Here is a 57,671-nt window from a genome sequence, read left to right on the forward strand (position 1 = left end):
ACTATTGTGCATTGTTCCCCGTGCCCCGCCGATTTCTATGCGTCCAGCTTTATCCCAGTCTTGTTCATCACCCTTACCATCGATGACGGGATGAATAAATCCTTGGGGAATATGGCTTCCCTGCGCTTCGTGGACTTCCACTGGTTGCTTGAGATAGGGCGGTACAGGTTCATTTAATGCCTTGTAAATGCCAAATAAGTGTTCTCGAAACAACCGATCAAAGATGGCATCCTGATTTGAGGAGTGTCCTGCACCAAACCACCAAAACCAGTCAGAACCTTCTGCGGCATACAAAGCTTCCCACGCTTCGGGGTTGTTTTCTTCAGTCGCTTCGGGATGACTTGCGAGCATTTTCCTTGCTTCTGTCAAGTAATCCCAAGCACGATTTTTGGCAGGATCGCCGATCCAAGTGGTGAAACTGCCATCCACCCAAGAACCACTATGTAGTTGCCCTCCGGGAATGGTGGCTGTGGCTGTAAATTCTTCCAGAAATTCGGAGACAGTGACGAGTTTAAGGTGGGGTTCATCGCTCAAGCTTTGATACAAAGCTTCTAGGAAAGGTTTGCCGTCTTGGGGATAAAATTCCCAGCAATTTTCCCCATCCAAGGCGATGGTAACTAGCCAAGGTTGCTCACTTTGACTTTCTCTTTGCATTTTAGCGATCGCTTGCAAATGTCCCACTAAATCCGCTGCTGCCTGTTTTGCTGGCATCGCGCTATAAGTAAAGCCAATCAAATCTGATAATCTGTGGTCACGAAACACAATTGACAAGTCACCCTCGGCGGTTTGCAAGCGATAAGGTCGGTACAGCAGTTCTGGTTGCTCTACATTCCCTGCCCCATCCCGATGAAAAAAGTGTTTCAACGTCCATCCTAAAACGGCTTCATCTGAGCATATCCATTTAAATCCTTGGTTAATAATATGTGGAAGTACCGCCGGACTTACTGACTGTTCCGAAGGCCATAAACCACGAGGTATCTGTCCAAAGCGGTCTTTATAAAAGTCCCAAGCTTTCCGCAAGTGGCGGGGAATATCTTCTGCCCACTCAAAGCGTTGCTTTGGTAGTGTCATATTCGGCACAGCTACCCGACCAGAATTAGTATCAGCTAGTAAGGGTAAAATCGGGTGGGTGTAAGGCGTGGTGGTAACTTCTAGCTGTCCCGTCTCCTGCATTTTGCGATGTTGGGGGATAATTCGGCTGAGAATTTCTCGTTGTTTGGAATAAATGCGCTGGCGATCGCTTAAAGTAAAATTCCGACCCTTTTTTAACCAAGCAGCAATTTCCGGGTCATCCCAAAAGAGCGGATCGATCCAAGCCAGATTGTGCCAAGCTAGCAAATCGCCATAGTCTGGCAATTCCCAATTTGCTAAACACCAAGCTTGCCCCTTCTCCTGCCTTTGGTGATACAACTCGGCATAGCGGGGATGAGGATCGATCAAGGTATGGTGATTGGCATCGAAAAAGTGTTGGATAATAAATTCACGCTGTTGCTGGGTGAGTTGCTCATCCGGTGTCAAGCTGGCTGTGAGGTAAGGGTCAAAAGCAGTACCAGCAATATAATCTTCGAGTTGCAATATCAGCGATGGAACTAAATTCACCGTCTGGTGTAACTTAGGATACTGCTCTAAGAGTAATACCAAATCCAAATAATCTTTAGTCCCATGCAAACGTACCCAAGGTAGACGGTACTGCTGACTAGAAGATAGCGAAACGCCGCTGCCAGGAGATTTGTACAGCGGCTGATGTTGATGCCAGATAAAAGCGATGTAAAGAGGATGGGACATAGGAATAGTTAGGAGTTAAGAATGAGGAGTTAGGAGTTGATTCAAAACTCAATAACTCCTAACTCCTAACTCCTAACTTTTACACCACTTGCTCAATTTCTGCAATTTCGGGAATCATTTCCTTAAGGCGGCGCTCAATACCCATTCTCAGGGTCATTGCAGAACTGGGACAAGAACCACAAGCACCTTGCAGCCGCAGTTTTACAACAGGCCCATCAAGTTCTACGAGTTCCACATTGCCGCCATCAGACATGAGATAAGGGCGCATTTCATCTAAGACTGTTTCAACGTTTTCAACTGTAAGTTCCATAGTTTAGACCTGCTAAGTTAGGGATGGGCATGGGGAATGAGGGAGGCAGTGCGGTGAGGCAGCCCCCGTCTTCTCCCAAGGGGAGACGCGATGCGCGATGGCGGTTTCCGTCGATAGCGCAGCGTTAGCGAGTCTTCGAGCGTCTGGGGGACTGCCGAACCCGAAGGGTCTTGGGGTTTCCCCAAGTGGAGCAACTGTCGTCATGGGGCATTGAATAATAACGATCCCTGTAATCAATGCACCCTTACTCATTAACCATTATCCAAAGTTTTATTTTCCAGCTTTGTTAAATCGATCCTAAATCTAATTGCCGCTAGATTGTCAGGTGTCAGTTTTTAATGACTTTTGACTAAACCACTGCTGGTCTTAGCAACTTGATATTAGATTAGCTGAACAATTTGTTGTGCAAGCCCTCCTACTCTACTTTAGCCTTTAAAGTACTGAAGAGAACGCCAAGAGATGACGACAAGGAAGGTTTTTTCCCAATACCCTATACTTCTTTCTGTACGAGAAACTGTGCTTTAAGCGTAGCTATGCCGCAGGCTTTACGGCAACGCTTAGTATAAGCGCCCAATATGCCTATTAAATAATAATTGCTAAAAAAATTTAAAACTCAAAACCCACTACTGGTAATCTTCCAGATGGCCAATGAACCAATAACCAACTCAGCACGGGTTAGACATCCCGCTATCGCTAACCGTACTATTTGTTGAGTCGCCATCACCAGATGAAACCATGACTGGTTGTTGATATAGTGGCACGGTGAATGTGACTGTTGAGCCAAGTCCTTCACCCAGACTATAAAAATGTACCTCGCCACCCATTGCCTCTACTAGCTTCTGGGATATTGCCAACCCTAAACCTGTGCCACCGTATTGACGAGTGCGGGAGCCATCCACCTGAGAGAATAATTGAAACAGTTTATCTTGTTTGTCCAAAGAAACACCAATACCAGTGTCTGCTACACGTACTCTCACCATGCCAGGAAACTGCTGATCTTGAAAGTTCGCCTTTTTGAGTACTAAATCGGCGCTGACGGTAACACCACCCTCATGGGTAAATTTGATGGCATTACCTACCAAATTGAGCATCACTTGTAGCAACCGTTGGTAGTTGCTTTGGACAATAATTTCATCAGAGGTAGCAGGCATTTGCATCCGAAAGCTGAGGTTTCTCATTTCTGCTTGGGGACGCATGAAACCTTCTACATGACTGAATAGCTCATCTAGCTTGACTGGCGCATAAGCTAGCTCCATTTTACCAGCTTCGATTTTGGCAATGTCCAAAATATCGTTGATGATATTCAGCAGATGTATCGATAATTGGTGAGCTTCTGCCAGAAACTGATTTTGTTCTTCTGGATCATCTGCCATCCCTTCCAAAATCAGCTTCAAGAAGCCAATCATGCCATTGAGAGGGGTACGAATTTCATGGGATACATTAGCCAGAAACTCACTTTTGAGGCGGGAAGCTTCTTCGGCTTTTTGACGCGCTACTTCTAATTCTTCATATAAAGTAGCATGAGCGATCGCTGTTCCCAATTGATCTGCTGCTTCTTTTGCCAGTTCTAATTCTGATTCTGTTAATGTGTAGCATTCATCCTGCCAACTCAAGGCAACCAATCCGTTAGCCTGGTCTTGATAGCAAGTTGCAATCACCAAAGTTTTCTGCCGCCCAGACCCTGCGTATTCAGGCACTTCCATTACAACTGGTTCTAGAGTTGTCAAAGCTTGAGCAAAGGCAGGTTCTGAAGCTATATCTATTTCTAAACCAAGCATTGATTTGAGTTCTGCCTGGTGATACTCAGCCTTCACCTCCACTTTTGAGCTAGAGGGCTGATAAGGACAAATAATACAACGCTCTAGTCGTAGTGCTTTCCCCAAACTATCAACTGTTTGCTGCCAAATAATATCTAAATCCAACGTCCGGCGGATATTTCTGGTAATGCGATTTACCACTTTTTGGTGTTGCTGCGCTCTTATTGCCACCTCTATTTGTGTAGGTGTTTTTGCTGCTACAGGCACTTGTTTTTTGTTGAGTGTCGCTTGCACTAACCGTCCCATCACTAAAACTGTAGTAGCAGTAGTTCCCAAACTCGGCATAATCGGACTAATCACCAATTCCAACTCAAATAATTCCTGATGGTAGCTAAACCAACACTGAAACCTTTCTGGCACTAAACTTGTCAAAATTCGGTGCAATCGTTCCAAATAAGCAACCTTATCTACTGGGGCAAAGGTTTGGGTCTGGTTTAGATCGTCAACTATTTTTTCAGCATTTAACCCCAAGAGTTCGCTGTACTGCCAACAAAAGGTCAGATAGCGTCCTGCCCCATCTTGCGTATACACCAACTCTGCTCCTAGAGTTGGCAATGAGCCATCAGTTTTACTGGTTATAGATTCCAGATTTTGGGATAATACATTCGGCAATTGGGAATTGGCAGTAATAGTCATTAATTGAGTTGGATAGACAAAGGGTGTCCGACCGTAATTTTACTAAAGCCGCTCAAATTTATACATAAATTTTTACAGCTTTTTGTATTTGATTGGGTATTTCTTGGTGCTCTGGAAACAGGATTGGCAAACTTTATTTTTTTTAACTTACATTGACAGCTGAACTAATGGGGTCAATCGTTCCATTCACCGCGAGGAGGAACGGGGGTACGCACAGGGGTACGTGTCAATTCATCATCTCTGAGGATTTCACCACGCAACCACTGGCGAATCGCCACCTCAATGACTTTACTTGGGTCATTGGTGAGATGCTGAATTTGCTCCAGTAACTTGGAGTCTAAGCGGACAGAAATTTCTACCTTATCGGCTTGTGTGTTTTCCGCTTCGGTAGTTTTCTCTTGCATATTCATAGGTTTATGTACTCTGAATTCTCTAAATTGGTTTTGTCTAAAGCTTTGTAAAGTAGTTATATTCATAATTTGGGCTAATTCGCTGGAAAAATCTTCAAGGACACAGTTAAATAGTTCCCTGAAATAGCACCAAAGTAACAGCTTTAAGTTTTAAATCGCGTTTTTCATATAACTGACTAGACAATTGCCCTAGAAGTTTTGCCGATAGATCAGTGATTCTGGGTAATTACAGGTGGTAATTGCCCATGATCCCTACATGTACTTATTTACATTTATTGTACGCTCCTAACTGTTGAATACTAGCAGCGACAAATAGACTTTCATAATATTCTTAAAAGTCCACCTATTTAGATCGAAAGTTAAAGATGGGGTGAAGAGGGGATTGAGGATTGGGTACTGGCTATTAGGGATTGGGTTAGGAAAACTCTTCTTCAGTTCCTAATCCCTATTAAAAGCAAGCAGCGTCTTGGCTAAGAAAGCATTAAAATACATTAAGTAAATTGCTCTTTTAACTTTGGTTGCTGCTAAGGCAAAGATAGTATATGACTGACGTTCCCGCAGTTCGCATTCGCAATTTTTGTATTATTGCTCACATCGACCACGGGAAATCAACCCTCGCCGATCGCTTGCTACAAGCTACTGGCACTGTTGAAGACCGAAAGATGAAGGAACAGTTTCTTGACAATATGGATTTGGAACGGGAGCGCGGCATTACAATTAAGCTGCAAGCTGCCCGGATGAATTACACGGCTAAGGATGGTCAGCAATATGTCCTAAATTTGATTGATACTCCAGGGCATGTGGATTTCTCTTATGAAGTTTCCCGCTCTCTTGTTGCTTGCGAAGGAGCGCTATTGGTAGTAGATGCATCCCAAGGTGTGGAGGCGCAAACTTTGGCTAATGTATATTTAGCCTTGGAAAATAACCTGGAAATTATCCCGGTTTTGAATAAAATTGACTTGCCTGGGGCAGAACCAGAACGGGTAATTGGCGAAATTGAAGAAATTATCGGTCTTGATTGCAGTGGGGCGATTCTTGCCTCTGCTAAAGAAGGAATTGGTATTGATGAGATTTTAGAAGCAGTTGTTGAGCGGATACCGCCACCGCCCAATACGATAAATGAACGCTTACGGGCGTTAATATTTGATAGCTATTACGATAGTTACCGGGGAGTAATTGTGTATTTCCGGGTAATGGATGGCACAGTAAAAAAAGGCGATCGCATCCATTTAATGGCATCGGGTAAAGAATTTGAAATTGATGAGCTAGGTGTTCTTTCTCCCACTCAAAAGCAAGTTGAAGAACTCCACGCTGGGGAAGTAGGCTATTTGGGAGCGGCAATTAGAGCTGTAGCTGATGCACGGGTGGGTGACACAATTACCCTCAGTAAGGCAAAAGCTGAGTCACCCTTACCAGGTTATGCAGAAGCGAACCCGATGGTTTATTGTGGGATGTTCCCCATTGATGCTGACCAATTTGAAGATTTGCGGGAAGCTTTGGAGAAGCTCGAACTCAACGATGCAGCGCTGCATTACGAACCAGAAACTTCTAGCGCGATGGGGTTTGGCTTCCGTTGTGGGTTTTTAGGTTTGCTGCACATGGAAATTGTTCAGGAACGCCTAGAGCGAGAGTATAACCTAGATTTAATCATTACAGCCCCCTCGGTGGTTTATAAGGTGATTACCATCAAAGGTGAGGAACTATACATCGATAATCCTAGCCGCTTACCTTCTCCCAACGAGCGCGAAAAAATTGAAGAACCCTACGTGCAAGTAGAGATGATTACCCCGGAAACTTATGTTGGCAGCTTGATGGAGTTGTCACAAAATCGCCGTGGCATTTTCAAAGATATGAAATATCTCGCCCAAGGACGAACCACACTTACTTATGAGCTACCCTTGGCGGAAGTTGTAACTGACTTTTTTGATCAGATGAAATCGCGATCGCGTGGTTATGCCAGTATGGAATATCACCTCATCGGCTATCGTGAAAATCCTCTGGTGAAGCTAGATATCATGATCAACGGCGATCCTGTGGATTCCTTGGCGATGATTGTGCATCGGGATAAAGCTTACAACGTCGGTCGAGCAATGGCTGAAAAACTCAAGGAACTAATTCCCCGTCATCAATTCAAAGTGCCAATTCAGGCATCTATCGGTAGTAAAGTTATCGCCAGCGAACATATCCCTGCTTTGCGGAAAGATGTGCTAGCCAAGTGCTACGGTGGTGACATCAGTCGGAAGAAGAAACTTTTGCAGAAGCAAGCAAAAGGTAAAAAGCGGATGAAATCTGTAGGTACAGTAGATGTACCCCAAGAAGCTTTTATGGCAGTACTGCGCTTGGATCAAAGCTAATTCCAGAAAAAAGAATTCAGGAGTCAGAATTCAGAATGAATTAAGGTGATATAGCAATTTTCTTTGATTTGTGAAAATCACAATACTCATATCAATTCTGGATGAAGATGCACTAAACTATTCGACCATTAATGTTTTTCCGGCATCATAATCATCAATCCCTCCTTTTTTAGTTGTCTTAACCGTTTGAAACTCTATAATCCCAGCGGATGGTTCTACGTCTCGTCTTTGAATTTTACGCAGTTGCGATGACGTAATCATCCGCCGCTGGAAGCGATCGCACATACCCCTTTACGCTTCCAGCGTCGGAAATACAGCCGTTGTCTTTTGCATGAAGTACAAGAGGTTTTGAGGCAGGAAGCAGGAGTTAGAAACTGTTTATATCTGATTTTAATTCCTGCATTTTGTACCTCAGTTACTGGGAAAATACTGTATGAATATACCGTCAGACCAGTAGGTAAATCTTGAGGCATCGTTCGCCACGAGCAACCTGGATGCAATATATAAAAAATTGCATCATTTACTACTTCATGCTTTTTTCACTATTAAAGTTTACTTTCTGCTTGAATAATTGATTTGAGCAAATGTCATACAATATCGAAAATGTCTGCGGGATAAGCTTCTCTACTCATTGTATCCGATTCAACTATGAGGACTGTCCCTTTTAAAATACGTGTCCTAGAGAATGAATACGGCGCTTTTTATTCTTAATTTATAAATACCTTCTTAGAAGTTTATAGTAAGTTTTGGGAATCATAAAAATAACAAAATGCTATACATATTTGGAGTTTTGATGAATCCTCATAAGCTGTTACCTACTTTGTCTTCAATCACAACATCTGATGAGTGGTACACCTACTATAAAGCTAATGCTGAGTTTCAATTAGAGATCCCTTGGAAGCATGGTGCAGAAATTACAGAGGATGAACAGAATGCCATAGCAGATTCCTTAGCAGCTTGGCAGTTGGGTGAAACATCAGACGGGTTGCATTTGCTGGCTGCTGCTAAAAATTATGCACAGCGCATCAAAGATCCAAAATATGTTGATGTAATCGAACTATTTATCAAGGAAGAACAGCGTCACGGAGGCGACTTAGGACGGTTTCTTGACCTTGCCCAAATTCCTCGGTTGCAACGTAACTGGGGCGACACATTGTTTCGGAAAATACGCTATGCAATCCCAGCGATGGAGATTTGGACAACTCCTGTGATCATGGTTGAAACTCTAGCATTGGTCTATTACAAAGCAATTCAAAACGCAACAAATTCCCCAGTTTTAAAGCAGTTGTGTCAACAAATCTTGAGAGACGAAGTAAAGCATATTCGTTTTCAATACGAGCGTTTGGCAGTTATACACAAAAACCGCCCTGCATGTTTACGGAAGCTCACTTATCTTATACAGTATTTTTTTTACTATGTACCAGTGATTCTTGTCTGGATTGGTCATCATCGTGCGCTCAGAGCCGGAGGACATAGTTTTAAAACTTATTGGCGGGATGCTTGGGTAAAAATGAATTTTGCCTGGCAGCGAATGAAACCAGAAAGATATCAGTGGTAGCATAGTCGATGTGTGAATTTCTCCAGAGACAACACTAAGAAAGCATCACGCTGACATCAATTGCTGGATACGCTGTGGTTCCTCTCCTAGCCAATCTGGATTTTGGGCAGTGCTGTCGAAAATTGATGAGGTTTTGAAAGGCTCAAACTCGCCGCGTGATGCCGCTTCTGCCGTTTTTGCTAAGAGCGATCGCACTTGCTCGTCATTCATTGGCTGGAACGTCCGCACTGCTTCAAAGGCTTGCTCTAAAATCTCCATGCTATCCATGCCAGTAATCAAAACTGATGTAGGCAGATTCAAAGCATAATGTAGACACTCAATTGGCGTTACAGTATTTGACCGTAAAAGAATACCGTTTGCCAAGCTTTTCATTCCCAGAACGCCAATGTTCTCTTTGACCAGTTCTGGTAGAACCAACTTTGCAAAGCTCCGGTAGTGAGCATCCATTACATTGAGCGGCATCTGCACTGCATCAAATTTAAACCCGTTAGTGGCCGCAACTTCCAGCATGTGTAGATGAACAGATGGGTCTTTGTGCCCAGTGAAACCAATGTATCGAAGTTTGCCAGCTTCTTGCGCCTCAATTAAGGCAGCATTCGCCCCTTCTTCGTGAAAAACTCGATGTGGGTCTTCGTGCCGAAGGATTTCGTGGTGCTGAACGAGATCGATGCAATCAACTTGCAGGCGTTGGAGTGATTCGTCTAGCTGTTTTGCTGCTGCTTTTTTAGAGCGACCATCGATTTTCGTCATCAGGAATACTTTATCTCGGTAGCGATCGCGCAGCGCTTTCCCCATGCGAATCTCGCTGACTCCACCGTTGTAATCCCAACTATTATCCATAAAGGTGATGCCGCGATCAATGGCTGTTCTCACAATTCGGATCGCTAATTCCTCATCGACATGCTTCAAGGCAATGTGCCAACCACCCAATCCAATCGCAGAAACTTTCTCTCCTGTACTGCCGAGAACTCGGTATAGCATTTCTGAATTTGACGTAGTTTCTGACATCTGTTCTCCAAGTCTTTCAGCTATTACTTAAGTACATATAGCTGTGTGACAATTCAAAAACAAGGGAAATTTGAGAATATCTTGCTGAAGATACACTTTTCAACCCGGTCAGGAAATACTGAAGAAGCCAAAATACCGATGGCAATTTAAGATGTGTCAGCTAAAGAATTGAGGGCACAGCACAATACTGTTCGCTTAAGGTTTTTTGATCAAAATTCGAGATCGCAAAGACTAAATTATTGTAGAGACAGCGATTCACCGCGTCTCTTGCTTTAACCGAACAGTATTGAGGGCATAGCAATGCTGTGCCTCTACAACATATTTGGTTCAAATAAATGAAAACTGTTGTAAAACATTAACAATTATTTACCACTATAAAAAAAGGCAATTTCTTTTTCTTTTAGGGGTGCAAAACCAGCATCTACCAGTAATTGGTCGAGTTCTGCTTGAGGAATGTGCTTTGCACCAATTCGCACAATGCGCGATCGCATAGTATTAGATACGCCACTGCGCTGTCTATTGCCTTCTAGCGCCATGACTTTACTATAAAGTTCTAGCTTGGCAGGTGGAATGGGAGATCCATCAAAATCAATTCCCTGTGCGATCGCTTCATCAATAGCATCAGCACCTGTGGTGGTTTGGTTTCCTGGGTTAGTTTCGGTAGGCATGGTGATTTACTCTTCTTCGCTATGGGTAGATTTTACCAGTCTTGTTGACACCAAACCTGCCTACTGGCTTTTTTGCGATCGAGAATTAATTGCAATTCTTTGCGCGAGAAATCTATCGTCTGTCTGATGATCTGAATCAAAAAACCTCTCCCCGGTTTTACTACGCAAAACCGGGAAGAGGTTCGTTAAACTTAGGCTAGATTAATCACGAGCTTGTCGCGTTACCAAACCACCAACAAACGCCCCTAAAATAGTGCCTGTCCACAGTCCTCTTGTGCTACCTTGCCATATTGCTCCTGGTGTCATCCAAGTATTGCACATCTCCTTGAAACCCCAAGGTTGATTTTGACACTTTTGGCTATGCAGCATTATGGTAATTTGCCCACTGGTGTAAGCACCAAAAAAACCTGCTGATAGCGCCAAAAAAGTGCAAATTAAAATTCTATTTTTTGTCATTAGTCATTAGTCATTTCTCCTCATTTTCCATGCCCCATTAACCTGTATTTCTCATCCCAGCAGCAATACCATTAATAGTTAACAATGCCCCCCGCAGTAATTCGCCTTTGCTGTAACGAGAGTGAATGACTCCAGAAGTAGCAGTAGTATTTAAGGACTGACGTAGCCGCTTAAGTAGTGAAACTTGGATAAACCCCAAGGGGACAATTGTGCCATTGCGTAACTGTACAGATCGTTGCAACACAGGATCGCCATCTAACAGTTGATTATGATCGGTGATTTTTAAGACCAAATCCCTTGTGAGATAGAACTCGCTAGCAATTTGGTCAAAAACCTTGGCAAAACGCAGTTTATCTTCTGGTTTTGACAATTCTTGGACGTAGTGATGTGCCATTTGCATATCTACTTTTGCCAAGGTCATCTCGGCTTTAGAAATCACCATCTTGAAAAATGGCCACTTAACGTAAAAATAGCGCAGCAATTTCAAGTGTTCTTCTGGTTCTTCGTTCAAGAATTCTTGTAAAGCTGTGCCAACGCCATACCAAGAGGGAAGTAAAAAGCGGGTTTGTGTCCAGCTAAATACCCAAGGAATAGCTCGCAGACTGCTTAAATCTTTCTTGCCAGATGGACGGCGTGCTGGACGGGAACTAATTTGCAACTGGCTAATTTCTTCAATTGGAGTTACTTCGTGGAAGAAGTCAACAAAATCAGGTTGTTCATAGATTAGGGCACGATAATGTTGACGCGATCGCACTGCTAATTCTTCCATAATCTCATTCCAGGGTTCAATATCATCAAACCCTGTCCGCAACAGGCTAGCTTGAATCACAGCAGTCGTGATGGTTTCCATGTGGTATAATGCCAAATCCAATAAGGAGTATTTGGAAGCCAAAACTTCTCCTTGCTCGGTAATCTTGATTCGCCCATTGATACTATGACCAGGTTGAGCCAAAATAGCCTCGTAAGCAGGGCCACCACCCCGTCCCACAGAACCGCCGCGTCCGTGGAAAATTCGCAAATTTATATCATAGTTTTCTGCTATTTTTTGCAGTGATTTTTGGGCTTTATGAATTTCCCAGTTGCTGCTTAAAAAACCAGAGTCTTTATTGCTATCAGAATACCCCAGCATCACTTCTTGCAAGTTAGGGGTGAGGGGAGAGGGCGCTGGAGAGGCAGGGGAGGCAGGGGAAGATGAATTTTCATCCACAAGACTCTTTGTTTTTGTCTGTTCGTAACCGCCGGCTAACAAAGCGCGATATAACGGGAGTTCAAACAGTTTCCGCATGACGCTTCTAGAGCGTTGTAAATCTTCTACTGTCTCAAATAGGGGGACAACTTGAATAGTTCCGACAGCAATGGCGGGGTCAAAAAGTCTGGCTTCTTTGGCTAACAACAACACTTCCAACACGTCGCTTACGTCGCGGCACATGCTAATAATGTAAGTTTGGCAGATATTTAGACCAAATTCTTGTTGCAGCGATCGCACGACGCGAAAGGTTTCAATTACATCGTTGGTTTTTTCAGAAAATGGCAATTCTGCCGGAATTAATGGCCTCCGGGTTTGCAGTTCTCCTGTAAGCCAAGCAACTTTTTGCTCCTCAGAGAGTTCATTGTAAGGTTGAGGTAATATTTGCAGGTATTGTAGTATCTCATTTAGCGCATCGGCGTGGCGAGATGATTCTTGGCGGATATCTAGCTGTGTCAAGTTAAAACCAAAAATTTCCACCTGACAGATGAGATTTTCTAATTCTCGACAGCTTAAACCTGTTTCTGTTAAGTTGCGCTGAATCATCCGCAGTTCTGCTAAAAAATCGCCTCCCGAACGGTAGAGGGGACTATCTTGATTTTTTGGCGTTTCCCGATTGTACAAAGCTAAATTGCGATCGCTAGTATTTTCTAGCCGTTTCAGCACATAAGCCAGTTTGAGCCGATAGGGTTCTTGTCGATAACGTAGCGCCAGTGCATCGTATACCTCACTCAACTGGGATTGATCCAATTCTAGAGATTCCAGTAAGTCTGGTAAAACATCACTCCAGTGCATCGATACACTCAACAATTCAATCAAATTTTTTACTGACTGAATATATCTCCCCAGCACCATTTTGCGCTGATAGCAAGCTGTTTGCCAGGTAATTTCGGGTGTGACTGATGGATTCCCATCTCTGTCTGAGCCTACCCAAGAGCCAAAAGAGCAAAAGTTTTTACTCGGTGGTTCTAGCCAAGGAAAGGTATTGGATAGGGTGTGTTTGAAACGTTTATATAGTTGGGGAATGCCATCAAATAAAACTTCTTGGAAGTAGTGCAGGGCATAATCCACTTCATCTAGCACAGTGGGTTTGAACTGGTGAAGTTCGTCTGTACGCCACCACAGGCGAATCTCTTCGAGCAACTGTTCGCGGACATCTGCTGCTTCCCAAGGATATGCTCCTGGTGTAGTCCCGGAATGGTTTTCCAAGGCATCCAGTTTTTGCAAGAGTTGCACCACTTGGCGCTGTTTATCCCGGATGGTATGACGAACAATTTCCGTCGGGTGCGCGGTGAAAACTAAGCGCACATCCAGATGTGCAATTAAACGTTGAATTTGCTGAGGTGGTACATTCAGCTTGAATAAATAGGGAAATAAGGCAGCAAAAGTACCTTTTGGTTTGACTTGCGCTTTTTCTAAATAACTCTTTGTCAGCAAGTCTGCTGCGAGTCCATTGCTAACAGGCGCGTCATCTTCTCTTTGATTGGAGGAATAGTTGGCATTGGATAGTGTTTCTGAATCTGTAGCCTCTGTTTCTACCTCATAGCGGCTCAATTGCTGCCGTTGTTCGTATTCCTGCTCTATGATGTTAATCAACTGAAAATACAGAGCGAAAGCACGAGCCGCACGAATTGCTTCGTTGATATTTAGTTGTTCAATTAATTTGACGGCTGAGGATGCTTGGTCATTTGTTGCTTGTCCTTCTGGTGAACACAAATCGCGCAGCTGCCGCAATAATTCTACCATGTTTTGACCGCATTCTTGCCGGAGAACTGACTCCCACAATTCTTCCACTACCTGGAGACGATGACGCAAAAATAATTCCGACACCGGGTATATATCAGCAGTTTGAGACGAAGAGTATAAAAGGGAACCCATATTCTCTATTTTTGTAAAGCTAATTACTGTTTACGGTTCTAGGTTTTGCACTTAATGCTCACCTGGTTGTTCCTGAGCAAATAATTATTTGGTGTATATCTTCTCATCTTGATTGATTTCGTGTTCATCTGGGAAGTCTAAGATCGGTAGGCGATCGCCTCGAAATAATTCTTCACTGGCTTCCCCTATGGCTTCTAGTGCTTTTACTGTAGTTTTTCCGGTAATGAGCAGCAGTAATATAGACGCTGTACCTATTTGTAAAAGGAACGACGGGGGAATAGGAAATAAATCCAGATTGGATGCGAGTTTAGGTGAAGGCTGTTGGTTGGCAGAAGGCATTGCTAATTTTTGGTTATGGAAATATGAGGCAAAAGGAGTCAGGAATTAGGAGTTAGTAGTTATAAGTTAGGAATTATGATTACTCCAACGATCAAAAGACGGAGTTTAAATGAGATAAGCTTGTTGTTTGTTTCGCCCATTAGGGTCGTTAGCGCAGTAGGACGCAAGTCCAACTTTAAAGGACAAGTCATCAGCCAGTCATATAGAATTATTCTGACTCCTGGCTCCTGTACAGATGCGATTAATCGCGTCTCTCCTAACTCCTAACTTCTTAATTCTGACTCCCTATTAGTAAAATAAACGCAAAACTCAACATTAGTCAGACTTACAACCTATACAAGACTATCTTGTCCGATTTTGTGAGCTACGAAGGTAACAAAATTGTTAAAAAAAAACGTCAGAGTGTGATAGACCTATGGTTCTAGTTTACAAGTGCAGGCACTATCCTCCCCCAACAATCGCTGACTCTAAAGTTAACTGAGCATGAAAACAGTATTACCAGATCGCCAGCAATCCTTAGTGCAATGGGTAAGCCAAGCAACAGGGATCAACACTTTCGGAGTGAAAGTCCGGTTGCGGGGAAATGACCTTCATATTCTTTGTGAAGGTACGGAATGTCCGCAGCGTTGGCGCACTTTGTCTGACTTGCTGCAAGCGCTACAGCAAACAAACTTAGATATACTCACAAATAGCGAACAAACCTCAATATATCAAGTATTTGTCTATGGCCGAAGAAAAGGGGAACAACGCCCCTCATGGTGCCATCGGGTTCACTTGAATCAAATAGATAAGCATCTGGAGCAGGTGAAACAAGCCTTGCTAACAGACTCGGAAAAATCGAAACAATCGGGTGGGGCGCTGATTGTCTCTAATGAAAGTCTGGCACGCCAAGGGAACCCAGAGGCGATCGCTCGATATCTTAGTGAAACTCTGAGTACATTAGGTGTATCGGTTCAGGCAAAGATTAAGCTATATAAGCCCAAGAACTCCCAGCCAGAAGAAAATCGCCTGTGGATATTTTGCCAGTCGAGTTATACCCCTGATGCATCATTGCTTGCTGAACCTATAGCACAAAAGTTGCGTTATCTCAAGCTTTCTGGCTACCAAGATGCAGTAATTGTTTCCCAAGTAATTGGCGAAACTGCCCCTGATTGGTTACTGCGGGTAGATTTGACGCCACCAGAGGTGATGCTGAAGGAGTGGGCGCGTTGGGGAGATGTCCAAGCGATCGCGCGATTATTAACTGAGGTACTATCAGAACTAAAAGTTGCTGTCCAAGTTTCTCTGAAAGAATCAACGCTACATATCTTTTGTAGCCCAGCTTTTGATCCTTTAGGAACTGCCCCCATCCCAGACAAGGAAGTGTGCTTAGAGGCGATTTTACCACACCTAGAAGCGATCGCTCCTCAAGGCATTCTCGCCACCACCATATACGGACAAAAAGCAGGCGACAAGCAACCCACTTGGATTGATTGGCTGGCTTTACCTGCTGCCAAGCATCCCGCCTTTGCCATATCACCACTAGATTTGGCAAATACTGGTGATGAACCAGCCATTATATTTTTACTAGAGCGCTTACTCAATCCCGATCTGGATTGGCGGCTATTGACAGGTGGAATTCGCGTACTGCTACTGAACAAAAATGATTTATTGCACATCATGTGTGACGCACCTGTTTGTCCAGTGCGACAACAAGTAGCGAGTAAAATTACGCAGTTTATCCGCCAGTTAAAAATTCCCGGTATTATGGGAGTACGTATCTATGGTCGCCGTGCTGGGAATAAAGAACCTTTTTGGCATTATGGCGTTGATCTTGAACATCGCCAACGTTTAGTACCAGAAGCAACCCCAGAATTTGCTGCTACTTCTATATACATTAACGATTTAGTAACCTCTGAAACTAGTGAACCAATTTTGCGCCCAGACTTAACGACAGAAGAAGTTCAAAGTTTTGTAACAGAAGTAGCACGAGATTGGATGGCAACGGCGAGTTCAACAGCGAAAAAATTCCTGTTGAAAAGTCAGCTATTTACCGAAAGCAAACAGTCAGCAGAAAAAAGCCCTGATGTTCAAGGACTTAAGATTGCTTTAGTTTGGGGAACGCTAGGATTATTACTTACCCTGCAAACTGATTGGGTGTTGGGTCGAATCATTGCACGTAGTATGCCGAGTTCCCCAAAAGTCGCTAGTGTCAACCTCCCATCATCTTCTGAGCAAAAGCCATCTTTGACATCTGGGGAAAATCAGAGTGAGAAAACGACGTTATTTACCAGCACTTCCAAAACAAAATCTTCTCCTAATCAAAGTTCTGTATTTAATGCTTCGGAATTTACCCAAAGTGATGAGACTCCGACAAACAATTTGGCAGCCGCACCACTGAAGGAAAAAGCAACCGCAACAGCTATTCTCTTAGCAGCGCGATCGCAGATGCCAAGCTTCAATGTCAGGCAGTTAGACGAGCAACTAGCACTCTATAAACAGCGTTTGGCTAAAACTGGTAGTCCGCCAGATGTATTAATTATTGGCTCCTCCCGCGCTCTCAGGGGAGTAGATCCGGCAGCACTTTCTAAAGCTTTAGCGACTCAGGGCTATCCAAATCTTGACGTGTTTAACTTTGGGATTAATGGTGCCACTGCACAAGTTGTAGAGTTTGTAATTCGTCACGTACTGGAACCTTCGGAACTACCCAAAATAATCATCTGGGCAGATGGTGCGCGTGCTTTCAACGGTGGGCGCGAGGATATTACCTTTAACTCCATCGCTACATCACCTGGTTATAAACAAGCATTCCAAAAAACACCAACAACTCTAAATGGAAGTGATTTGCCAGAAAATACGGTAAATTCAGAAGAAGAAAATGCAACCGAAGAAAAACAGGAGATTAGTACCTATCAAGCTGTTAATCAGTCTTTAAATCAGGCTCTAGCATCTGTTTCTTCTAGCTATCAAAACCGCGACCAAATAAAGAGTTTACTGCAAAAACAACTGGTTATACTTGGTCAAAATCAGACAGTTTCATCACAAAAACAGCTGACAGATGGTACTTCAGATCAGAGTATTTCCCAGCAAGCAGTTGATTTTGATGGCTTTCTACCTTTGTCGATTCGCTTCAATCCCCTCAGATACTATCAAAAACATTCTAGAGTTCCTGGAAATTACGACAACGACTATAAATCTTTCCAAGTAGAAGGACAGCAAGATACCGCCTTTCAAGAAGTGCTTCAGTTTACTCAGTCTAAGAACATTTCTTTAGTCTTTGTCAATATGCCTTTGACAGGAGATTATTTAGATCCAGTGCGTAAACAATATGAGCAAGAATTTCAGCAATATATGTTGCGTTTGGCTACTAATCCCAACTTTATTTATCGTGATTTGAGCCAACAGTGGCCAAAAGCAAATGACTACTTTTCTGACCCCAGCCACCTCAACCGATTTGGCGCATACGAAGTCTCGAAAAAGCTGGCGAATGATCCGATGATTCCTTGGCCAGTGAAGTAGGGGAATGGAGATAAGGGAGCAGGGGAGGCAGGGGAAGAAGAATTAATGACCAATGCCTAATGACAAATGACAAATGACAAATGACTAAAAAATGAACTTTATATCAATTTTCTATGGGCTGTTTTTGTTGAGTGTGTTAGGAATTTACTGGTCTTTAGCACAACATAAATTGCGATTGTGGACGTTGCTAATTGCCAGTTTGGTTTTCTATGCATCTTTACACATTCAATACATACCATTACTCTTAGCATCGACATTTATTAATTTCCGTGTAGGGCTGGAAATTGGTAAAAACACATCACCAGGAAAACATTCTCTTGACTGGCAAATTTCTAATGAAGAATGGCAATTTGCTCAAGGTGATTGGAATCGCCGCCGTTTAAAAGTTTTGTGGCTAGGTATAACTTTAAATGTTTTACTCTTATTAGCTTTTAAGTATTTTACTCCTTTGTTCAAGTTTGTTTTTCATGTACAAACAAACTCACCAGATAGCTCTTTTAAATTAATTGCCCCCTTAGGAATTTCATTTTTCACCTTTGAATGCATCGCCTATTTAATAGATGTTTATCGCGGTGCCCCTGCTACTGATAATTTTCTCAAGTTTGCTACATACAAATTATTCTTCGCCAAACTGATTTCAGGGCCGATTACGCGCTATCACAACTTAGCAAATCAATTTAATACACTAGAATTACCCAATACCAATAGAGTAGCTGAAGCGCTGTGGTTGATTGCTAGGGGTGCAGTCAAAAAAGGTATTTTTGCAGATCACCTGGGAATTTTCGTCGATTTATGTTTCGGTAATTTGCAACGTGCCGGTAGTACCGATTTGTGGTTAGCTACATTCGCATACGGCTTGCAGTTATATCTAGATTTCAACGGTTACGTAGACATTGCCCGTGGTAGTGCTTTGCTTTTCGGCTTGGTTCTACCTGAAAATTTCGACTTTCCTTATTTCAGCACGAATATTTCAGAATTTTGGCGGCGCTGGCATATCACTTTAGGAGATTGGCTACGTAACTATGTCTACTTTCCTTTGGGTGGTTCCCGTCGGGGTTTAGTCCGTACCTGCGGGAATTTATTTATTGTGATGCTAATCGCTGGTATTTGGCACGGTGCTGCTTTGGGTTATGTAGTGTGGGGCATATTCCACGGATTAGCCTTGGTGGTTCATCGACTTACAGATACTATGAGCGATCGCTTTGAAAATCTAGAAAAATTCTGGCAAAATCCTCTAGGTATCTTTGTCGCTTGGTTCTTAACCCAACTAATGGTTTTTACCTCTTGGATTTGGTTCCGTCTACCTAACCTCGAAGACTCTTCTTTTGTAATTCGGCATCTTTGGGGTTATCCGGCTGACGCCCAGTTTGCTCAAAAAGTTTATGTAGATGCCTTAAACATGAGCCAATACCAACTTACTTGGGGAATTCTAACTTTAGCTGCCCTTATGACTGTAGTCTATGCCTTCAACCGAATGCTGAAGCTAGAGTTTAACTGGCCGCTTAAACTTGTCTTTGTCCCCATCTGTTTCTACGCTGTTTGGTTATTAGCTCCTGAAGGCAGTTTGCCATATATCTACTTTGATTTTTAAGTGAAACATTAGACAATATAGAACTTCTCATCTCGTAATAAATCAGCAAGACTTAAAATTTTTCCATAGGCTAATTGTAAAGAAGTGTAAAGACGAATAAATAGGCGATCGCATCATTGAAAGTTATAGCTAGCTTGGTGTTGGAATGACTGATATGTATTCAATCTATTACTTTTATCACCATTGTTTATAGTAGGAAAACTTTACAGTTCGAAGAGCTTTTTAAAGTATTCTGTTACAGAATATTAAGTCAGAGATCGCGTCAAAGTAAATTCATGTAGACTGTAATTCAACAAGCTAAAACACAATCTGCTTGTTCCATTTTTAACAACAACATATAGCACTTATAAAACAATGACCACAACCTTACAACGGCGCTCTGACGCTAACGTATGGGATCGCTTTTGCGAGTGGATTACCAGCACCGACAACCGCATCTACATTGGTTGGTTTGGTGTACTGATGATCCCAACCCTAATAGCTGCTACTGCTTGCTTCGTAATCGCCTTCATCGCTGCTCCTCCAGTAGACATCGACGGTATCCGTGAACCTGTTGCAGGTTCATTGATCTACGGAAACAACATCATCTCTGGTGCAGTTGTTCCTTCCTCCAACGCTATTGGCTTGCACTTCTACCCAATTTGGGAAGCAGCTTCTTTAGATGAGTGGTTGTACAACGGCGGCCCTTACCAATTGGTAGTTTTCCACTTCTTGATCGGTTGCGCTTGCTACCTTGGTCGTCAGTGGGAACTTTCTTACCGTTTAGGTATGCGTCCTTGGATTTGCGTAGCTTACAGCGCACCATTGGCTTCCGCTACCGCAGTATTCTTGATCTACCCAATTGGTCAAGGTTCATTCTCTGATGGTATGCCTTTAGGTATCTCTGGAACCTTCAACTTCATGATTGTGTTCCAAGCAGAACATAACATCTTGATGCACCCCTTCCACATGTTAGGTGTGGCTGGTGTATTCGGCGGTTCATTGTTCTCTGCAATGCACGGTTCTCTAGTAACTTCTTCCTTGGTGCGTGAAACCACCGAAACGGAATCACAAAACTACGGTTACAAGTTCGGTCAAGAAGAAGAAACCTACAACATCGTTGCAGCCCACGGCTACTTCGGTCGTCTAATCTTCCAATACGCTTCATTCAACAACAGCCGTTCACTGCACTTCTTCCTCGCAGCTTGGCCTGTCGTCGGTATCTGGTTCACCGCTTTGGGTATCAGCACGATGGCATTCAACCTGAACGGTTTCAACTTCAACCAATCAGTAATTGACTCCCAAGGTCGCGTCATCAGCACCTGGGCAGACGTAATCAACCGCGCTAACTTGGGTATGGAAGTAATGCACGAGCGTAACGCTCACAACTTCCCCCTAGACTTAGCTGCTGGTGAAATTAGACCTGTCGCAATGACTGCTCCTGCTATCAACGGTTAATTCTGAAAATTTAGCAAAATAAGAAGCGCCCTCCAGAAATGAGGGGCGCTTTTTTTGTTAGATTCAAGCTACAACTCCTACGGATGAGGAATCAGGTAATGGCTGCTTCTGTAGAACATGGCTTAAATAATAGCGCTTTTATCCCTCCTTTAGAAAGTGGCGATCGCTTAACCCGCCACGAATTCGAGCGTCGTTATACAGCAATGCCTAATAAAAAAGCAGAATTAATCGAAGGAGTCGTTTACGTGGCATCACCACTGCGTTTTAGAAGTCATGGCCAACCTCATGGACAGTTAATTACCTGGTTGGGAGTTTATCAAGTTTTCACTCCAGGTTTAGCCCTAGGTGATAATGCTACTGTGCGCTTGGATTTAGACAATGAGCCACAGCCTGATGTTTTGCTGTTGATAGATAAACCAACCAAGGAACAGGCACAAATCAGTGAAAATGATTACGTAGAAGGCGCACCAGAATTAGTAGCAGAAGTAGCAGCCAGTAATGCATCTATTGATTTATACGACAAAAAACGCGCTTACCGTCGCAACGGAGTACAGGAATATATCGTTTGGCAAACTTTAGAGAATAAACTCGACTGGTTCTGTTTGCAAAATGGTGAATATTTACTACTTGTGGCAGATGCAAATGATGTGATTAAAAGTAGAGTATTTCCAGGTTTGTGGTTAGCTGTCACCTCACTAATCACAGGAGATATGACAAAAGTTATAGCAGTACTGCAACAAGGGTTAAATTCAAAAGAACACGCTGAGTTTGTTGAGCGTTTAGCTTAATAAAGCTTAAAAATAATGTCTTGAAAAATACAAATTATTCATGTAAAACGTGATATTAGGAGCCGGGAAAGTTTTCCCTTTTTTCAGACAGTCTCCCTTGGGAAATTAGTTAACAGCATTTTCGGTGTGAGGTAACTCCAGAGAGTCCCGGCGATTAGGGGGAAGGTATTTGGCGAAAGTCTTTGAAAACAGCTTAATTCTCAATTCTTAAAAATTGGGAAAGTTTGTTGTCAGCGATTTATAAACAACACAGTTATGACCACAACTCTAGGAAGAAGCGAAAGCGGCAACCTGTGGGATCGTTTCTGTCAATGGATTACTAGCACCGACAATCGGCTTTATATTGGCTGGTTCGGCGTTTTAATGATTCCTACCCTATTGACCGCTACCATCTGTTTTATTATTGCCTTTATTGCTGCACCACCCGTTGATATTGACGGCATCCGGGAGCCAGTTGCTGGTTCTTTGTTATACGGCAATAACATCATCACTGGTGCTGTTGTACCCACATCTAATGCCATTGGTTTGCACTTCTACCCCATTTGGGAAGCTGCTTCAATGGATGAATGGCTCTACAACGGCGGCCCTTATCAACTCATTGTCTTGCACTTCCTGATTGGTATCTTCTGCTGGCTCGGTCGGCAATGGGAGTTAAGCTATCGCCTGGGAATGCGCCCCTGGATTTGCGTTGCTTACTCTGCTCCCGTAGCTGCTGCGACTTCTGTCTTTTTAATTTACCCAATTGGTCAAGGTAGCTTTTCTGACGGGATGCCTCTGGGCATTAGCGGCACATTTAACTTCATGTTCGTATTCCAAGCCGAGCATAACATCCTTATGCACCCATTCCATCAACTGGGCGTAGCGGCGGTGTTCGGTGGTGCGTTTTTCTGTGCGATGCACGGATCTTTGGTGACTTCCTCTTTAGTTAGAGAGACGACTGAAAGTGAATCTCAAAACTACGGATACAAGTTTGGTCAAGAACAAGAAACCTATAGCATCGTAGCGGCTCACGGTTACTTTGGGCGGTTAATCTGGCAATATGCCAGCTTTAATAACTCGCGTTCCTTGCACTTTTTCTTGGCTGCTTGGCCTGTAGTTGGTATCTGGTTGACGGCATTAGGCATCAGTACTATGGCGTTCAACCTCAACGGTTTCAACTTTAACTAGTCAGTTCTTGACTCTAAAGGTCATGTAATTAATACATGGGCAGATGTGCTAAACCGCGCCAATTTAGGTATAGAAGTGATGCACGAGCGCAATGCTCACAACTTCCCCCTGGATTTAGCGGCTGGTGAGGCAGTACCTCTGGCAACGATGTCTACGACGGGCGTAGATGCAGCACCTGCAATTCACGGTTAATTGTAAGTAATTTAAAATTCACTGCGCTCTCTGTCTAGAGGGCGCTTTTTTTATATAAAAATTTACACAGATAAAATTTTAAAAAAATATCTGGTGTATTTGGGTACAATTACTAAATTGTTACTCATCTATATTAGTAAATGCATTGGTATAAATAAAAATAATTATCAAAACTGTGAGCAGTTAGTAAACTACCTACTGACGGTTATCTCCAGAGTTAATATTCATTGTATTTCCACTGACTACAACTCTCAAATTTTAATTTTTGTCTCAATTCAATATAAAATCTAAAACTTAAAATCCAAAATCAACATGGCAAACCTAACTCCCAATTCTAGTTTTAGTTTGACACTGCGCTTGCAGATTCCTAATCGTGTAGGAATGTTGGCATCGATAACTCAGGCGATCGCAACTACTGGTGGTAATCTCGGTCAAATTGATTTAATCGAGCAAACCCGCAAAGAATCCACCCGCGATATTACCGTTGATGCTGCTAGTACTGAACATGCTGAAACCATTGTGCAAGCAGTCAAAGCATTACCAGACATCAAGTTACTCAGCGTCCACGATCGCACCTTTAATTTGCATCGCGGTGGCAAAATCAGTATTACCAGCAGAATTCCCTTAAGAAGTGTGTCTGATTTAGCAATGGCTTACACACCTGGAGTTGGGCGAATTTGTACAGCGATCGCTCAAGATCCAGAGGAAGTTTACAAGTTAACCATCAAACAAAACACTGTCGCCATTGTTACCGATGGTAGCGCCGTTTTGGGTTTGGGAAATCTCGGCCCAGCTGCTGCTCTCCCAGTCATGGAAGGTAAAGCAATGCTGTTCAAGGAATTTGCGGGGCTAGATGCTTTTCCCATTTGTCTGGCCACCCAAGATACAGAAGAAATTATCCAGACAGTCAAGAATATCGCGCCAGTTTTTGGAGGTGTGAATTTAGAGGATATCGCTGCACCTCGCTGCTTTGAAATTGAAAGAAGATTGCGCCAAGAGTTAGATATCCCCGTTTTTCACGATGACCAACATGGTACAGCAATTGTCACCTTGGCAGCGTTGTTTAATTCTCTAAAGCTGGTACATAAATCAATGGCGGAGATCCGCATCGTGATTAATGGTGCTGGGGCGGCGGGAGTGGCGATCGCTCGGTTACTCCGTAAAGCTGGGGCAGAAAAAATCTGGATGTGCGACTCTAAAGGAATTATCTCTACCAGTCGCACCGATTTGACAGAAGAAAAACTAGAGTTTGCCGTGAAAGCGCAGGGTACATTAGCGGGTGCAATGCAAGGGGCAGATGTGTTTATTGGAGTCAGCGCACCGGGAGTTTTGACACCAGAAATGGTGCAATCGATGGCGAAAGATCCAATTGTTTTTGCAATGGCAAATCCGATTCCAGAGATTCAGCCAGAATTAATCAGCAAGGATGTAGCTGTGATTGCTACCGGTCGCAGTGATTACCCAAATCAAATCAATAACGTTTTAGCTTTTCCTGGGGTATTCCGTGGTGCTTTAGATTGTCGGGCCCAGACAATTACCACCACAATGTACCTAGAAGCCGCAAATGCGATCGCTTCTTTAGTCAAGCCTTCAGACTTGAATCGGGAACATATTATTCCTTCCGTCTTTGATGAGCGCGTCGTCACTGCTGTTGCTGCTGCTGTACAACAAGCAGCGCGTCAAGAAGGTATCGCTCGGAATTAATTCAAATAATGACTCTTATGGGATGGGCATCTCGCTCGTCCCACAGTACATCCTTGTATGCAATTTCCTATAGGGAAATTGCCAAAACCAGCAAACCATTTTGGGTACTCTCCATCATTTTATGATTTCGGTTGTACAGCTTGCCTAACAACTTGTTCGTCCAAACCTAACGCTTGGGCTATCTGTTCAATACTCAATCCTAATGCCCATAGCTGAGGTATTGTTTCTAACTTGCCTTCTAGCTTGCCTTCTCCTTTACCCTCTGCAAACACTTCTTGGTAAAATCTAGTTTGCTTTAACTCACTTAATCCGAACATTTTTCCCATCTCCTCCCGGCTCAAGCGCGGCAATTTGTAGATTAATATTGTTTCTATCAATTGTATAATTTCTCGCTGTTGGGCGACATTGAGAATTTCTTTTCGGGCGCTGTTTACAATCTCTATGGCTTTCGCTGTTGCAGTTGATTCTGGTTCGATGATTAGTTTGACTGTCTCAATCCCGATTGATGATGTGGGAATTGAGCTTAACTCGTTGAGGTAAACGCGAGTCACTCGTTGTGAGTTAAGTAATTCTGCATATCTGTCTGTATCTCCAGTATCAACGCTGCGATTGGGAAAGATGACAACACCACGCCAGGTGTTAGTTAATTCAGTTTTGTCGAGATAGTTAAAGATTTCGGCGAATAAACGAGAATAAATTTTTTTATCGGGTTGAAATTGCACCTCAGCAAAATAAATGGGTAGTTCGGGAGTATTGGGTAAAAATACACCATCAATTCTAAATGCTAGTTGTTTGACTTCGACTGAAGAAAATTGGTAAGCACTGGCCAGTGATGGTGGTTGGTTAATGAGTTCAAAGAACGTACTAGGGAAGCTTTGAAAGATGCGATAAAAGATACTGTCGGTTTTCAAGGCAGCTGGTTTTACAGTTGATGAGCATATTTTACATACAGTTTTGCCATTGCTCATTATGATTGAGGGCTGGCGAAGCACTCGTCCCCATTTGGTGATTGGATTATAAATAAAGCAGGATCATCCAAAACACCATCATGTCAACTGTTTGTAATGAAGTATCAAGTTGGGGACGAGTTTTTACGAGAACTGCCACTAATTTTGGCGGGGCCAATTCTAAAACATACTGAACCGGAGTCAGTGACGGTATGGGTGGCACTGAAACAGTCTTGTCAGATAGAACTCAAGGTTTATGACACAACAAATGATGGTGAAGTAGTAGGAAATTGCTTATTGGAGGGGGAATACTCAACAGTTGCTTTGGGTAAGTATCTTCACATTGTTGCTATAACAGCTCGGTCTATAGAGGGGCATCGTTTAACTAATAACCGCATCTATGCATACGACCTCCAATTTACTCTCACTGACCAAAGCCTGCAAATGCAACAAGCATTATGCTCAAACTCTTCTCCTACAGTCAGCATCAGCTATTTTGAGCATAAAAAACCAACCTTTGTTCTGCCGCCAAACCGTCTGCAAGATTTGCAAATTATCCATGCTTCCTGCCGTAAACCTCATGGTCATGGATTTGATGCACTGCCGATTCTCGACGGTTTGATTGAGTCAAAAGCAAATCAACCCCAACACCGTCCGCACCAGCTATTCCTCACCGGAGATCAAATTTACGGCGACGATGTAGCAGAACCATCCTTGTGGGTTGCAAGTACTCTTGGTGATGCCCTCTTGGGTTGGGAAGAACAACTTCCTGTGAATGGGGTATACTGCACTCCCCAGCAACTACGCCCTGGAGAGCGGGCTGATGTTGCAACAAATCAAGCTGGGTTGACCGCAGGATTGCATAATAAATCTGAGAAAGTCAACAGCCATCTTTTCAGCCTGGGTGAATATTACGCTACTTATTTACTAGCTTGGTCGCCAGTGTGCTGGCCCGCCGCATTTCCCAAAGGACACCAAGTAACAAGCGATCGCAAAGCTATCAAGAACTGGAACCGACAAGTCCGGCACTTGCGCCAATTTATTTATACTCTTGGGAAAGTGCGCCGCGCCCTTGCCAATATTCCCATGTACACCATCTTTGATGACCATGATGTTACTGATGACTGGAATTTGAACCAAGCTTGGTGTTTGCGAGTGCTGGGGCGTCCCTTGGGGCGAAGAATAGTCCAAAATGCGTTGTTAGCTTACACGGTGTTTCAAGGTTGGGGCAATACACCTGAGCAATTTGCAGAAGGTAAACCAGGTGAAAAGCTGTTGCAGGCGGCACAAGCTTGGTCAACTTCTAAAGGGAGAGATGCAAAAGCTGATGAGGCGATCGCTCGCTATCTAGGTATGCCAGCCTACGATCCCCACACAGACTTACCGATTTTAGTCCGAGACGGTGCAGTGTTCATTCTGGATCGACATCCTGAAGCAATCACTTGGAACTACATAGTCAGGAGCGATCGCCATGAAGTAATTGTGTTGGATACGCGGACTTGGCGGGGTTATCCAGCCGATCAAAAAGCGATCGCACCGCCAATGCTGCTGTGTCCAAAAGCCTTTGAGCAACAACTAGTTTTACCTTTACAAGAAATAGCTGAACAAACTCAGATTCAAACAACATTTGTGATTGCACCCACAAATGTATTCGGACTACAAGTGATTGATTGGATTCACCATTGGCAATTACAACAAGAGAAAGTTTTTTCAACGGATGTTGGCGATGCCTGGAACATTAATACTGAAGCACTGGCAAAATTCCTAACCACCTTGTTTGAAGAACGCCAACAAGTGATTATTCTATCTGGAGATATCCACTACAGTTCTGTTGCTCACTTGTCTTATGCACGAACTCATTCTAAATTGCAGTCTGTCTTAGTGCAGTTAACCTCTAGTGCATTGAAAAATGAAGAAATTTTGACGCGGCTCATTCATACACGATTGAAACATTGGCTGCTACCAGAAAAGGTGCGACATTGGATAGGTTGGATTAATCCACCCAATATGGTAGAAGTTTCAGAGAAACAATTACACCATAATCGCCAGATGCTGACTAACTCTGAGTGGCATTGTGTGCTGGAGTGGATACCTCGAAATAGCGTTCAGACTTCTCGCTTCGGAGCAGATATATCATCGTTGATAGCTCCCTGGAAACGAGCCGAAAATGTCAAATGGAAATGGTTACAACCCCTGATGTTTTGGAAATTTCGTTGGGTTCAGGAGGGGCGAGAAGTCGTTGGCTTTAATAATTTAGGTTTGGTTCACTTTGAGTTAGTAGATGGGAGTAATTATTGCAAAGTTATTCAAGATTTATACTGGTTTTCTTCTTGGTATCCAACACAAGTTGTTTACAGCCGTTTTGAGAGCAAGTTAACACCTAATCAGTCATTGTTACGATGATCCCGAAAGATCCCCCCAACCCTCTTTAAAAGGGGGGCTTAATTAAAGGCTTGCTCTAATTCCCTCCTTTTTAAGGAGGGTTAGAGAGGATCAAGTCTTAAGCAAAGTAAGCGTATTGCATTGATTTTGGTTGTATACGTGGGAACTCTAAATTTAGGAAACTTACTGGAGAGGGATTTCTATGCCTACGACCCCAATTAGTGCAACACTGGCACAAACAGATAGAGATGCTGTGCTGCAAGCCATTAGCACCATTAAAGAAAAGCTACCATTTTTGGTTGATTTGAGTGCCGATGATCGCAAGACTTTACCCAAGATGGGCGATAAGAGTCGGGCGTTTGTCAGTAAAGCATTAGAGGTGGCGGCGCAGAATCCAGAGTTTTTACCGCGATCGTTCGACTTGGAAGAGATGCGGAAGGACGTGCAATTATTTGAAGCGTTGTATCCGGTGTTGTTGTCGTTGACGCAGTTACAAGAGTTAGTGGATGATACATCTCTTGCAGTGGGTAGTGAAGCTTATGCAGCCGCGTTGCAGGTGTATAACTACGCCAAAGCCAGTGGACAGGGTGCGGGTTTAGATGCAGTGGTTGTGGAAATGGGACAACGATTTGCTCGTAAACCTGGAAAATCAAAGTCTCAAAAAGCAGCGTTGTAGAAAATAGCTCAGTACTTGCACTTAAAAGATGCAACGTTGAAGCTCAGAATTTGAATGTTGGAGTTAAAAGCACGACATTTCGAGTTCTGAGCTTTATTTTTTGAGTTCAGAGGCTCAACGTTCAAGCAAAAAGGTGGAACTTCCGAGTTCAGAGGCTCAATGTTCGAGCAAAAAGGTCGGACTGCCGAGTTCAAAAGCTCAACGTTCGAGCAAAAAGGTGGAACTTCCGAGTTCAGAGGCTCAACGTTCGAGTAAAAAGGTGCAACTTCCGAGTTCAGAGGCTCAATGTTCGAGATAAGAGCTTAATGTTTGAGATTCAGCAGTATAAAATTTGAGCTAAATTCTTAATATTTTAGGAGTCGAAGCTAAGGAATTTAGTAAAAGCTTGATATTGAAAGGTTTATTTACAGAAGATTGTGTATAACTACTGTGAAAGGGGCATCCTGAGAATTAGCCTCTAATTATAGAGCTTCCAGTATGGCAAGCGGAGAAATACACTGATGAATCCCTTAGATACTAATTATGAAAAAGTCAAGCAATCCACTTACACTTGGCCGAAGTGAGAAAGGTAAAGAAGTGCGAATATAACAATAATTGCAAGAGGATAAGCTATATGTTGTCCTCCCTGTTGAAAGGGAAAATTCTAGGTTAGTTTTTTCAAGCAGCGATCGCCTTTCAACCCTGATCATCCAAACTCAGATATGGAAGAACAAAATTTTCAACCGGAACATACGCCGATATCTCCATCAGATGGTTCTGAAAACCTGTCAACTACCATCAACTTGAGCGAGATATCCAAATTAAATAAACTGTCTTTTGACCCAGATGCTGTGCCTATTTGGGAACTAGTAGCTGAAATCTCTGCCCAAGTCCCTAATGAAGAATGGCAAAAACTACCTACTGATTTAGCTAGGAGATTTGATTACTATCAGAAACAGAACGCAGAAGGGTTAGACAATGAGTGAAACTCAGACCAAGTTACCGACAGATACATGGATTTGTGCTTCTTGGCAGGAGTATGAGCAGATAGTCACCAACTTGCTCAACGAGAAGGCAAAGAGTTACTACTATAAGGGGCACATGAGGCTGGAGATAGCACCATTGAGCCTGGATCATAGTCGTAACCCCATACCCTATCTAATAATTTTTCACGACTCAAAACTTGTCCAGGATGGCGAAAGAAAGTTTCTGCTAGGGTAAATTCTCGTGCAGGCAACTCTACGGTGTTTTGACCCACTTTTACTTTACGCGATCGCAAGTCTAAAACCACGTTTCCCGCCTTAATTACCATCTGTTCCATAGCTTGCCTACCACCGCTATGGCGCAACCGAGCTTTTACCCGTACTAACAATTCTTCAAATCGGAAAGGCTTGGTTACATAATCATCTGCACCTGCTTCAAACCCTGCAACCTTATCTTGAATGTCATGACGAGCAGTCAAAATAATCACTGGCAAAATTTCCCCTTGTCCCCGTAATTCTTCTAATACATCCAAGCCATCTTTACCAGGAAGCCCCAAATCCAAAATCATCAAATCAAAACCGCTACTTAATGCCATGTTAGTCGCTGAGTAGGCATCAGCTGCTACAGCAGTCGTAAAACCATGAGAACGCAATCCCTTCTCAATAAAAGCCGCTATGCGGGGTTCATCTTCAGCGATGAGAATTTGATTCATCCGATGCAACCTCTTTCGGTACTTCTAAGGGGAAGACAATTGTAAAAGTAGAGCCTGTTCCCAAGATACCTTTTAAATGAACCAAATCAAGAATAATATCTCAACAATTTGTATCAAAAAATACAACTTGTGACAATGGAAGGTCATTCCACATCCAGCCTGAGGGCTGTGATATTATAGGAGACTGCTGCATACAATTAGAAAAACTAGAAACTAAATCGATCATGGCCCTGACGCAACTGCGGAAACAAGAAATAATTTCCAACTACCAAGTTCATGAAACCGACACTGGCTCGGCCGATGTCCAAGTTGCCATGCTCACTGAGCGCATTAACCGCCTCAGTGAACATCTCCAGGCAAATAAAAAAGACCATTCTTCCCGCCGGGGACTGTTGAAGCTAATTGGTCAGCGCAAGCGTCTTTTAGCTTATATATCGCAGGAAAGCCGGGAAAAATATCAAGCATTGATTGCTCGCCTCGGTATTCGTGGATAGGATTACCGCTTATGTCTGCTGAAGAATCTGAACGCAGTCGCTTGCCCTTTGAACCAAACAAGAAGCGCCAAAAACCCGCAAAAGCTCAAAGTAAACCCGCAGCAAAGCCACAAGAATCTACCAAACAGGCTGAGAAAAAAGCGCGTTATACCAAACAAGAGATGGCAATTCCCCAAGTAGTCAGCCAGCGGATGATTCGACGAGTAGCTGGGCTCTGTGGTGTACCAACAGCTTTGGGCATTAGCACTCTGGTAGTTAGCTATCTGCTTGCTACTTACTCCGACATCCAACTACCTCCCATCGCCGTGTTATTGGTGAACATGGGACTATTTGGTTTAGGGGTCTTAGGGATAACTTATGGCGTTCTCTCTGCCTCTTGGGATGAAGAAAAAGTCGGAAGTTTGCTGGGTTTGGGTGAATTTAACACCAATTGGGGACGAATGGTGGAAGTTTGGCGCGAAACTCGGCAAAAAAACTCATAATGAACGGCGCTCAGAGATTAGGTAACTGCGGTATTGGGTAAATAAAGAAGTGAATGTTGAAGTTGAAATTTTATAACTTCAACATTGCTAATTAAAGTTATAAAATCCTTTTTATACTCTATATCCAGTTATTTAGTAGTAAAACTACTGACTGAGCGCTACATTTTATCTATAGATTTTGTAAACAAATTTTATTTTTAACTACTCGTAATTAGGCCAATAGGCAACAATAAAATTAGCCCATTTACAGAAAATTTTACTCAATTAATCAGGAACTTTTAAGATGATTATAGTAATGAAAAGTGGTTCCCCAGAGGCGGAAATAAACCGCATTGATGAGGAATTAAGTAGCTGGGGGCTAACTCCAGAAAAAATTGTTGGTCAACACAAAGTAGTTATTGGTTTAGTAGGTGAAACCGCCAGCTTAGATCCACTACAAATTCAAGAACTTAGCCCTTGGATTGAACAGGTATTGCGGGTAGAACAGCCTTACAAACGAGCCAGTCGCCAGTACCGCCACGGCGAAGCTTCGGAAGTGGTGGTTAATACTCCCAATGGAGCGGTGATATTTGGTGAACACCAGCCTTTGGTAGTCGTTGCCGGCCCCTGCTCCGTAGAAAATGAAGAAATGATTGTGGAAACGGCGCGGCGCGTCAAGACTGCTGGAGCAGCATTTTTGCGCGGAGGGGCATACAAACCTCGGACTTCACCTTACGCTTTCCAAGGACACGGCGAGAGTGCTTTGGATTTGTTAGCGAAGGCGCGGGAAGTCAGCGGGCTAGGTATTATTACAGAAGTGATGGATGCCGCTGACCTGGATAAAATAGCTGAAGTTGCCGATGTGATCCAAGTGGGAGCAAGGAATATGCAAAATTTCTCCTTGCTCAAAAAAGTGGGAGCGCAGCCGAAACCAGTTCTCTTGAAGCGGGGAATGGCGGCTACTATTGAAGATTGGTTGATGGCAGCCGAGTATGTTTTGGCTTCTGGCAATCCCAATGTGATTTTGTGTGAAAGGGGAATACGCACCTTTGACCGCCAGTATACGCGAAATACGCTGGATTTATCGGTGGTGCCAGTTTTGCGAAAGCTGACTCATCTGCCAATCATGATTGACCCTAGCCACGGCGTAGGTTGGTCTGAATTTGTGCCTTCAATGGCAATGGCTGCGATCGCAGCTGGCACAGATTCCCTGATGATAGAGGTTCACCCCAATCCTGCCAAAGCTTTATCTGACGGCCCCCAATCTCTCACTCCAGATCGTTTCGATAACTTGATGCAAGAATTAGCAGTAATTGGTAAGGCAGTGGGACGCTGGCAGCAACCAGCCGTGGCTTTAGCTTAAAATTCCGTTGCAACTTGTTGCTAGGCATAAAGTTTTAGAACCCCCTAAATCCCCCTTCAAAAGGGGGACTTTCATTCCGGTTCCCCCCTTTTTAAGGGGGGTTAGGGGGGATCTAAAAGTGCGTAAAGTCACAGTGAAACACTTTTCAAACAACCTCTAAGGCTAAAAACTCAAACTGGCATAGGTTGGGGAACCACTGCGTTGGGCGGGTTTTCACCTGAAAAAAAGGGACGGGCAAAATACCCATCCCAAAACTCACTTTTATTCAATTGATAGCAAAACTTTTACTGTACTTGTACGGGGAAAGCACCAGGTTGCACTGCTATGTTAAGATTCTGCCCATTGCGACGTAATTCCATGCGTAAATCGCCTCCAACTTGGCTATTTTCTACTGCCTTTTGGACAGTGCTGGCATCTGTGACTGCCTGACCGCCAAGCTTTTGGATTACATCACCAGCACGTATCCCTGCTTTAGCAGCTGGTGAATTTGGCACAACTTTCACAACTAATACACCTTTATCTTCATTCACATTCAAACCGCTATTGGGGTCTGAGTTGATATTTTGCTTTAGCTGAGGCGTTAACCCCACCATTTGAATTCCCAGATAAGGATGTTCTACTTTGCCTGTAGCTATTAGCTGACTAGAAATACGTTGTGCTGTATTGATGGGAATAGCAAAGCCTAATCCTTGTGCCCCTTGGATAATCGCTGTATTCATGGCAATTACTTGCCCACGAGAATTTAGCAAAGGACCGCCAGAGTTACCGGGATTAATCGCTGCGTCGGTTTGAATATACTCTACTCGCCTATCGGGAGCGCCAATTTGATTGCTACTGCGTCCGGTTGCACTGATGATTCCGGTAGTTACTGTATTATCTAGTCCAAGGGGGTTGCCGATCGCGATCGCCCATTCTCCCGGTTGTAGTTGATCTGAATTACCGATGGCTACTGAAGGTAGATTCTCTGCCTGAACCTTGATAACAGCAACATCGGTTAATTCATCTTTTCCTAACACCTTACCTTGTAAGGTGCGGCCATCCTTGAGTGTCACTGTCACTGTATCAGCACCATCTACCACATGGGCATTAGTGAGAATCCGACCATCGGCACTGATGATAAAACCTGAACCAGTACCCCGTTCTACCCTTTCTCTTGATTGTGGCAATTGGGAACCAAAAAAGCGGCGAAAAAACGGATCGTTAAATTCATCTGGTATCCGGCTTCTTACCGTTCGGGAAGAGTTAATCCGCACTACTGCTGGCCCGACCTTTTGCACCACCTGCGTAACAAAGTTAGGATCTGTGGCAGCTGGTAATGGAGGAGCGGCATTTACTCGACTCACTGCCAAATTAGATGCACTCTCAGACACTTGCCGAGAATGTCCAGCCATATAGCCGCCTGCCAATGTCATGCCTGATCCCAGCAGCACCAGCGATAGAGAGGCGGCAGCCTTTTTCCAGGGCGCTCGATTTTGGTATTTGGCATCAGCAGTGTTATGTGAAATGCTATTTGATGGGTGTTCTCTGTCACGAGATTCGTTTTGCATTGCTGTCTGGAAGGATATTTAGATGTATTACTAATGTAGATATTATTTATGACACTTTTGTTGCAAAGGTATTGCGTTGTTGTGAAGAGTCTGGTATTTTACCTATCACATCCCATCTTAACTGAACTGTATTGGAATATAGTCATTCGTAGGGGTGTAAAGATGTGCGCCCCGATTGCGTGTTCTATCCATGCCTGAAGGAATAAAATGGCACAAGGTAAAATCTTGCTTAAGCCTGACACTTTATGGACAAGTGTCAAAGAACAGACTGAACATGCTTTACAATGTGGGGCGCTGCTGTCGATACCGACGGAATTTGAATTTCTCGAACAGGATAATGTGCGTTTTTTAGTGCGGATTTTGTCTAACTTAAATCGCAAAAAAACAGCCGATGAAAAACAGAAAAAACAATCTGCTAGGTCTGGTCAAGAGTTTAATCCTTTTTTGCCCTACGAAGAGGATTTATTTGTCGCGGATATCTCCGATAGTCATGTATGTATTTTAAATAAATTCAATGTTCTTGATTATCACTTGCTAATGATCACTCGTAGCTTTGAAGAGCAAGAAAGCTTACTCACCCTGGAAGATTTTACGGCTATGTGGGCGTGTTTGGCTGATTTCGATGGTTTAGCATTTTACAACAGTGGCAAAACCGCAGGTGCCAGTCAGCGACACAAGCATTTGCAATTAGTTCCACTACCCCTTACACCTTTAGGGACGCAGATACCGATTGAACCTCTGCTAACATCAGTACAATTTCCGAACTCGAATGCAACTTCACTAAAGCTTCCTTTTAAACATGCTTTCGCACCATTAAATTCTCATTGGGTGGAGTCGCCATTGGCGGGGGGCCAAGCAACAATGGAAATTTATCGCACTTTGCGTCATGCTGTAGGTTTAGATACAAAGCAATGTGGTGCTTACAATCTGTTAGCGACACGAGAATGGATGTTAATCGTACCGCGATCGCAGGAGAAATTTCAGTCTATCTCTGTGAATTCATTAGGATTCGCCGGTGCCCTACTTGTGCGAAATGCAGCAGAAATGGAGATTCTTAAAGCCCAAGGGCCGATGACTATTCTTAAGAGTGTTGCTCTATCATAATTAGAGCATATCTGCAAACTATGAATGTCAGCTTTTACTGAGATCATGTTCGGCGACTCAGCATGATTGATACTCTGGCTCAAGTGAATATCACGATACCATTGCCTGTATTGCGATCGCCAATCAGATACTAAAAAAAAGCTTAAATTTCTTGAAAGTATTATTTACTTAACAAATTTTAACAAATATGGTTTCGGCATCGTATCAAAATATATAAAGGTAAACGATGCAAAAATCCAAAATCATCAATACTAATAAGGATTTGAAGTCTCTATGTCCTTTCCTTTCTTGCAATGATGTAAAGTTTTTTAACATCTGCTGAAGATCCTTCTCATAAAATTTAACTGAAGTTGCTTAAGTTGGGGCCTGGGGATTGGGAGAATAATAACTCCTAACTCCTAACCTCCAAATGCAGTTGTGGTCAAGGGGACTAGCATATAGACTGGGAGGATAACTTTTTAGCCAAGATATCTTTTGGATTTTAAACTACTTTTTAAGATCACTTTTCTAATGAAAATTATGGATGTTGGAACTCACGACCAAACATGGGCATCAACCCCTGGGCCATTGCGATTTGAAAAACGGGAAAGTTTTGCTGATGAATTATATGCAGTGAGTGCATTATGCTGATTCAGCTTGAATCTATTAAAAACAAAATGTTACCTCCACAGGCTGAAAAAAAAATGCGTTGCTGGATTCGCAGCCGCCACTTGATTTGTTCGGGTAACTTTTTTATATTCGAGACATTAGAATATACAACGATTGAGAGATTCTCTCAATGTGTTGCTTCTTTAGGAGGAACAGTAATATCCGTTGACCCAATTAATAAAATTTGGATGGGAGATCATCGTCAAGTAATTTTATATCAGGCAAAAGCTAGTTTACATACGCCTCATCATACTTTGAAACAATACTGGATACAAAACGGTAGTTTATACACTAAATTTGATGAGCGTCCTTGAGAGCCACTATCCAGCAAAAATCCTTCTGGCTAATTTCTCTATTAAACATAGCCTTGAAAAAGAATGTAGAGACGTAGCACTGCTACGTCTCTACAAAGGTTTTGGATGACATACAGCAGTTTGCAAGTAACTGAAATACAAAATGCAGGAATTAAAATTAGACATAAACACTTTCTAACTCCTGCCTCAAAACCCGTAGCTTTATACTGCATGCAAAAAAACTGTTGTATATTTAATTTCTGTAGATGTTTATTGTTTAACCTCTTTTGTATCCTGATATTTTCCGAGTTAGCTTGAAACAACAAATAATCAGAAAGTGTTTGAATTATTGTTTTAATAGACTTGCAATTTATGAAAAAAGCTATCGTTTATCGATACCCTACTTATGGACTAGTTGCCTTAATATCCTTAACTGCTGTATTAAGTACAACAACATCTGCCCTAACCCAGTTAGCAGGCGATTCCCCAATTTTGCGAACTCCTATCCCGGCTTCTAACTTAATCTGGCCAACTCAAGGGTTTATTTCTCAAGGCTTCCGCAAATATCAACATGAAGGAATTGATATTGCAGGGGCATCTGGAACTCCTATTGTTGCTGCTGCATCCGGTACAGTTATAAAAACAGGTTGGGATAATTGGGGATTAGGAAATGCCATAACTGTTAAACATCTTGACGGCAGTGTTACTGTTTATGGCCACAATCGCCGTTTATTGGTGAGCAGAGGTCAACAGGTTATTCAAGGTCAAATTATTGCCGAGATGGGATCTACAGGCAATAGTACAGCACCTCATCTACATTTTGAAGTTCATGCAAATGGTCAAATAGCAGTTGACCCTCTTCATCTGTTGACATCTTTAACTGCAAGTGTTGACTCTGGTTCTAAGGTTCAGCAATTGGATAACTCGAACCGCCCAGTCTCGTCACCCTCAGTAGAAAATCAAGTTTCACCTTTACAGCCAATTCCAATAGATTTTGCACCGATAAACACTAATACTAAATGCAATGGAGTTACCATTATTGAAGGTGAAACTGCAACTATTCGTGTAAAAGTCTGTGAAGAAAATGGTCAGTTATTTTATATTGGGCAGTTAAAGCAAGATCCAAGTAAGCCTATAAAGATACAAGCTTTGAATATTGGTAAAAGCAGATATCGAGCAGATAATGGTAGTTTTTATTATTTAGTCACTCCTGAAAGAGTTGAAGTTTGGCGAAATGGCAGTCAGATTCGTTCTGACGTTTTTTATAGCTTAAGAAAATCACTATAAAGTATTGATTGACCAGAAATTACTGCTCGTTAATTAGTTTTTAATCACTCAATATTATTCAAGAGTTTCAGATTCAAGCACAGTCTGAAAAGAGAGTCAGTATAAATAGAGATGATAATTATTATGATATCAGGACAAAAACAGTGTAGATACTAATTTACAGAGTATTAGATAAATCACAACACCAGTTCATTTAGTATAAACATTTTTATGTTGTCTAATTTAGATACAAAAGTATGTCAACTTTAAATTCATGGGTAAGTAAGTCCTGATAAAGACTTAGGTCTTTACCAGGACTTACGCAATTTGACAAAGAACTAGTGAATATTTGGTTTAACTACGATAAGCTATAACGGCATAAAACGGATCTCCTCCAGCTGCACCCAACCACTGTAAGAAATTTGGTAATGTTGACTTATGAGCTATAACTTCTGCGGTTGTAAATCCTGGGAGTGAGGCGAAATACTCTTTGACTAATTCCACTCGCTGTGCTTCTGAAGCCTCCCGCCAAGCTTGAATCGCTTTTTCAAAAAACATCCGGTTAGAAAAGCTGATAATTGCAACACCACCGGGTTTCAGGATGCGGTAAATTTCGGAAAATACTGCTTCTGGATATTGCACATACTGCACAGATACGCAATTGAGAACAGCATCAAAATCTTCATCTGGTAAAGGTAGCTGCGGATTTTCGTTAAGATTTTGCACAAAGTAATGATTTAAACGGGAATTACGTGCTAATTCCTCAGCGTTGAGTCCGTGTCCTTCCACATGGTCAAACTGCATCTCTTCTGGCAGATGAGATACCCAGCTGCTCATCATATCAAAAATCCGGGTGTTGGGTTTGAGGCGATCGCGATATAAATCCGTTAGCTGTTGAATAAATCCTTCATCAACATGGGTAACAAAGCGGGGATAAGCATAGAACAGCTTATCGTCTGTGTCGTCTAATTTCAGGCGTTGATTCGGTCTTAACTGCATAAATCTTTATTTTGGAGAACTTTTTCCGAAAATTGCGGCAATTTCAGGTATTTTTCAAGAATGACTATGTAACATATTTTAATAACAGCAGGGCATATAAACGAGTCTAAATAGCAGGTATAGCAAGTATTGTCGTTTTTAGTTGGGGTGGTTCTGACATCCGCAAGTATGCAATTATTGGCTTAGTTATGGGCTTGGGTTGGTTAATTTTACCTGTGGTGTGGATTAGTCGTTACCACTTTGGCATAAAGTTTCTCACAGCCCGTTAATTCCCTGTTGGCTGGGGCTTTGGCGATGACGGGTAGCATAGGTCTATAACCCTGTTTTGAAAGCTTTTTTACAACAAGGTGCGATCGCTTCAATTCTCCAATCTCATTCTGTCCACCTTGTGGAAGTAGACCAGAAAACCCAAGTACTGCTTAAGTTCTATCTTTCTATTCATCCCCAACAAGTAAACTCTATTTCCCAAATACCAGCTTTGAGCTATGCTTTGATCTATATTGCCCAGTCCCCTAAATTATCTCGCCCTCACCGCCTTGTCGGTACAGTAGAAAAGTACAAGTTGATTTAAGTTCTTCCCTAAGACAGATGCAAAGCAACTATTGCTAAAGAAAATTGATTTAGTTATAATAGTACGTATACTAAGTATTTTGCTAAATGGTTTCTACATCTAATCAATCCCCAGCTTTAGATTCGTGGCAGCAAAATCTGGCACCATACAATTTGGGTTACAGAATCAAATTAGTCTCACAACTCCTCAGTCGCAAGTTTACAGACAAACTAGAACCCTTTGGCCTTACACCATTTCATTGGCTGGTGTTGTGCTGTTTGTGGCAAGAAGATGGTTTACCTACTTCTAGTATTGGGGACAAACTCAAACAAGTGGGAGGGACTTTAACAGGTGTACTAGATCGGATGGAAGAACGCGGCTTGGTGCGTCGAGAACGCGACACTCAAGATCGCCGCATCTGGCGAATCTGGTTAACGGATGCAGGTAAGGAACTAGAAGTTGTCTTACCGCCAATCGCCGCAGCAGTGCGTGATGAAGCGATGGATGGTATTTCCGCTGCTGACCAAGAACTCTTTTCCCAAATCTTAAATCGGGCGATCGCTAACCTCTCCTAATGATGATCTCATAATCAGCCGACCGGGGGAAGTAATGTAAAGATTTATTTTGAGATAATAATACGCATCCTAAGGAAATAATAATTTTTTTCAAAAAATACTACGCATTTTAAATAAAAGACTATCAATCAAATTATTGAGCGAATAAGCGAGTTAAGAATCATGGCCAGTAATACTTTTAACGGACGCAATCAAAACAAAACCCCAGTTATCGAAAAACAATTTATTTCTGATTCCAAGACTTTAGAAACTGTGACAGCAGAAGCACCTGTTATCACGCCTGAGATAGAGAAAGAAGTTCCACCGAAGCGGAAAAGACCGACTGGTTTAATTTTGCCAGCATTAGGTGTAGGTGCGTTGGCGTAGCCCACCGTCTCGCAGAGAAGGTATCGCCGCAGGTGGTTTTGGTTATAACTACTGGCAATACGCCTCCACCCATCAGGAAACAGACAACGCTACCGTTGCCGGAAAGATTCACCAAGTTAGTAGCCGCATTCCTGGGACTGTAAGTCAGGTGTCGGGGATGTCTGCGTAAGTTGCTGTGGAAGTCAAGTAATATCAAGTTGGCTTAAAACATCTGAAAAACCTTTTTCTGCCTGTGGTATTCTCCTACATCTAAAGACAGGCGTATAAAGATCAGGTGAGATAATATTTATGAAAACAGATTGGTATAAAGCAAGCCTGATATGAAAAAACCGTTACTACCTGCTTTAAGGTCAAAGAACTTTCAGCTGTTTTTTGCCGGACAAGGTATTTCCTTAATTGGAACGTGGATGACGCAACTTGCCACGATTTGGCTAGTTTATGACTTGACAAACTCCCCATTAATGTTAGGAGTTGTGGGATTTTCGAGTCAAATTCCTAGCTTTTTTTTAGCTCCTTTTGGCGGAGTATTTGTAGATCGCTTTTCTCGATATCGTACCTTAATTAGTACGCAAGTATTGGCGATGATTCAATCGTTAACATTAGCAGCGCTGGCGTTAACTGGTGTGATTGAGGTATGGCACATCATCGCCTTGAGTTTGTTCCAAGGATTTATTAACGCCTTAGATGCGCCAGCCCGCCAAGCTTTTGTGCCAGAATTGGTTGAGCGTAGAGAAGATTTAGCCAATGCGATCGCTATTAATTCAACGATGTTCAACGGTGCGCGATTAATTGGCCCTGCGATCGGGGGTTTATTAATTGCCAGGGTTGGAACTGCTTATTGTTTTCTAATTGATGGTTTGAGCTACATTGCTGTAATTGCTGCATTATTGGCAATGAAAGTTAAACCTTGGAAAAATCTCGTGCCTGACGGTAATCCCTTACAAAAAGTCAAAGAGGGATTTGTATACGCCTTTAGTTTCCCGCCCATTCGATCCGTCTTATTGCTATCAGCTTTAGTCAGCCTCATGGGACTGCAAAACACTATTTTAGTACCAGTTATTGCAGAACAAGTTCTCAAAGGTGGTGCAGAGACATTGGGCTTTTTGATGGCGGCATCTGGAGTGGGAGCTTTGACTGGTGGTATTTATCTAGCTACACGCCAAACAATCTTAGGAATTGGGAATTTGATTGCCTTAGCTCCAGCAATTTTAGGAATGGGTTTAATTGCTTTTTCTTTATCTCGATTTTTACCACTCTCTTTATTTACAATGTTATTTGTTGGCTTAGGTACAATTCTCCAAATTGCTGCTAGCAACACATTTTTACAAACAATTGTTGAGGATGACAAACGTGGGCGATTGATGAGCTTATACACTATGTCATTTTTGGGGATGATTCCCGTGGGCAATTTATTAGGAGGTTTCTTAGCAAGTCATATTGGCGCTACCAACACTTTAATTATTGATGGGATAGTTTGTATTTTAGGGTCGATTATTTTTAGCAGGCAGTTGCCTGCTTTAAGGCGAATAATGCGTCCAATTTATGAGCAAAAAGGGATTATCACGACTTAGGAAGTTTAAGTTAGAATGATATTTCAATTTCGCCATGTAGAGAGAAAGATAAAATTTAATAACAGATTTTTTGCTACTTAAGTTTGAAACAGGAAAAACACTATGGCTAATACAGGTGTAATTGGTCAGTAAGCACCACCTGAACGTGTTCCACTAAGAACTTGGATTAGTGTATTAGCTAGTATGCTTGGTGCATTATATGAACTATGGAATGACTAGTGATATCATGTTCGACTTAATACTTATGTCATTGCGAGCGTAGCGCGGCAATCCCAAACCTTTGCGATTGCTTCATTCCACTTCGTTGCATTCGCAATGACATATTATAAGTGATTTGCCGAACATGATATGAAACTGGATTAGATCAGTTACGTTGGTCGCAATTTGTGCAATGGGCCAACCTCTAATTATGGCACCACTAATTTCTATCGCCACTGGTGGATTAAGTTCCAAAGAAGCAGGTTCGGCAAGTGGTTTATTTAATATGATGCGGAATATGGGCGGTTCTATAGGGATTGCATCTTTAACAACATTGTTAACTAATAGAGAGCAATTTCACTCTAATAGATTGGGTGATGCAGTATATTTATATAATCTAGAAACTCAACAGCAAATTGACAAAATGACGCAGTATTTTGTCAGTCGAGGAGCAGATTTAAGTACAGCACAAAATCAAGCGATGTCTACGACGGGCTACGCCTACGCAGAAATATATGAAGATGTAATATTGATAGATGATTATGCGACAAATGCCGCATAATCATCTATCAGATCACACTCCTGGCAAAGCATCCTTAAAGCTAATTTTCAGCAACTCTTTTTAACTTTACCCACTGAATAATATGATCTTTATGAAACACCAGGATCGTCAGCAGTTTTAATTTCTCGCAAAATTCGTTCTACTTGGTTAACTTTTTCACCTCTATTCTGTTCTTTGAAAATATTTAAAGCCTTTTCTAAAGAAGATAGCGCCTCATCTTTTTTATTTGTTTGCCACATTGCCAGTGCAAAATTAGTCAGTGCCTCGCCATAATTAGAATTAATTTCCAGAGCTTTTTTATATTCACTAATGGCTTCTTCCCAGCGACTTTGGCTTGCGTAAACCATACCCATCGCATTGTGAGCGAGAGCATATTTTGGCTGGAAGCGAATGGCTTCTTGATAAGAGCTAATTGCCTCTTCTGGTTTCTTTTGCCGAAAAAGCACATTTCCTAGTTGAAAGTGTCCAAAGGCATCTTCTGGGAATTGTTTAATTAATTCGCGTAAATTTTCCTCTGCACCTGTCAAGTCTCCCTGATTAAATAAAGCATTGGCTTGTTGCAGCATCTGCGATCGCTGTGATGGCCCTGTGTCTGAAAACTGTGCTAGTTTTTGTGGTTGTCTCTCAACCGACTGTCCAGGGGAATGCAAAGAAACTTGTCTAGGAACCGCTAACGCTAATGGTGATAAACCAGTTACGGTGATGATACTCAGCATCATGCCACTAAAAGATTGAACAAATGCCGATTTGGGTTTGCGCTTCACCTTCATCGCCCTGAATCCCTCAATAATGTTCTAATCTTTATGATAAATTGAGGTGCGTTAGCGCGTAATGCATCACAAGAGAGACGATAAGGGCGCATATATGTGCGCCCCTATTAAGCTCATTGGGATTTATTTACACACCTTCCCGTAACTTATCCAATACACCCCGATCTTCTAATGTTGAAGTATCCCCAGATACCTCTTGCCCAGCAGCTAGATTCCGCAGCAAGCGCCGCATAATCTTACCCGATCGCGTTTTGGGCAAAGCGTCTGTAAAACGAATTTCTCCCGGACGAGCGATCGCACCAATTTCTTTGACAACGTGCAGTTTGAGTTCTTTACTCAGTTCCTCACTTGCCTGATAAGTGCCTTCTAAAGTCACAAAAGCAACTACTTCTTCACCCTTAAGTTCATCTGGCTTACCCACTACCGCCGCTTCTGCAACTGCTGGGTGCGAAACTAAAGCTGATTCTACTTCCATTGTACCGAGTCGGTGTCCTGATACATTCAGTACGTCATCCACACGACCCATTACCCAGAAGTAGCCGTCTGCATCTTGTCTTGCGCCATCGCCAGCAAAATAAGTATAGTTACCATCCTTGGGTGGAATGTGTTCCCAGTAGGTGCGGCGGAAGCGTTCTGGATCGCCGTAGACTGTCCGCATCATTCCTGGCCAAGGATGACGCACTGCTAGATAACCGCCTTCGTTATTGGGTACGGTGTTTCCTTCCAAATCCACGACATCTGCAATAATGCCTGGGAAGGGAAGAGTTGCGGAACCTGGTTTAGTGGGAATCGCCCCTGGTAGTGGTGTAATCATGATACCGCCGGTTTCTGTTTGCCACCAAGTATCAACAATTGGACAGCGATCGCCACCAATTACTTTGTGATACCACATCCAAGCTTCGGGGTTAATTGGTTCACCGACGCTTCCCAACAAACGCAACGAAGACAGGTTTCGCGCATTGGGATGTTGTTCGCCCATCTTAATAAATGCCCGAATTGCTGTAGGTGCAGTATAAAAAATATTAACACCGTATTTTTCAATTACATCCCAAAAACAACCAGGATTAGAAGCACGGGGTGCACCTTCATACATCACAGTTGTTGCACCGTTAGAAAGTGGGCCGTAGACAATGTAGCTGTGTCCAGTAATCCAACCTACATCGGCGGTACACCAATATACATCTGTGTCTTGGAGGTCGAATATCCACTTAGTGGTTATGTGGGTATACAAATTATAACCAGCAGTTGTATGCACAACGCCCTTCGGTTTGCCGGTGCTGCCAGAAGTGTAGAGGACAAACAGCATGTCTTCGCTGTCCATTGGTTCGGCGGGACAATCTGCTGATGCACCTTTTTGCAAATCATGCCACCAATGATCGCGTCCGCCCAACTGCATATAAGTTTCTTGTCCGGTGCGCTTGACAACGAGGACATTTTCAACACTGGGAACAGCACCATCAGCTAAGGCTTTGTCTACCTGTTCTTTGAGAGGAACGATCGCATCTTTGCGCCAACCACCATCAGCCGTGATTACCAGTTTAGCTGTAGCATCAATTAAGCGATCGCGTAAAGCTTCGGCACTAAAACCACCAAATACTACGCCGTGGGGTGCGCCAATTCTGGCACAGGCTAACATAGCGATCGCAGCTTCGGGAATCATTGGCATATATATACCAACGCGATCGCCTTTTTTTACGCCTAGTTGCTTCAATACATTGGCGAACTGGCAAACTTCCCGGTGCAGTTGGGCGTAAGTTAGGGTACGCGAATCACCTGGTTCTCCTTCCCAAATCAATGCTGCCTTATTTTTGCGCCAAGTGGTGAGATGTCTGTCAAGGCAGTTGTAAGAAATATTCATCTTACCACCAACAAACCACTTAGCAAAAGGTGGTTGCCAATCTAATACTGTATCCCATTTTTGGAACCATTCTAATTCTGTTCCAGCCAAATCTGCCCAAAATTGCTGCGGATCGGCTTTGGCTTTGTCGTAAAGATGCTGATAGTCTTCTAAGCTTTTGATATGGGCATTCTGCGAGAATTCCGAGGCAGGATGAAATAGGCGATTCTCTTGTAGGATTGATTCTATAGTTGGTTGAGACATGGTTAGTTATGAGTGCGATCGCTATTGTGATTAAAAACTATTCTTAGCCTAGTTGTGCTAGACAGTGTTTGGATTTTCGTTAAGCTAGGTAGGAATTGCCGAGTTATTTAGTTTACATTGATTTTCATCTAGCAAAAGCAAGCGATCAAGAAATGTAAAGAGGTTACATTGCAACCTATCTACCGCCAATGTTGCAAAATATAAGTAGTCTTGACAAACAAAGCCTGAAACTATGCCCCTCACTGTCGAAGCTAGCAGTTTATCTCTCAACGATGTTCATCGCTTTCTCAAATTAGAAGAACTTTCCAATGGTTCATTCACAGACTTCTTAGCTCTAGAACTACTCTCTGAGTTTGAACAGCAGGATTTATTGCGAATCAGAAATGACTTCCGTCGCTATTTAAGCGCAGGTAAAATTTCTGAAGGTTTGGTTAAATTTATAACAATCGCACCCTTAATGCGGCTAGCTGGGTTTTACGATGTGCCGATTCGGTTGACAATGGAAGATAGCATTGCGATCGCAGTTGAAGATGAAGATAGAAGAATTACTGGACGGATGGATATTTTAGCAATCAACAGTCCTCAAAGTAATCTTGCGCCACCATTTTGGGTTCTAGTGATTGAAACAAAAAATAGTTCGGTCAATGTGATTGAGGGTTTACCTCAATTACTCACTCATGCTTTTAAAAGTTTAGATCAACAACCATCAGTTTGGGGTTTGGTAACTAATGGACAGCTTTATCAATTTGTTTATTTAAGACATGACAATGAGTCAGCTTATCAGTTAATGCCATTATTAAATTTGAGTGAATCTCCAGATGCAATTGAGTTATTACAAGTTTTCAAAGCCATCTGCAAGTTACCGAATTTTCAGTAAAATGAACGTATAATTGCGGGGCGATCGCTGATGTCTGAACCTGCTACTCTAGAAATCATTTCTGATGGTATTTCAGAAGACGAAGTTATTTTTCCTCCTGGTGATATACTGAGTGACGAACCACCCTTGGAAAGTGACCTACACCGCGACCAAATTGATTTGCTGATTCGCATCCGTAAATTGTGGTAGCGAGAGAAGCAAGATTTTTATGCTTCTGGTAATTTGACGATTTACTACAGTCCTAACCAGAAAAAATCAGAACATTTCCGTGGCCCAGACTTTTTTGTAGTTTTGGGAACCGAGAAAAAAGACCGTAAGAGTTGGGTAGTTTGGCAAGAAGACGGCAAATATCCTAACCTGATTGTGGAAATTTTGTCAAGTTCAACAGTAGAAGTTGATAAAGGTTTAAAAAAACAAGTTTATCAGGATACCTTCCGTACACCAGATTATTTTTGGTTTGATCCTGTAACAATGGAACTTCAAGGGTTTCATCTAGTTAATGGTAAGTATCAAAAAATTCAATTAACCACTGATGGACGTTTGTGGAGCCAGCAGTTAGAACTTTATTTGGGAGTTTATGAAGGTAAATTAAGATTCTTCACTACTGAAAATCAATTGATACTATCATCAGAAGAATTGGCTGAACAAGAACGTTTACGTGCCGAGCAGGCAGAAGAACGTGCCGAACGAGCAGAGCAAGAAATTGCTCGACTGCGGGAGGTTTTACGTACACAGGGCATCGACCTAGAGAATATTTAATGACATCAGGAAATTAACAAAAGACATTTTCAAGTTAAAATCTAGTTAAAAGTGTGTAAAAAAAGCGTAATCTTCTGAAAGTAGGGCATCGTTTGCAAGCAACAGAAATTAAGGATAAGCTAAAGTCCCTTATCGAGCAAGCCTCCTCGATAGATCATAATTTAGCGAGAAGATTAGATGAGATCAATCGTTGGGTTAAGAATATCAAGCCAGGTTCCCTGACTGCAAAACCTTTTGTCACTGCCTTTCTGCTAGAGGTAATTACGGATTCTACAATTTGGCTGATAATCAAATCCTTACCTTCAGAAGAAGAACGAAAAGCAAAGTTCGAGCTTATGACACCGATTGAGAGATATTGGTATGGTTATCTATTTCCCAGATGGTTTAATGCAAGTGACTCCAAGTTTTATATTTGGAAGCAAAAATTAATGTCAGGCGAATTTAATCAGGTGGATAATGATATCATTAGATCAATAGCCCAAGATATTGTTCAGCGAGAAGGTAGTTTTTGGCAGCGTTATATAGCCGACCTTTCAATGGCAACAGATTTAATTGTTAGTCGTAACAATCAACCACTGTGCATTCAAATTACTAGTGTTTCTGAAGAACTGAATCATCAAAAGTACGAAGCTTGGCAAAATACACTGCGATCGTGGGAAATCGAGAGAGGATTGTTCTTAAGTTACAATCCCAAAGATGCTAATTTTGTCAACCAGTTAGTCAACGTGGCCCTGTATAACAGTGATTACCTTTCTGGTGGCAAATATTTAAAATTTTCGTGAATTTTCAGGAATTTCATATTTCAGATTTGTGTCTAGCCTATATACTTACGTGCTAATTAGAGCTTTTATGGCTAACAAAAGAGAAACCCATTGCAACAATCAAGTAGATACATTTGCTGAAGCTTTAGCAACAGCGCGACAAATGCAGCAGAACTGGTTAACTTATGGAATTGATTTTGTCAATATTTACGTTGAAGATGTGGAAGGAGACTGGCTAGAAACGTGGGGACATGACGAAGTATTAGGTAATTTTCAATTAGATACTATTAAGGAATTTTTGGTAAGTAATGATAGTGTAGCTGTTAGGGTAAGACAGCATTTAGGAGAGCGATCGCTGTTTGATTTTGCAGTAAACTTAGATGAATCTTGGAGAATTTCCCAAACCAATGACAGGTTATCTGCTGTAAAAAATCTGTTAGCTGGTGAAGGAAATAGTATTGATACAGATGATATCAGGTTATTGGATTTAGCAAATAGTCTGGTGGTAAAGTTGGCAGAGATTTTGTGAAATTTTTAGTTGCCTAGTGGTAGAGTAAATTTTGAAGTTTTATTTTGGTTGCCATTGGGTGGTATGTAGGCGACTTTTTCCAACAAGCAGATACTTCTATGGCTAGGGTTTGCGGAGGTTTGCTAGAGACAGCAAAAGTTCTAGTTGCTGCACATGATAACCGCCAATTTGGTAATGGTGGAAGCAATCATGGATGATTTTATCAGAGGTGAAATTGATGCAGAGATTATAGAGGATGATGACTCTAGTATCTATCTGTCTATTGGCGATCTGATGTCTGGTTTACTAATGTTTTTTGCTTTGCTATTTATTACTGCACTACTCCAGCTTGCACAAAAGGATGTACCAAAACGGGTAGTAATTGGTAATGTTGTGGGACAGATGAAAAGCAATAATATAAATGTCAAAGTCAACCTGGAAACTGGGGATGTCAGTATCCAATCTTTGGCAGATATTTTCCCGCATTTGGCTTGCAAATAATGGAATTTTGCCTAATCCAAATACCCAGCCTTCCAGAAATCCTACAGCAGATCAATTGCAACAGCGAGAACACAAGCCTGAGTCGTGGAAAAGAGAAATTGAACGTTTAGAACAGCAAGCTAAAATCTATGCGTGATATTAAAAATAGTAACTAGATAAAACTTGTAACTTTAGGCTTTTTCAAAAAGTAAATAAGCTATTACTCATCTAAATTGGACATAACAAAGAGAGAAGTCTGAGCCGAGAATTCCCCCATTCAGACTTCTCCTAAAAGAGACGTTACGTGAACGCAGACGATTCTAACAAGTCAATAGACAAGACATCAAGTGATGTAGAGACGTTATATGTAACGTCTCTACAAAGGTTTTAAATAACGCATCATTAATCCTGTCTTGTCACTCTGGCATAATTCAAACCCTAAAAGCTTTTCGGAGCTTGACTTTCTGTTTTTTAGCTAGAATTTTTATTTACTATTAGAAAATAAAGCCTCGAATTTTGATTAAATCAACTTTCCGGAATCTGGCTTCGATTATTGTTTTCCAAAAGTGACAAAACAAGATTAATTTCTGGAAATATCCAATATACAGTTTAAATGCGTCACAGCTTAAGAATCCTATAGTCACCCGGTTAAAGGCAATTTGTGCTGCTTCACGACGAATTGATCGAGATGATTTCCGACGTTGTTTGTTGTTTTCAGGGCCAAGTTCTTGGCATTCTTGGCGAGAAGGACGCTCTTTATTCATAATAAATTCCTTGTATGAAATTAGTGAAATTGGTATGTGATGGTCACACATATATCTACTGATTACAGTTTGAATATTTCGGAAAAGCTGGCAGATTTTTCTAAATAAAAAAGCGGTTTTTACGTAAACGAGTTTTTCCTGAAGTGAAGTCCAGCCTAGTAACTTTAGTGGTATCGCTAGGTACAGACCAAAGTTTGATGGTTTCGTCACTACTGCCACTTACTAGGGTTTTCCCATTAGGACTGAAGGCCACAGACCATACAGATTTGCTATGTCCTGCAAAGTTGGCAAAGAGTTTGCCACTAGGTAAATTCCAGAGCTTGATTGTTCTGTCATAACTACCACTGGCTAAGGTTTGTCCATTAGGACTAAAGGCAACAGACCATACAGATTGAGAATGACCTGCTAGAGTGTGCAACAATTTGCCATCACCCAGCCGCCACAGTTTGATGGTTTTATCCATACTGCCACTGGCCAGGGTTTGCCCATCAGGGCTGAAGGCAACAGAAGATACTCCTTGGGAATGCCCTATAAGAGTCTGTATTAATGTCGGACTGCCAGTGTTTAGCTGCCAAATTCTGATGGAGTTATCTTTACTACCACTGGCTAACTTCTGGCTATCGGGGCTAAAAGCAACAGACTTTACCCAGCCCACATTCTGGAGCGTAAAGAGTTCTTTGCCTGTGTCTAAATTCCAGAGCTTAATGGTATTGTCAGCACTGCTACTAGCAAGTGATTTTCCGTTGGGACTTATAGCGATCGCTTCTACATCGTCTTTATGCCCTTCAAGGGTACGGATGAGAGTTCCTGTTTCCAGATTCCATAGTTTAATTCGATTATCCCAACTGCCACTAGCGAGTACACGGCGATCGCTGCTAATTGCCAAGGATACAACTGCATCAGCATGACCTTTAAAAGTGTGGAGTAACTTACCAGTGTGTAGATTCCAAATCTTGATCGTGCCATTATAGCTACCACTAGCCAAAGTATTACCATCTGGACTGATAGCGATCGCATAAATCCAGACTGAATGTCCTCTGAGGGTTTGATAAGGTTGAATCATTGGCAAGGACATAGCCCCAGGCGTCACCATCTGAAATGGTAATAGTAAACGATAAGAGCTAAACCCAGCCAAGGTTGCTGTAGACGTAATTGCCAGCACTAGTGTAATTTTATTAACAATTGGATTTGACACTACAGAGCGACTCTCCATTTACACAATTTGGGCGACAAATAATATGAGAAAACAGCAGGCAGAAAAAAATAAAGCTTTTTTTAGCTTTTTTAAATTAGTTATTTCTGCCATGTTGTACTAATAGAACTATCTATTTTTTTGTCCTACTAAATCTTGCTGAGTTACTTTTTTGGCGTTTCTTTGTTGCTTATTCTGGTGTTCAATCCAAAGTCGGATGATAAACAAAACCGTGATGATGGTAGTGGCAATAAGACTAATTGGTGTTAAATACGTCCAATGACCTGACATTTTGTCCCAGATATGCCAAATCAAAATAACCATAGCTACATAAGTTAGCTTATGTAATTGCTTCCAGTTCTTTTTCAACTTTTTTATACTCTAATTATTAGAAGTTATAGAAAGGAGTGTAAAAATGATGAAAGTGCTTACACCCTGGACATATATCCAAAATGTCTTGATGTCTAAAAAATCAAAATTTCTCTTTTGAACCATCAGGAACCCATGACCTAAAGCCAAAACGAAAGCTATAAGACCAATGGTACGGCGGTGTTTTAGAAGCCATTGAGGAATGCCAGTCTCTTTAGTTTGAGGAAAAACAATTCTAAAAGTTGTGGGAATTAGTGTGACTATATAACTAGCTAATGCTAGAAATCCTAGAATATTAGCCAGGGGTGGTTCATCCATTGAAATCATAATTAATCATTAAAAATAAGATTGTTGACAATAGAAACTACAGGTATAAATAATGAAATAAAACTTCTGCTTATCCTAAGGAGATAGCAGATGATCTAGGCATTTCAGTCCGTAAAATCAAGCCTATATATTTATCAGAGGCTAATGAAAAATTTATGCGATTGTCAAAAAAAAATACAAATATTGTTAAAATTGCTTAGGAAAAATAGACATCTGGTGAACAGGAATATAAAGACCTAGTACTGCTACTTATCTACAAGAGTTATGGATTTAATTTCTGAAAATGTCTAATATTTGTAGCCTATCCTTCTTCTAATGGAGAGGCTAGACGAACCGGAAATACTTTGCATAACATGGACTATTGCGATCGCACTAAGCTAGATGTTAGAACTTTGGGTGTATTGACTTATACGGAAATTACCCCACTCTTACTGCGATCGCATACATTCAACCCTCTTTAAAATGCACCACAAGCACGTTAAGCTGAATTAGAGTGACAATTTATTGCGCTTTTTAATATATAAATCTCTGTTCTTGTCAAATTTTAATTTTTTCTGTTTGAGAAACCCGGAATGCTAGACCGAATTTTTGATTACCTCGACTTTCATTTCAGCCTTGAAGCCCTTATAGTTCTGCTGATCCTGGTGCTTTTAGAGGCGCTGTTATCTGCTGATAATGCGATCGCTCTCGCTGCGATCGCGAAAGGGTTGGAAGACAAGGAACTTGAGCGTAAAGCCCTCAACTTTGGTTTAGTCGTTGCTTATGTGCTGCGAATCTCCCTGATTCTCACTGCCACTTGGGTGCAACAATTCTGGCAATTTGAATTATTGGGCGCTGCTTATCTGCTGTGGTTGGTATTTCAACACTTTACCTCGGAAGAAACTAAGGACGAACACCATCACGGGCCGCGGTTTAATTCATTGTTGCAAGCGATACCTGTGATTGCATTTACAGATTTGGCATTTTCTTTGGATAGCGTGACAACTGCGATCGCAGTTTCTCAAGAAAAATGGCTAGTGCTGACGGGTGCAACAATTGGTATTATTACGCTGCGATTCATGGCAGGATTGTTCATCCGTTGGTTAGACGAATATGAAAACCTAGAAGACGCAGGCTATGTAACTGTGGCCTTGGTGGGTTTACGCTTGTTGTTGAAAGTGGTGAACGATAGTTTTGTTCCACCAGAATGGATCATGATTGCTGCCATCTTCCTGATTTTAGGCTGGGGATTTTCCAAGCGTGTTGGTACTGAATTACCCCAAGTAGAACCGGAAAAGAGCGAAGTCTCTAAATAAGAAGAGGGGAGAGGGAATAGGGTACAGGGTAGAGGTATAGATTATTTCCTATACCCTGTAACCTGTCCCCTAATATCTTACTCGTGCAACCAAGGTGTTAAATGTGGTTGCCAACTGACTAATTCTTCATCCTTAAACCATAGAGCTATTTCCTGTTGCGCGGTTTCTGGAGCATCAGAACCGTGGATTAAGTTGCGACCAATATTCAGCCCGAAATCACCGCGAATCGTTCCTGGCTCTGCTGTTAAGGGGTTTGTTGCACCAATAATCTTTCTAGCTGATGCAATAACGCCATCACCTTCCCATACCATCGCCACCACTGGGCTAGAAGTGATAAATTCGACTAAACTACCAAAAAAGGGACGTTCTCGATGAACACCATAGTGTTGTTCAGCCAATTCCCGGCTGACTTTCAGAAACTTTAAACCAACTAGGGTAAAACCTTTAGTTTCAAAGCGACGGATAATTTCCCCCACTAATCCCCGTTGTACTCCATCTGGCTTAATTGCTAAGAATGTACGTTCCAAAGCTATCTCCAAAAACTTAATGAATTTTTTATCTAATCAATTGTCCTTTGTCCTTTCTCCTTTGTCGTGAGTCCAAGGGTTTTCCACTAATGACCAATGACAAATGGCTAATGACTAATGACTCTTGACCAATCAGAGTTTATCTCAGAAATTATCCTTGGGTGCATATACGTTCCCAGATGAATGCGCTAAATTGTTAACTCGTGGGTGAAAAACAGAGGTTAGGAAGAAATGGGTGTTGATTCAACCGCTACATCAGATGAGGTGGTACAAGTGCCGTCCAATGGACATAAAGAAGTGAAAAATCATAAGCAAAAAAAGCTGTTACCACCTAGTACCACCACAGAAGATTTACCTCGCTCCTGGAAAATTGAGGATAGTGAAGCCTTATACCGGATTGAAGGTTGGGGACAACCTTATTTTTCCATTAGCGCTGCTGGTCACGTTACCGTAGCACCCAAGGGCGATCGCGGGGGATCTCTTGACTTGTTTGAATTGGTCAACGCCATGAAGCAGCGCAACTTGGGGCTTCCCATGTTGATTCGCTTTTCCGATATTTTGGAAGACCGGATTGAGCGGTTGAATGCTTGTTTTGCTAAAGCGATCGCCCGCTACAACTACCCTGGTGTCTACCGTGGCGTATTTCCCGTCAAGTGCAATCAAGAACGGCATTTGATTGAGGATTTAGTGAAATTTGGCAAACCGCATCAATTTGGTTTAGAAGCCGGTTCCAAGCCAGAATTAATGATTGCTCTAGCTGTTTTGGATACACCAGGAGCATTGTTAGTTTGCAACGGCTACAAAGACCGAGAATACATCGAAACGGCAATGTTAGCCCAAAGACTAGGGCAAACACCAATCATCGTCTTAGAACAGATTGAAGAGGTTGATTTGGTGATTGATGCCAATCGCCAGTTAGGTATTAAACCGATATTAGGTGTTCGTGCCAAACTCAGTACCCAAGGCATGGGACGTTGGGGAACTTCTAGTGGCGATCGCGCTAAATTTGGTTTGACAATGCCTGAAGTAATCGAGGCTGTTGACAAGTTACGCGAAGCTAACCTCCTCGATTCTTTGCAGTTGATGCATTTCCACATCGGCTCACAAATCTCTGCCATTAATGTGATTAAAGATGCCATCCAAGAAGCCAGTCGCATTTATGTGGAATTGTCGATGCTGGGGGCAGATATGAAATATCTTGATGTTGGTGGTGGCTTGGGCGTAGATTATGATGGCTCCCAAACCAACTTCTATGCATCGAAAAATTACAATATGCAGAACTATGCCAACGACATTGTGGCAGAGTTAAAAGATACCTGTGCAGAGCGGCAAATAGCCGTACCAACACTGATTAGTGAAAGTGGACGAGCGATCGCTTCCCATCAGTCGGTACTAATTTTTGATGTTCTCAGTACTAGTGATGTTCCTCTCGATTCACCAGAACCTCCACAAGAGGGAGAATCCCCAATTATTAATTATCTTTGGGAAACTTACCAATCCATCAACCAAGAGAATTATCAGGAGTTCTACCACGACGCTGCACAATTTAAAGAAGAAGCCATCAGCCGCTTCAACTTAGGAATATTACGTCTCAGAGAACGAGCCAAAGCCGAACGCCTCTACTGGGCTTGCTGTCAGAAAATTCTCAAAATCACCAGACAACAAGAGTACGTACCCGATGAACTGGAAGACCTAGAAAAAATCATGGCTTCCATCTACTACGTCAATATGTCAGTGTTTCAATCAGCACCAGATTGTTGGGCGATCGATCAGCTATTCCCGATCATGCCAATTCACCGCTTGGATGAAGAACCAACGCGGCGGGGAATTTTGGCAGACCTCACCTGCGATAGTGATGGTAAAATTGACCGTTTTATTGACCTGCGTGATGTCAAGTCGGTTTTAGAGTTGCACACTTACAAGCCCGGAGAACCCTATTATTTGGGGATGTTCTTGAATGGAGCTTACCAAGAAATCATGGGCAATTTGCACAACCTATTTGGCGATACCAACGCTGTTCATATCCAATTAACGCCTAAAGGCTACCAGATTGAACACATTGTTAAAGGTGACACCATGAGCGAAGTAGTGAGCTACGTCCAGTATGACTCCGAAGATATGGTGGAAAACATTCGCCAGCGTTGTGAGAAAGCATTAGAAGAAAAGCGTATTACTCTAGCAGAATCTCAGCGACTATTGCAAACCTACGAGCAGAGTCTCAGAAGATATACGTATCTAAATAGTTAGGGTACAGGTTAGGGTACAGGGGATAAATATGTAACCTGTACCCTGTAACCTATTCCCTATACCCTAATTTGTACTTGTTCCCAACAATTCCTCTATTGCTTGTCGCTCAACAGGGGTATGTGATGGCACTGTTTGACGGGCATCAGTAATCAGCCAGTCTAAAGCAGCAGCTTGAACATCAATGGCAGCACCAGTTTTATCTACGCAATAACGTCCAAATACTAGCTTATCGACTAACCGAACTCCGGGGCCTAGGCGCGACCATTCAAAAATCACGCTGTTTTCTACTGTTGCACCACTACATATCCAACAATTGGGCCCAATCATCGCTGGGCCAACTATCTTAGCCCCGTCTTCGATTCTCGTCATACCGCCAATGTAAACGGGGCCTGTGATATCTACTTTGTCCCAATTTACGGCAACATTTAAGCCAGTGTAAATGCCAGGGGCGACTTCATGACCAGGGATTTGGACATTTTTGATTTCACCTAGCAGCACACCGCGAATCGCCCGCCAATAGTCTGGGACTTTACCAATATCTACCCATTCAAAGTCCATAGGGATGGCATAGAAGGGAGCTTGGATTTCTACCAGTTTGGGAAACAACTGGCTACCAATGTCATATTCGATATCAGAGGGGATATAATTAAAAACCTCTGGCTCAAAGATGTAAATACCTGTGTTGATATTGGTGCTGAGGGCTTCTTCAGTTGAAGGTTTTTCTTGGAAAGCTTTGACACGCCCATCTTCGTCTGTCACCACCACACCGTAGCTAGAAACTTCTTCTTTGGGGACAGATTTCGTAATAATAGTAGCGATCGAGCCTTTAGCTCTATGCCATTTAACTGCCGCAGTTAAATCCAGGTCAATTAAAGCATCACCACATAAAACTACAAAGGTATCATCAAAAAAGGGTGAGAAGTCTTGGATGCGTCGCATTCCTCCAGCAGAACCGATTGCTTCCCCCTCTAGTTTACCGTCGTCATCAATTTTGCCTTCAAATGAATAGGCAATCTGTACCCCAAACCGCTGACCGTCACGAAAATAGTTTTCTATTTCTTCAGCCAAATGACTAACGTTGACCATAATTTGGTCAAATCCATGTTGGCGTAACAGTTCCAGCAAGAACTCCATCACTGGCTTTTGCAGGATGGGAATCATCGGTTTGGGAATTGTATAGGTAATCGGACGCACGCGAGTACCCTTGCCAGCCGCGAGAATCATCGCTTTCATAAAAATTTATTCCTCAACCACAAGCCAGTTTACTTTTATCGAGTGATACTTAATCATCAGTTTTTATTTCTGCTCTAAGTCATCCCTCCAAAGAGGGATAACAGGATTTTAATGGTTATTACAACCATAGATATACTTAGATGACAAGCGATCGCTTATCTTTTCAATTTACTCGGATTTTGGGGCTGAAGTACAAATCTGTAAATTATCTGTAGGGCTGCTTTTGCCTTTCTTAGTTCATCGGTTGCTCAAAAGGTTTGCAGGAGTTGGCTGAATCTCTAAGTAAACGAATTTTAATCTCATGGTAAAACTCCTCTTGAAATAGCTCTACTTTCGATTGAGCCGATAATAGTAGTAGTGCCCAGAAAACGCTAACTAGTTGACTGCGCTTAGACTCATGTCCAGATCCATTTTGATTAACAAGTTTGGTCTGAGTCCACAACTCTACAAGTTGTTCTAAATTTAACCAATTTTGTTCTAAACTTAGCTCTTTTGCCGACAATTTCAACACCTGCTCAAGTTCTCCAGCTACTTCTGTCAAATTTTCCTGGTGAGCTAACTCCAGTGCCTCCCGCATACTTTGGACGCTAGGCAGACGTCTGGGACGGATAGGTTTGCTGGCTTTTTCTACCAGTTTTAGTTGGTTCGCCATGATCTGCAATTGCTTAATTAACTCTTGCAGAGTCACACGGCGCTTTGGTGGCGGCATTGCCGCTGGGCGACGACGCAATTGACGTTCTAGTGGTAGACGATGACCCTGATGTGAGAGACCGTCTTCACCCAACAATAAGGCATCATCTTCTACGCCATCCAGTACATCTCCTACTGTTGACAATTGCATCAAAGTATTTGCTTTGAATAATACCAACATTGATGCTGACAAAAATGCCTGTCCAGATTGAGACAAGTCCGCTTCATAACCTCTTCCTATTGCCTCCGGTG

At 42.3% G+C, this 57,671-nt stretch carries 54 protein-coding genes and 2 pseudogenes (2 of these 56 cut by a window edge); 33 read left to right on the forward strand and 23 right to left on the reverse strand.

The annotated features are described in order from the left end of the window. The 4 genes from H6G97_RS04810 to H6G97_RS04825 all read right to left on the reverse strand — a co-directional run. Positions 1-1,785, reverse strand: the 5' portion of a protein-coding gene (locus tag H6G97_RS04810) for a glycoside hydrolase family 57 protein (protein ID WP_190939563.1). It extends 450 nt beyond the left edge of the window; only the first 1,785 of its 2,235 coding nucleotides appear in the window; it begins with the start codon at positions 1,783-1,785; the stop codon falls past the left edge of the window. Between the two features lie 79 nt (positions 1,786-1,864). Then, positions 1,865-2,095, reverse strand: coding sequence for a NifU family protein (locus H6G97_RS04815; RefSeq protein ID WP_190939564.1), 231 nt, complete (start codon positions 2,093-2,095; stop codon positions 1,865-1,867). Between the two features lie 665 nt (positions 2,096-2,760). After that, positions 2,761-4,548: a sensor histidine kinase gene (locus H6G97_RS04820; protein WP_190939565.1), complete on the reverse strand. Its 1,788-nt coding sequence runs from the start codon at positions 4,546-4,548 to the stop codon at positions 2,761-2,763. Positions 4,549-4,721: 173 nt separating this feature from the next. Continuing rightward, positions 4,722-4,958, reverse strand: a complete 237-nt coding sequence (locus H6G97_RS04825; RefSeq protein WP_190939566.1) for a hypothetical protein — start codon at positions 4,956-4,958, stop codon at positions 4,722-4,724. A 542-nt stretch (positions 4,959-5,500) separates the two neighbouring features. On the opposite strand from H6G97_RS04825, the gene lepA reads away from it, so the two are divergent. Beyond that, on the forward strand, positions 5,501-7,312 hold the full coding sequence (gene lepA / locus H6G97_RS04830) for a translation elongation factor 4 (protein WP_190939567.1): 1,812 nt from the start codon (positions 5,501-5,503) through the stop codon (positions 7,310-7,312). 117 nt (positions 7,313-7,429) lie between these two features. Here lepA and H6G97_RS04835 read toward each other — a convergent pair whose 3' ends face one another. After that, positions 7,430-7,573: a hypothetical protein gene (locus tag H6G97_RS04835; RefSeq protein ID WP_190939568.1), complete on the reverse strand. Its 144-nt coding sequence runs from the start codon at positions 7,571-7,573 to the stop codon at positions 7,430-7,432. Continuing rightward, the gene (locus H6G97_RS04840; RefSeq protein WP_190939569.1) at positions 7,570-7,785 is read right to left on the reverse strand and encodes a hypothetical protein; all 216 of its coding nucleotides are present in this window, start codon (positions 7,783-7,785) and stop codon (positions 7,570-7,572) included. Before H6G97_RS04840 ends, H6G97_RS04835 begins: the two co-directional genes overlap by 4 nt. 320 nt (positions 7,786-8,105) lie before the next feature. Between H6G97_RS04840 and H6G97_RS04845 the strand changes: the two genes are divergently transcribed. Next, positions 8,106-8,870: a ferritin-like domain-containing protein gene (locus tag H6G97_RS04845; RefSeq protein ID WP_206759120.1), complete on the forward strand. Its 765-nt coding sequence runs from the start codon at positions 8,106-8,108 to the stop codon at positions 8,868-8,870. Between the two features lie 45 nt (positions 8,871-8,915). Here H6G97_RS04845 and H6G97_RS04850 read toward each other — a convergent pair whose 3' ends face one another. The 5 genes from H6G97_RS04850 to H6G97_RS04870 all read right to left on the reverse strand — a co-directional run bounded on the left by H6G97_RS04850 (position 8,916) and on the right by H6G97_RS04870 (position 14,465). After that, complete coding sequence (locus H6G97_RS04850) at positions 8,916-9,878, reverse strand: aldo/keto reductase (RefSeq protein WP_190939570.1); 963 nt, start codon at positions 9,876-9,878, stop codon at positions 8,916-8,918. 362 nt (positions 9,879-10,240) lie between these two features. Continuing rightward, positions 10,241-10,546, reverse strand: a complete 306-nt coding sequence (locus H6G97_RS04855; protein ID WP_190939571.1) for a small RNA NsiR4-regulated ssr1528 family protein — start codon at positions 10,544-10,546, stop codon at positions 10,241-10,243. Between the two features lie 201 nt (positions 10,547-10,747). Continuing rightward, positions 10,748-11,002, reverse strand: a complete 255-nt coding sequence (locus tag H6G97_RS04860) for a hypothetical protein (protein ID WP_190939572.1) — start codon at positions 11,000-11,002, stop codon at positions 10,748-10,750. A 37-nt stretch (positions 11,003-11,039) separates the two neighbouring features. Continuing rightward, the gene (gene ppc, locus H6G97_RS04865) at positions 11,040-14,126 is read right to left on the reverse strand and encodes a phosphoenolpyruvate carboxylase (protein ID WP_190939573.1); all 3,087 of its coding nucleotides are present in this window, start codon (positions 14,124-14,126) and stop codon (positions 11,040-11,042) included. A gap of 84 nt (positions 14,127-14,210) precedes the next feature. After that, on the reverse strand, positions 14,211-14,465 hold the full coding sequence (locus H6G97_RS04870; RefSeq protein WP_190939574.1) for a hypothetical protein: 255 nt from the start codon (positions 14,463-14,465) through the stop codon (positions 14,211-14,213). 75 nt (positions 14,466-14,540) lie between these two features. Between H6G97_RS04870 and H6G97_RS04875 the strand changes: the two genes are divergently transcribed. The 7 genes and pseudogenes from H6G97_RS04875 (at position 14,541) to H6G97_RS04905 (ending at position 24,842) form a co-directional block, all read left to right on the forward strand. Then, a complete protein-coding gene (locus tag H6G97_RS04875; RefSeq protein ID WP_190939575.1) occupies positions 14,541-14,732 on the forward strand; it encodes a hypothetical protein in 192 nt (63 codons plus the stop codon). A gap of 216 nt (positions 14,733-14,948) precedes the next feature. Beyond that, positions 14,949-17,963 carry a DUF1574 family protein gene (locus H6G97_RS04880; RefSeq protein ID WP_190939576.1) on the forward strand — a complete coding sequence of 1,005 codons (3,015 nt, stop codon included), beginning with the start codon at positions 14,949-14,951 and terminating at the stop codon, positions 17,961-17,963. Between the two features lie 91 nt (positions 17,964-18,054). After that, positions 18,055-19,554, forward strand: a complete 1,500-nt coding sequence (locus H6G97_RS04885; protein ID WP_190939577.1) for an MBOAT family O-acyltransferase — start codon at positions 18,055-18,057, stop codon at positions 19,552-19,554. 354 nt (positions 19,555-19,908) lie between these two features. Next, positions 19,909-20,991 (forward strand): photosystem II q(b) protein, encoded by a 1,083-nt coding sequence (psbA, locus tag H6G97_RS04890; RefSeq protein WP_190939578.1) that lies wholly within the window; start codon positions 19,909-19,911, stop codon positions 20,989-20,991. A gap of 98 nt (positions 20,992-21,089) precedes the next feature. Further along, positions 21,090-21,779, forward strand: coding sequence for a Uma2 family endonuclease (locus H6G97_RS04895; protein ID WP_190939579.1), 690 nt, complete (start codon positions 21,090-21,092; stop codon positions 21,777-21,779). A 255-nt stretch (positions 21,780-22,034) separates the two neighbouring features. Next, a pseudogene (psbA, locus tag H6G97_RS04900) lies at positions 22,035-23,138 on the forward strand (photosystem II q(b) protein). Between the two features lie 312 nt (positions 23,139-23,450). Next, complete coding sequence (locus tag H6G97_RS04905; RefSeq protein ID WP_190939580.1) at positions 23,451-24,842, forward strand: malic enzyme-like NAD(P)-binding protein; 1,392 nt, start codon at positions 23,451-23,453, stop codon at positions 24,840-24,842. 119 nt (positions 24,843-24,961) lie between these two features. On the opposite strand, the gene H6G97_RS04910 is transcribed toward H6G97_RS04905, so the two are convergent. Then, the gene (locus H6G97_RS04910; RefSeq protein WP_190939581.1) at positions 24,962-25,753 is read right to left on the reverse strand and encodes an Rpn family recombination-promoting nuclease/putative transposase; all 792 of its coding nucleotides are present in this window, start codon (positions 25,751-25,753) and stop codon (positions 24,962-24,964) included. Between the two features lie 153 nt (positions 25,754-25,906). Here H6G97_RS04910 and H6G97_RS04915 point away from each other — a divergent pair, with 153 nt between their 5' ends. The 3 genes from H6G97_RS04915 to H6G97_RS04925 all read left to right on the forward strand — a co-directional run bounded on the left by H6G97_RS04915 (position 25,907) and on the right by H6G97_RS04925 (position 29,812). Next, the gene (locus H6G97_RS04915) at positions 25,907-28,192 is read left to right on the forward strand and encodes an alkaline phosphatase D family protein (protein ID WP_190939582.1); all 2,286 of its coding nucleotides are present in this window, start codon (positions 25,907-25,909) and stop codon (positions 28,190-28,192) included. 181 nt (positions 28,193-28,373) lie between these two features. Continuing rightward, positions 28,374-28,847 carry a hypothetical protein gene (locus H6G97_RS04920; RefSeq protein ID WP_190939583.1) on the forward strand — a complete coding sequence of 158 codons (474 nt, stop codon included), beginning with the start codon at positions 28,374-28,376 and terminating at the stop codon, positions 28,845-28,847. A gap of 701 nt (positions 28,848-29,548) precedes the next feature. Beyond that, complete coding sequence (locus tag H6G97_RS04925) at positions 29,549-29,812, forward strand: hypothetical protein (RefSeq protein WP_199349251.1); 264 nt, start codon at positions 29,549-29,551, stop codon at positions 29,810-29,812. Between the two features lie 77 nt (positions 29,813-29,889). Here the strand turns inward: H6G97_RS04925 and H6G97_RS04930 are convergent, their stop codons facing one another. Then, positions 29,890-30,522, reverse strand: a complete 633-nt coding sequence (locus H6G97_RS04930; RefSeq protein WP_190939584.1) for a response regulator transcription factor — start codon at positions 30,520-30,522, stop codon at positions 29,890-29,892. 224 nt (positions 30,523-30,746) lie between these two features. Here H6G97_RS04930 and rpsO point away from each other — a divergent pair, with 224 nt between their 5' ends. From rpsO to aroF, 3 genes are all read left to right on the forward strand, one after another. Beyond that, complete coding sequence (gene rpsO, locus H6G97_RS04935) at positions 30,747-31,016, forward strand: 30S ribosomal protein S15 (protein WP_041565894.1); 270 nt, start codon at positions 30,747-30,749, stop codon at positions 31,014-31,016. An 11-nt stretch (positions 31,017-31,027) separates the two neighbouring features. Beyond that, on the forward strand, positions 31,028-31,498 hold the full coding sequence (locus H6G97_RS04940; protein WP_190939585.1) for a PAM68 family protein: 471 nt from the start codon (positions 31,028-31,030) through the stop codon (positions 31,496-31,498). Between the two features lie 283 nt (positions 31,499-31,781). After that, positions 31,782-32,840, forward strand: coding sequence for a 3-deoxy-7-phosphoheptulonate synthase (gene aroF, locus H6G97_RS04945; RefSeq protein WP_190939586.1), 1,059 nt, complete (start codon positions 31,782-31,784; stop codon positions 32,838-32,840). A gap of 284 nt (positions 32,841-33,124) precedes the next feature. Here the strand turns inward: aroF and H6G97_RS04950 are convergent, their stop codons facing one another. After that, a complete protein-coding gene (locus H6G97_RS04950; RefSeq protein WP_190939587.1) occupies positions 33,125-34,387 on the reverse strand; it encodes an HhoA/HhoB/HtrA family serine endopeptidase in 1,263 nt (420 codons plus the stop codon). A gap of 207 nt (positions 34,388-34,594) precedes the next feature. On the opposite strand from H6G97_RS04950, the gene H6G97_RS04955 reads away from it, so the two are divergent. The 3 genes from H6G97_RS04955 to H6G97_RS04965 all read left to right on the forward strand — a co-directional run bounded on the left by H6G97_RS04955 (position 34,595) and on the right by H6G97_RS04965 (position 37,719). Next, complete coding sequence (locus tag H6G97_RS04955; RefSeq protein WP_190939588.1) at positions 34,595-35,491, forward strand: ATP adenylyltransferase family protein; 897 nt, start codon at positions 34,595-34,597, stop codon at positions 35,489-35,491. Positions 35,492-36,114: 623 nt separating this feature from the next. Next, complete coding sequence (locus H6G97_RS04960) at positions 36,115-36,453, forward strand: CpeR family transcriptional regulator (protein WP_190939589.1); 339 nt, start codon at positions 36,115-36,117, stop codon at positions 36,451-36,453. Between the two features lie 351 nt (positions 36,454-36,804). Further along, positions 36,805-37,719 (forward strand): M23 family metallopeptidase, encoded by a 915-nt coding sequence (locus H6G97_RS04965; protein WP_190939590.1) that lies wholly within the window; start codon positions 36,805-36,807, stop codon positions 37,717-37,719. Positions 37,720-38,052: 333 nt separating this feature from the next. On the opposite strand, the gene H6G97_RS04970 is transcribed toward H6G97_RS04965, so the two are convergent. After that, positions 38,053-38,697 (reverse strand): class I SAM-dependent methyltransferase, encoded by a 645-nt coding sequence (locus tag H6G97_RS04970; protein WP_190939591.1) that lies wholly within the window; start codon positions 38,695-38,697, stop codon positions 38,053-38,055. Between the two features lie 325 nt (positions 38,698-39,022). Here H6G97_RS04970 and H6G97_RS04975 point away from each other — a divergent pair, with 325 nt between their 5' ends. The 6 genes from H6G97_RS04975 to H6G97_RS04995 all read left to right on the forward strand — a co-directional run bounded on the left by H6G97_RS04975 (position 39,023) and on the right by H6G97_RS04995 (position 42,519). Then, a complete protein-coding gene (locus H6G97_RS04975) occupies positions 39,023-39,268 on the forward strand; it encodes a hypothetical protein (RefSeq protein WP_190939592.1) in 246 nt (81 codons plus the stop codon). An 86-nt stretch (positions 39,269-39,354) separates the two neighbouring features. Then, positions 39,355-39,822, forward strand: a complete 468-nt coding sequence (locus H6G97_RS04980; RefSeq protein ID WP_190939593.1) for a MarR family winged helix-turn-helix transcriptional regulator — start codon at positions 39,355-39,357, stop codon at positions 39,820-39,822. 162 nt (positions 39,823-39,984) lie between these two features. Beyond that, positions 39,985-40,188 (forward strand): hypothetical protein, encoded by a 204-nt coding sequence (locus H6G97_RS51185; RefSeq protein ID WP_199349252.1) that lies wholly within the window; start codon positions 39,985-39,987, stop codon positions 40,186-40,188. Further along, positions 40,175-40,357 (forward strand): hypothetical protein, encoded by a 183-nt coding sequence (locus H6G97_RS51190; RefSeq protein ID WP_199349253.1) that lies wholly within the window; start codon positions 40,175-40,177, stop codon positions 40,355-40,357. The genes H6G97_RS51185 and H6G97_RS51190 overlap by 14 nt, the downstream gene beginning before the upstream one ends. Before the next feature lie 151 nt (positions 40,358-40,508). Further along, entirely contained in the window at positions 40,509-41,759 is a 1,251-nt protein-coding gene (locus H6G97_RS04990) for an MFS transporter (RefSeq protein ID WP_190939594.1), read from the forward strand. A gap of 391 nt (positions 41,760-42,150) precedes the next feature. Next, positions 42,151-42,519 (forward strand): hypothetical protein, encoded by a 369-nt coding sequence (locus H6G97_RS04995; RefSeq protein WP_242054807.1) that lies wholly within the window; start codon positions 42,151-42,153, stop codon positions 42,517-42,519. An 89-nt stretch (positions 42,520-42,608) separates the two neighbouring features. Here H6G97_RS04995 and H6G97_RS05000 read toward each other — a convergent pair whose 3' ends face one another. Both H6G97_RS05000 and acs read right to left on the reverse strand, forming a co-directional pair. Beyond that, positions 42,609-43,289, reverse strand: coding sequence for a tetratricopeptide repeat protein (locus tag H6G97_RS05000; RefSeq protein WP_190939595.1), 681 nt, complete (start codon positions 43,287-43,289; stop codon positions 42,609-42,611). A gap of 127 nt (positions 43,290-43,416) precedes the next feature. Further along, the gene (gene acs, locus H6G97_RS05005) at positions 43,417-45,390 is read right to left on the reverse strand and encodes an acetate--CoA ligase (protein ID WP_190939596.1); all 1,974 of its coding nucleotides are present in this window, start codon (positions 45,388-45,390) and stop codon (positions 43,417-43,419) included. Positions 45,391-45,622: 232 nt separating this feature from the next. On the opposite strand from acs, the gene H6G97_RS05010 reads away from it, so the two are divergent. From H6G97_RS05010 to H6G97_RS54685, 7 genes and pseudogenes are all read left to right on the forward strand, one after another. After that, the gene (locus tag H6G97_RS05010) at positions 45,623-46,267 is read left to right on the forward strand and encodes a restriction endonuclease subunit R (protein WP_190939597.1); all 645 of its coding nucleotides are present in this window, start codon (positions 45,623-45,625) and stop codon (positions 46,265-46,267) included. A gap of 30 nt (positions 46,268-46,297) precedes the next feature. Beyond that, a pseudogene (locus H6G97_RS05015) lies at positions 46,298-47,026 on the forward strand (Uma2 family endonuclease). A 92-nt stretch (positions 47,027-47,118) separates the two neighbouring features. Then, positions 47,119-47,808 carry a hypothetical protein gene (locus H6G97_RS05020; protein ID WP_190939598.1) on the forward strand — a complete coding sequence of 230 codons (690 nt, stop codon included), beginning with the start codon at positions 47,119-47,121 and terminating at the stop codon, positions 47,806-47,808. 67 nt (positions 47,809-47,875) lie between these two features. Continuing rightward, positions 47,876-48,316: a hypothetical protein gene (locus tag H6G97_RS05025; protein WP_190939599.1), complete on the forward strand. Its 441-nt coding sequence runs from the start codon at positions 47,876-47,878 to the stop codon at positions 48,314-48,316. A 44-nt stretch (positions 48,317-48,360) separates the two neighbouring features. Beyond that, complete coding sequence (locus tag H6G97_RS05030) at positions 48,361-48,513, forward strand: hypothetical protein (protein WP_190939662.1); 153 nt, start codon at positions 48,361-48,363, stop codon at positions 48,511-48,513. Continuing rightward, positions 48,506-48,796 carry a hypothetical protein gene (locus tag H6G97_RS05035; protein WP_242054808.1) on the forward strand — a complete coding sequence of 97 codons (291 nt, stop codon included), beginning with the start codon at positions 48,506-48,508 and terminating at the stop codon, positions 48,794-48,796. Before H6G97_RS05030 ends, H6G97_RS05035 begins: the two co-directional genes overlap by 8 nt. A gap of 7 nt (positions 48,797-48,803) precedes the next feature. Beyond that, a complete protein-coding gene (locus H6G97_RS54685; RefSeq protein WP_277883258.1) occupies positions 48,804-48,932 on the forward strand; it encodes a hypothetical protein in 129 nt (42 codons plus the stop codon). 337 nt (positions 48,933-49,269) lie between these two features. Here the strand turns inward: H6G97_RS54685 and H6G97_RS05040 are convergent, their stop codons facing one another. From H6G97_RS05040 to H6G97_RS52220, 3 genes are all read right to left on the reverse strand, one after another. Then, positions 49,270-49,539 carry a hypothetical protein gene (locus H6G97_RS05040; protein ID WP_190939663.1) on the reverse strand — a complete coding sequence of 90 codons (270 nt, stop codon included), beginning with the start codon at positions 49,537-49,539 and terminating at the stop codon, positions 49,270-49,272. Between the two features lie 100 nt (positions 49,540-49,639). Continuing rightward, on the reverse strand, positions 49,640-50,734 hold the full coding sequence (locus H6G97_RS05045; protein WP_338421581.1) for a WD40 repeat domain-containing protein: 1,095 nt from the start codon (positions 50,732-50,734) through the stop codon (positions 49,640-49,642). A 378-nt stretch (positions 50,735-51,112) separates the two neighbouring features. Next, on the reverse strand, positions 51,113-51,418 hold the full coding sequence (locus H6G97_RS52220; RefSeq protein ID WP_242054809.1) for a hypothetical protein: 306 nt from the start codon (positions 51,416-51,418) through the stop codon (positions 51,113-51,115). A 581-nt stretch (positions 51,419-51,999) separates the two neighbouring features. Here H6G97_RS52220 and H6G97_RS05055 point away from each other — a divergent pair. Continuing rightward, positions 52,000-52,722, forward strand: a complete 723-nt coding sequence (locus H6G97_RS05055) for a TerC family protein (RefSeq protein ID WP_190939601.1) — start codon at positions 52,000-52,002, stop codon at positions 52,720-52,722. 77 nt (positions 52,723-52,799) lie between these two features. Here H6G97_RS05055 and ndk read toward each other — a convergent pair whose 3' ends face one another. Further along, positions 52,800-53,249, reverse strand: coding sequence for a nucleoside-diphosphate kinase (gene ndk, locus H6G97_RS05060; RefSeq protein WP_190939602.1), 450 nt, complete (start codon positions 53,247-53,249; stop codon positions 52,800-52,802). Positions 53,250-53,480: 231 nt separating this feature from the next. Between ndk and speA the strand changes: the two genes are divergently transcribed. Further along, positions 53,481-55,496: a biosynthetic arginine decarboxylase gene (gene speA / locus H6G97_RS05065; RefSeq protein WP_190939603.1), complete on the forward strand. Its 2,016-nt coding sequence runs from the start codon at positions 53,481-53,483 to the stop codon at positions 55,494-55,496. 63 nt (positions 55,497-55,559) lie between these two features. Here speA and H6G97_RS05070 read toward each other — a convergent pair whose 3' ends face one another. Together H6G97_RS05070 and H6G97_RS05075 are read right to left on the reverse strand one after the other, a co-directional pair. Continuing rightward, positions 55,560-56,729 carry a nucleotidyltransferase family protein gene (locus H6G97_RS05070; RefSeq protein WP_190939604.1) on the reverse strand — a complete coding sequence of 390 codons (1,170 nt, stop codon included), beginning with the start codon at positions 56,727-56,729 and terminating at the stop codon, positions 55,560-55,562. 232 nt (positions 56,730-56,961) lie between these two features. Beyond that, positions 56,962-57,671: the 3' portion of a segregation/condensation protein A gene (locus H6G97_RS05075; RefSeq protein ID WP_190939605.1), read on the reverse strand. 121 nt of this gene lie beyond the right edge of the window; the window shows 710 of its 831 coding nt (coding positions 122-831); the start codon falls outside the window, past its right edge; the stop codon is at positions 56,962-56,964.

The organism is Nostoc flagelliforme FACHB-838 (assembly GCF_014698065.1).
GTDB classification, from domain to species: Bacteria; Cyanobacteriota; Cyanobacteriia; order Cyanobacteriales; family Nostocaceae; genus Nostoc; species Nostoc flagelliforme_B.

Excerpts from the sequence above, each read along its gene's own strand:
- H6G97_RS04815 (WP_190939564.1), bottom strand. The coding sequence starts at position 2,095 with ATGGAACTTACAGTTGAAAACGTTGAAACAGTCTTAGATGAAATGCGC.
- H6G97_RS04820 (WP_190939565.1), bottom strand. The coding sequence starts at position 4,548 with ATGACTATTACTGCCAATTCCCAATTGCCGAATGTATTATCCCAAAAT.
- H6G97_RS04825 (WP_190939566.1), bottom strand. The coding sequence starts at position 4,958 with ATGAATATGCAAGAGAAAACTACCGAAGCGGAAAACACACAAGCCGAT.
- lepA (WP_190939567.1), top strand. The coding sequence starts at position 5,501 with ATGACTGACGTTCCCGCAGTTCGCATTCGCAATTTTTGTATTATTGCT.
- H6G97_RS04835 (WP_190939568.1), bottom strand. The coding sequence starts at position 7,573 with ATGATTACGTCATCGCAACTGCGTAAAATTCAAAGACGAGACGTAGAA.
- H6G97_RS04840 (WP_190939569.1), bottom strand. The coding sequence starts at position 7,785 with ATGCCTCAAGATTTACCTACTGGTCTGACGGTATATTCATACAGTATT.
- H6G97_RS04845 (WP_206759120.1), top strand. The coding sequence starts at position 8,106 with ATGAATCCTCATAAGCTGTTACCTACTTTGTCTTCAATCACAACATCT.
- H6G97_RS04850 (WP_190939570.1), bottom strand. The coding sequence starts at position 9,878 with ATGTCAGAAACTACGTCAAATTCAGAAATGCTATACCGAGTTCTCGGC.
- H6G97_RS04855 (WP_190939571.1), bottom strand. The coding sequence starts at position 10,546 with ATGCCTACCGAAACTAACCCAGGAAACCAAACCACCACAGGTGCTGAT.
- H6G97_RS04860 (WP_190939572.1), bottom strand. The coding sequence starts at position 11,002 with ATGACAAAAAATAGAATTTTAATTTGCACTTTTTTGGCGCTATCAGCA.
- ppc (WP_190939573.1), bottom strand. The coding sequence starts at position 14,126 with ATGGGTTCCCTTTTATACTCTTCGTCTCAAACTGCTGATATATACCCG.
- H6G97_RS04870 (WP_190939574.1), bottom strand. The coding sequence starts at position 14,465 with ATGCCTTCTGCCAACCAACAGCCTTCACCTAAACTCGCATCCAATCTG.
- H6G97_RS04875 (WP_190939575.1), top strand. The coding sequence starts at position 14,541 with ATGATTACTCCAACGATCAAAAGACGGAGTTTAAATGAGATAAGCTTG.
- H6G97_RS04880 (WP_190939576.1), top strand. The coding sequence starts at position 14,949 with ATGAAAACAGTATTACCAGATCGCCAGCAATCCTTAGTGCAATGGGTA.
- H6G97_RS04885 (WP_190939577.1), top strand. The coding sequence starts at position 18,055 with ATGAACTTTATATCAATTTTCTATGGGCTGTTTTTGTTGAGTGTGTTA.
- psbA (WP_190939578.1), top strand. The coding sequence starts at position 19,909 with ATGACCACAACCTTACAACGGCGCTCTGACGCTAACGTATGGGATCGC.
- H6G97_RS04895 (WP_190939579.1), top strand. The coding sequence starts at position 21,090 with ATGGCTGCTTCTGTAGAACATGGCTTAAATAATAGCGCTTTTATCCCT.
- H6G97_RS04905 (WP_190939580.1), top strand. The coding sequence starts at position 23,451 with ATGGCAAACCTAACTCCCAATTCTAGTTTTAGTTTGACACTGCGCTTG.
- H6G97_RS04915 (WP_190939582.1), top strand. The coding sequence starts at position 25,907 with ATGAAGTATCAAGTTGGGGACGAGTTTTTACGAGAACTGCCACTAATT.
- H6G97_RS04920 (WP_190939583.1), top strand. The coding sequence starts at position 28,374 with ATGCCTACGACCCCAATTAGTGCAACACTGGCACAAACAGATAGAGAT.
- H6G97_RS04925 (WP_199349251.1), top strand. The coding sequence starts at position 29,549 with ATGGAAGAACAAAATTTTCAACCGGAACATACGCCGATATCTCCATCA.
- H6G97_RS04930 (WP_190939584.1), bottom strand. The coding sequence starts at position 30,522 with ATGAATCAAATTCTCATCGCTGAAGATGAACCCCGCATAGCGGCTTTT.
- rpsO (WP_041565894.1), top strand. The coding sequence starts at position 30,747 with ATGGCCCTGACGCAACTGCGGAAACAAGAAATAATTTCCAACTACCAA.
- H6G97_RS04940 (WP_190939585.1), top strand. The coding sequence starts at position 31,028 with ATGTCTGCTGAAGAATCTGAACGCAGTCGCTTGCCCTTTGAACCAAAC.
- aroF (WP_190939586.1), top strand. The coding sequence starts at position 31,782 with ATGATTATAGTAATGAAAAGTGGTTCCCCAGAGGCGGAAATAAACCGC.
- H6G97_RS04950 (WP_190939587.1), bottom strand. The coding sequence starts at position 34,387 with ATGCAAAACGAATCTCGTGACAGAGAACACCCATCAAATAGCATTTCA.
- H6G97_RS04955 (WP_190939588.1), top strand. The coding sequence starts at position 34,595 with ATGGCACAAGGTAAAATCTTGCTTAAGCCTGACACTTTATGGACAAGT.
- H6G97_RS04960 (WP_190939589.1), top strand. The coding sequence starts at position 36,115 with ATGCTGATTCAGCTTGAATCTATTAAAAACAAAATGTTACCTCCACAG.
- H6G97_RS04965 (WP_190939590.1), top strand. The coding sequence starts at position 36,805 with ATGAAAAAAGCTATCGTTTATCGATACCCTACTTATGGACTAGTTGCC.
- H6G97_RS04970 (WP_190939591.1), bottom strand. The coding sequence starts at position 38,697 with ATGCAGTTAAGACCGAATCAACGCCTGAAATTAGACGACACAGACGAT.
- H6G97_RS04980 (WP_190939593.1), top strand. The coding sequence starts at position 39,355 with ATGGTTTCTACATCTAATCAATCCCCAGCTTTAGATTCGTGGCAGCAA.
- H6G97_RS51185 (WP_199349252.1), top strand. The coding sequence starts at position 39,985 with ATGGCCAGTAATACTTTTAACGGACGCAATCAAAACAAAACCCCAGTT.
- H6G97_RS04990 (WP_190939594.1), top strand. The coding sequence starts at position 40,509 with ATGAAAAAACCGTTACTACCTGCTTTAAGGTCAAAGAACTTTCAGCTG.
- H6G97_RS04995 (WP_242054807.1), top strand. The coding sequence starts at position 42,151 with ATGGGCCAACCTCTAATTATGGCACCACTAATTTCTATCGCCACTGGT.
- H6G97_RS05000 (WP_190939595.1), bottom strand. The coding sequence starts at position 43,289 with ATGAAGGTGAAGCGCAAACCCAAATCGGCATTTGTTCAATCTTTTAGT.
- acs (WP_190939596.1), bottom strand. The coding sequence starts at position 45,390 with ATGTCTCAACCAACTATAGAATCAATCCTACAAGAGAATCGCCTATTT.
- H6G97_RS05010 (WP_190939597.1), top strand. The coding sequence starts at position 45,623 with ATGCCCCTCACTGTCGAAGCTAGCAGTTTATCTCTCAACGATGTTCAT.
- H6G97_RS05025 (WP_190939599.1), top strand. The coding sequence starts at position 47,876 with ATGGCTAACAAAAGAGAAACCCATTGCAACAATCAAGTAGATACATTT.
- H6G97_RS05035 (WP_242054808.1), top strand. The coding sequence starts at position 48,506 with ATGGATGATTTTATCAGAGGTGAAATTGATGCAGAGATTATAGAGGAT.
- H6G97_RS05040 (WP_190939663.1), bottom strand. The coding sequence starts at position 49,539 with ATGAATAAAGAGCGTCCTTCTCGCCAAGAATGCCAAGAACTTGGCCCT.
- H6G97_RS52220 (WP_242054809.1), bottom strand. The coding sequence starts at position 51,418 with ATGGATGAACCACCCCTGGCTAATATTCTAGGATTTCTAGCATTAGCT.
- H6G97_RS05055 (WP_190939601.1), top strand. The coding sequence starts at position 52,000 with ATGCTAGACCGAATTTTTGATTACCTCGACTTTCATTTCAGCCTTGAA.
- speA (WP_190939603.1), top strand. The coding sequence starts at position 53,481 with ATGGGTGTTGATTCAACCGCTACATCAGATGAGGTGGTACAAGTGCCG.
- H6G97_RS05070 (WP_190939604.1), bottom strand. The coding sequence starts at position 56,729 with ATGAAAGCGATGATTCTCGCGGCTGGCAAGGGTACTCGCGTGCGTCCG.